General features: G+C 55.6%; 52 protein-coding genes and 1 pseudogene (2 of these 53 running past the window's edge). 21 read left to right on the top strand and 32 right to left on the bottom strand.

The genetic code is table 11. The features are described 5' to 3' along the window. From MUU46_RS14260 to MUU46_RS14300, 9 genes are all read right to left on the bottom strand, one after another. Window positions 1–818, bottom strand: the 5' portion of a protein-coding gene (locus MUU46_RS14260; RefSeq protein WP_258965840.1) for a PDR/VanB family oxidoreductase. The gene continues 115 nt to the left of window position 1, outside the view; 818 of the gene's 933 nt are visible here — the first part of the coding sequence; the start codon lies at window positions 816–818; the stop codon falls past the left edge of the window. A 10-nt stretch (window positions 819–828) separates the two neighbouring features. Then, the gene (locus tag MUU46_RS14265; protein WP_309582941.1) at window positions 829–1,569 is read right to left on the bottom strand and encodes an SDR family NAD(P)-dependent oxidoreductase; all 741 of its coding nucleotides are present in this window, start codon (window positions 1,567–1,569) and stop codon (window positions 829–831) included. A gap of 10 nt (window positions 1,570–1,579) precedes the next feature. Next, window positions 1,580–2,059, bottom strand: coding sequence for an aromatic-ring-hydroxylating dioxygenase subunit beta (locus MUU46_RS14270; RefSeq protein WP_309582942.1), 480 nt, complete (start codon window positions 2,057–2,059; stop codon window positions 1,580–1,582). Continuing rightward, window positions 2,059–3,372, bottom strand: coding sequence for an aromatic ring-hydroxylating oxygenase subunit alpha (locus MUU46_RS14275; protein ID WP_258965843.1), 1,314 nt, complete (start codon window positions 3,370–3,372; stop codon window positions 2,059–2,061). The genes MUU46_RS14270 and MUU46_RS14275 overlap by 1 nt, the downstream gene beginning before the upstream one ends. Then, window positions 3,362–3,904, bottom strand: coding sequence for a nuclear transport factor 2 family protein (locus tag MUU46_RS14280; RefSeq protein ID WP_258965844.1), 543 nt, complete (start codon window positions 3,902–3,904; stop codon window positions 3,362–3,364). The genes MUU46_RS14275 and MUU46_RS14280 overlap by 11 nt, the downstream gene beginning before the upstream one ends. 11 nt (window positions 3,905–3,915) lie before the next feature. After that, complete coding sequence (locus tag MUU46_RS14285; RefSeq protein WP_258965845.1) at window positions 3,916–4,275, bottom strand: IacB protein; 360 nt, start codon at window positions 4,273–4,275, stop codon at window positions 3,916–3,918. Between the two features lie 19 nt (window positions 4,276–4,294). Then, on the bottom strand, window positions 4,295–5,422 hold the full coding sequence (locus MUU46_RS14290; RefSeq protein WP_258965846.1) for an acyl-CoA dehydrogenase family protein: 1,128 nt from the start codon (window positions 5,420–5,422) through the stop codon (window positions 4,295–4,297). Between the two features lie 104 nt (window positions 5,423–5,526). Continuing rightward, entirely contained in the window at window positions 5,527–6,651 is a 1,125-nt protein-coding gene (locus MUU46_RS14295) for an amidase (RefSeq protein WP_258965847.1), read from the bottom strand. Window positions 6,652–6,983: 332 nt separating this feature from the next. After that, window positions 6,984–7,457 carry a MarR family winged helix-turn-helix transcriptional regulator gene (locus MUU46_RS14300; RefSeq protein ID WP_258965848.1) on the bottom strand — a complete coding sequence of 158 codons (474 nt, stop codon included), beginning with the start codon at window positions 7,455–7,457 and terminating at the stop codon, window positions 6,984–6,986. A gap of 266 nt (window positions 7,458–7,723) precedes the next feature. On the opposite strand from MUU46_RS14300, the gene hpaX reads away from it, so the two are divergent. The 6 genes from hpaX (at window position 7,724) to MUU46_RS14330 (ending at window position 14,438) form a co-directional block, all read left to right on the top strand. Then, complete coding sequence (gene hpaX, locus MUU46_RS14305; RefSeq protein WP_258965849.1) at window positions 7,724–9,094, top strand: 4-hydroxyphenylacetate permease; 1,371 nt, start codon at window positions 7,724–7,726, stop codon at window positions 9,092–9,094. 31 nt (window positions 9,095–9,125) lie between these two features. Continuing rightward, on the top strand, window positions 9,126–10,106 hold the full coding sequence (locus tag MUU46_RS14310) for a GlxA family transcriptional regulator (RefSeq protein WP_258965850.1): 981 nt from the start codon (window positions 9,126–9,128) through the stop codon (window positions 10,104–10,106). Between the two features lie 78 nt (window positions 10,107–10,184). Continuing rightward, the gene (gene gap / locus MUU46_RS14315; protein WP_159755658.1) at window positions 10,185–11,195 is read left to right on the top strand and encodes a type I glyceraldehyde-3-phosphate dehydrogenase; all 1,011 of its coding nucleotides are present in this window, start codon (window positions 10,185–10,187) and stop codon (window positions 11,193–11,195) included. Window positions 11,196–11,532: 337 nt separating this feature from the next. Further along, on the top strand, window positions 11,533–12,024 hold the full coding sequence (locus MUU46_RS14320; RefSeq protein WP_258965851.1) for an SH3 domain-containing protein: 492 nt from the start codon (window positions 11,533–11,535) through the stop codon (window positions 12,022–12,024). A gap of 58 nt (window positions 12,025–12,082) precedes the next feature. After that, entirely contained in the window at window positions 12,083–13,033 is a 951-nt protein-coding gene (locus MUU46_RS14325; RefSeq protein ID WP_258965852.1) for a hypothetical protein, read from the top strand. A gap of 31 nt (window positions 13,034–13,064) precedes the next feature. Beyond that, on the top strand, window positions 13,065–14,438 hold the full coding sequence (locus MUU46_RS14330) for a serine/threonine protein kinase (protein WP_258965853.1): 1,374 nt from the start codon (window positions 13,065–13,067) through the stop codon (window positions 14,436–14,438). Window positions 14,439–14,496: 58 nt separating this feature from the next. On the opposite strand, the pseudogene MUU46_RS14335 reads toward MUU46_RS14330, so the two are convergent. From MUU46_RS14335 to MUU46_RS14360, 6 genes and pseudogenes are all read right to left on the bottom strand, one after another. After that, a pseudogene (locus MUU46_RS14335) lies at window positions 14,497–15,873 on the bottom strand (purine-cytosine permease family protein). 61 nt (window positions 15,874–15,934) lie between these two features. After that, window positions 15,935–17,431 (bottom strand): HAL/PAL/TAL family ammonia-lyase, encoded by a 1,497-nt coding sequence (locus tag MUU46_RS14340; protein ID WP_258965854.1) that lies wholly within the window; start codon window positions 17,429–17,431, stop codon window positions 15,935–15,937. Then, complete coding sequence (locus tag MUU46_RS14345; protein ID WP_159755640.1) at window positions 17,428–18,222, bottom strand: ABC transporter ATP-binding protein; 795 nt, start codon at window positions 18,220–18,222, stop codon at window positions 17,428–17,430. Before MUU46_RS14345 ends, MUU46_RS14340 begins: the two co-directional genes overlap by 4 nt. Before the next feature lies 1 nt (window position 18,223). Then, complete coding sequence (locus MUU46_RS14350) at window positions 18,224–18,955, bottom strand: ABC transporter permease (protein ID WP_159755637.1); 732 nt, start codon at window positions 18,953–18,955, stop codon at window positions 18,224–18,226. A gap of 9 nt (window positions 18,956–18,964) precedes the next feature. After that, on the bottom strand, window positions 18,965–19,684 hold the full coding sequence (locus tag MUU46_RS14355; RefSeq protein ID WP_159755634.1) for an ABC transporter permease: 720 nt from the start codon (window positions 19,682–19,684) through the stop codon (window positions 18,965–18,967). A 12-nt stretch (window positions 19,685–19,696) separates the two neighbouring features. Further along, window positions 19,697–20,542, bottom strand: coding sequence for a transporter substrate-binding domain-containing protein (locus MUU46_RS14360; protein WP_159755631.1), 846 nt, complete (start codon window positions 20,540–20,542; stop codon window positions 19,697–19,699). Between the two features lie 209 nt (window positions 20,543–20,751). Here MUU46_RS14360 and MUU46_RS14365 point away from each other — a divergent pair, with 209 nt between their 5' ends. After that, entirely contained in the window at window positions 20,752–21,294 is a 543-nt protein-coding gene (locus tag MUU46_RS14365) for a HutD/Ves family protein (protein WP_258965855.1), read from the top strand. 169 nt (window positions 21,295–21,463) lie between these two features. Then, window positions 21,464–23,149, top strand: a complete 1,686-nt coding sequence (gene hutU, locus MUU46_RS14370) for a urocanate hydratase (protein WP_258965856.1) — start codon at window positions 21,464–21,466, stop codon at window positions 23,147–23,149. A gap of 103 nt (window positions 23,150–23,252) precedes the next feature. Here hutU and dbpA read toward each other — a convergent pair whose 3' ends face one another. The 3 genes from dbpA to MUU46_RS14385 all read right to left on the bottom strand — a co-directional run bounded on the left by dbpA (window position 23,253) and on the right by MUU46_RS14385 (window position 27,161). Then, a complete protein-coding gene (gene dbpA, locus MUU46_RS14375; protein ID WP_159756693.1) occupies window positions 23,253–24,626 on the bottom strand; it encodes an ATP-dependent RNA helicase DbpA in 1,374 nt (457 codons plus the stop codon). Between the two features lie 187 nt (window positions 24,627–24,813). Next, a complete protein-coding gene (locus MUU46_RS14380; RefSeq protein ID WP_258965857.1) occupies window positions 24,814–26,145 on the bottom strand; it encodes an MFS transporter in 1,332 nt (443 codons plus the stop codon). Between the two features lie 233 nt (window positions 26,146–26,378). Continuing rightward, window positions 26,379–27,161: an IclR family transcriptional regulator gene (locus MUU46_RS14385; RefSeq protein WP_258965858.1), complete on the bottom strand. Its 783-nt coding sequence runs from the start codon at window positions 27,159–27,161 to the stop codon at window positions 26,379–26,381. A gap of 194 nt (window positions 27,162–27,355) precedes the next feature. On the opposite strand from MUU46_RS14385, the gene MUU46_RS14390 reads away from it, so the two are divergent. Genes MUU46_RS14390 through MUU46_RS14400 form a run of 3 tightly spaced genes read left to right on the top strand, consistent with a single transcriptional unit; the run spans window position 27,356 to window position 30,086 of the window. Next, window positions 27,356–28,081 carry an SDR family oxidoreductase gene (locus MUU46_RS14390; protein WP_258965859.1) on the top strand — a complete coding sequence of 242 codons (726 nt, stop codon included), beginning with the start codon at window positions 27,356–27,358 and terminating at the stop codon, window positions 28,079–28,081. A 26-nt stretch (window positions 28,082–28,107) separates the two neighbouring features. Then, window positions 28,108–28,965, top strand: a complete 858-nt coding sequence (locus tag MUU46_RS14395; RefSeq protein ID WP_258965860.1) for a fumarylacetoacetate hydrolase family protein — start codon at window positions 28,108–28,110, stop codon at window positions 28,963–28,965. An 11-nt stretch (window positions 28,966–28,976) separates the two neighbouring features. After that, window positions 28,977–30,086 carry a mandelate racemase/muconate lactonizing enzyme family protein gene (locus tag MUU46_RS14400; RefSeq protein ID WP_258965861.1) on the top strand — a complete coding sequence of 370 codons (1,110 nt, stop codon included), beginning with the start codon at window positions 28,977–28,979 and terminating at the stop codon, window positions 30,084–30,086. Window positions 30,087–30,142: 56 nt separating this feature from the next. Here the strand turns inward: MUU46_RS14400 and phnE (MUU46_RS14405) are convergent, their stop codons facing one another. The 5 genes from phnE (MUU46_RS14405) to MUU46_RS14425 all read right to left on the bottom strand — a co-directional run bounded on the left by phnE (MUU46_RS14405) (window position 30,143) and on the right by MUU46_RS14425 (window position 35,247). Continuing rightward, a complete protein-coding gene (gene phnE, locus MUU46_RS14405; RefSeq protein WP_258965862.1) occupies window positions 30,143–31,024 on the bottom strand; it encodes a phosphonate ABC transporter, permease protein PhnE in 882 nt (293 codons plus the stop codon). After that, window positions 31,021–31,887: a phosphonate ABC transporter, permease protein PhnE gene (phnE, locus tag MUU46_RS14410; protein ID WP_258965863.1), complete on the bottom strand. Its 867-nt coding sequence runs from the start codon at window positions 31,885–31,887 to the stop codon at window positions 31,021–31,023. Before phnE (MUU46_RS14410) ends, phnE (MUU46_RS14405) begins: the two co-directional genes overlap by 4 nt. Before the next feature lie 58 nt (window positions 31,888–31,945). Continuing rightward, window positions 31,946–32,884, bottom strand: a complete 939-nt coding sequence (phnD, locus tag MUU46_RS14415) for a phosphonate ABC transporter substrate-binding protein (RefSeq protein ID WP_159755613.1) — start codon at window positions 32,882–32,884, stop codon at window positions 31,946–31,948. Between the two features lie 31 nt (window positions 32,885–32,915). Continuing rightward, a complete protein-coding gene (gene phnC, locus MUU46_RS14420) occupies window positions 32,916–33,758 on the bottom strand; it encodes a phosphonate ABC transporter ATP-binding protein (protein WP_159755610.1) in 843 nt (280 codons plus the stop codon). 97 nt (window positions 33,759–33,855) lie between these two features. Then, entirely contained in the window at window positions 33,856–35,247 is a 1,392-nt protein-coding gene (locus tag MUU46_RS14425) for a glycoside-pentoside-hexuronide (GPH):cation symporter (protein WP_159756690.1), read from the bottom strand. A 298-nt stretch (window positions 35,248–35,545) separates the two neighbouring features. On the opposite strand from MUU46_RS14425, the gene MUU46_RS14430 reads away from it, so the two are divergent. Further along, on the top strand, window positions 35,546–37,306 hold the full coding sequence (locus MUU46_RS14430) for an alpha,alpha-trehalase (RefSeq protein WP_258965864.1): 1,761 nt from the start codon (window positions 35,546–35,548) through the stop codon (window positions 37,304–37,306). Window positions 37,307–37,560: 254 nt separating this feature from the next. Beyond that, window positions 37,561–39,681 carry a TonB-dependent siderophore receptor gene (locus tag MUU46_RS14435; RefSeq protein ID WP_258965865.1) on the top strand — a complete coding sequence of 707 codons (2,121 nt, stop codon included), beginning with the start codon at window positions 37,561–37,563 and terminating at the stop codon, window positions 39,679–39,681. A gap of 93 nt (window positions 39,682–39,774) precedes the next feature. Here the strand turns inward: MUU46_RS14435 and MUU46_RS14440 are convergent, their stop codons facing one another. Next, the gene (locus MUU46_RS14440; protein WP_159755601.1) at window positions 39,775–40,029 is read right to left on the bottom strand and encodes a GlsB/YeaQ/YmgE family stress response membrane protein; all 255 of its coding nucleotides are present in this window, start codon (window positions 40,027–40,029) and stop codon (window positions 39,775–39,777) included. Between the two features lie 209 nt (window positions 40,030–40,238). On the opposite strand from MUU46_RS14440, the gene ycgR reads away from it, so the two are divergent. Beyond that, window positions 40,239–40,970 (top strand): flagellar brake protein YcgR, encoded by a 732-nt coding sequence (gene ycgR, locus MUU46_RS14445; RefSeq protein WP_159755598.1) that lies wholly within the window; start codon window positions 40,239–40,241, stop codon window positions 40,968–40,970. Here ycgR and emtA read toward each other — a convergent pair. Then, complete coding sequence (gene emtA, locus MUU46_RS14450) at window positions 40,967–41,587, bottom strand: membrane-bound lytic murein transglycosylase EmtA (protein ID WP_258965866.1); 621 nt, start codon at window positions 41,585–41,587, stop codon at window positions 40,967–40,969. The genes ycgR and emtA overlap by 4 nt on opposite strands. A gap of 92 nt (window positions 41,588–41,679) precedes the next feature. Between emtA and ldcA the strand changes: the two genes are divergently transcribed. Together ldcA and MUU46_RS14460 are read left to right on the top strand one after the other, a co-directional pair. Next, window positions 41,680–42,606 carry a muramoyltetrapeptide carboxypeptidase gene (gene ldcA, locus MUU46_RS14455; protein WP_258965867.1) on the top strand — a complete coding sequence of 309 codons (927 nt, stop codon included), beginning with the start codon at window positions 41,680–41,682 and terminating at the stop codon, window positions 42,604–42,606. 80 nt (window positions 42,607–42,686) lie between these two features. Beyond that, a complete protein-coding gene (locus MUU46_RS14460; protein ID WP_159755589.1) occupies window positions 42,687–44,420 on the top strand; it encodes a potassium/proton antiporter in 1,734 nt (577 codons plus the stop codon). A 56-nt stretch (window positions 44,421–44,476) separates the two neighbouring features. On the opposite strand, the gene dadX is transcribed toward MUU46_RS14460, so the two are convergent. Together dadX and MUU46_RS14470 are read right to left on the bottom strand one after the other, a co-directional pair. Then, entirely contained in the window at window positions 44,477–45,547 is a 1,071-nt protein-coding gene (gene dadX / locus MUU46_RS14465) for a catabolic alanine racemase DadX (protein WP_258965868.1), read from the bottom strand. 9 nt (window positions 45,548–45,556) lie between these two features. Beyond that, window positions 45,557–46,855: a D-amino acid dehydrogenase gene (locus MUU46_RS14470; RefSeq protein WP_159755583.1), complete on the bottom strand. Its 1,299-nt coding sequence runs from the start codon at window positions 46,853–46,855 to the stop codon at window positions 45,557–45,559. Window positions 46,856–47,175: 320 nt separating this feature from the next. Between MUU46_RS14470 and MUU46_RS14475 the strand changes: the two genes are divergently transcribed. Next, window positions 47,176–48,708 (top strand): SpoVR family protein, encoded by a 1,533-nt coding sequence (locus tag MUU46_RS14475; RefSeq protein ID WP_258965869.1) that lies wholly within the window; start codon window positions 47,176–47,178, stop codon window positions 48,706–48,708. 51 nt (window positions 48,709–48,759) lie between these two features. Here the strand turns inward: MUU46_RS14475 and fadR are convergent, their stop codons facing one another. Next, complete coding sequence (fadR, locus tag MUU46_RS14480) at window positions 48,760–49,479, bottom strand: fatty acid metabolism transcriptional regulator FadR (protein WP_159755577.1); 720 nt, start codon at window positions 49,477–49,479, stop codon at window positions 48,760–48,762. 217 nt (window positions 49,480–49,696) lie between these two features. On the opposite strand from fadR, the gene nhaB reads away from it, so the two are divergent. Further along, window positions 49,697–51,253, top strand: a complete 1,557-nt coding sequence (gene nhaB / locus MUU46_RS14485) for a sodium/proton antiporter NhaB (RefSeq protein WP_159755574.1) — start codon at window positions 49,697–49,699, stop codon at window positions 51,251–51,253. 135 nt (window positions 51,254–51,388) lie between these two features. Then, window positions 51,389–51,919, top strand: coding sequence for a disulfide bond formation protein DsbB (dsbB, locus tag MUU46_RS14490; RefSeq protein ID WP_159755571.1), 531 nt, complete (start codon window positions 51,389–51,391; stop codon window positions 51,917–51,919). 277 nt (window positions 51,920–52,196) lie between these two features. Here the strand turns inward: dsbB and MUU46_RS14495 are convergent, their stop codons facing one another. After that, window positions 52,197–53,066, bottom strand: a complete 870-nt coding sequence (locus tag MUU46_RS14495) for a siderophore-interacting protein (protein WP_258965870.1) — start codon at window positions 53,064–53,066, stop codon at window positions 52,197–52,199. Window positions 53,067–53,277: 211 nt separating this feature from the next. On the opposite strand from MUU46_RS14495, the gene MUU46_RS14500 reads away from it, so the two are divergent. Next, complete coding sequence (locus MUU46_RS14500) at window positions 53,278–55,467, top strand: TonB-dependent siderophore receptor (RefSeq protein WP_258965871.1); 2,190 nt, start codon at window positions 53,278–53,280, stop codon at window positions 55,465–55,467. Between the two features lie 56 nt (window positions 55,468–55,523). Here MUU46_RS14500 and ycgN read toward each other — a convergent pair whose 3' ends face one another. The 3 genes from ycgN to MUU46_RS14515 form a co-directional block, all read right to left on the bottom strand. After that, window positions 55,524–55,967 (bottom strand): cysteine cluster protein YcgN, encoded by a 444-nt coding sequence (gene ycgN / locus MUU46_RS14505; protein ID WP_258965872.1) that lies wholly within the window; start codon window positions 55,965–55,967, stop codon window positions 55,524–55,526. 94 nt (window positions 55,968–56,061) lie between these two features. After that, window positions 56,062–56,721 (bottom strand): fumarylacetoacetate hydrolase family protein, encoded by a 660-nt coding sequence (locus MUU46_RS14510; protein WP_258965873.1) that lies wholly within the window; start codon window positions 56,719–56,721, stop codon window positions 56,062–56,064. Window positions 56,722–56,740: 19 nt separating this feature from the next. Next, complete coding sequence (locus MUU46_RS14515; RefSeq protein ID WP_159755562.1) at window positions 56,741–57,016, bottom strand: YcgL domain-containing protein; 276 nt, start codon at window positions 57,014–57,016, stop codon at window positions 56,741–56,743. A 126-nt stretch (window positions 57,017–57,142) separates the two neighbouring features. Between MUU46_RS14515 and minC the strand changes: the two genes are divergently transcribed. Further along, a protein-coding gene (gene minC / locus MUU46_RS14520) for a septum site-determining protein MinC (protein WP_159755559.1) crosses the window boundary here: on the top strand, window positions 57,143–57,671 show its 5' portion. It continues 170 nt past the right edge of the window; the window shows 529 of its 699 coding nt (coding positions 1–529); its start codon is at window positions 57,143–57,145; its stop codon lies off the right edge, out of view.

A 57,671-nucleotide genomic window follows, 5' to 3' on the forward strand; every position in this document is an offset into this window, starting at 1 on the left:
TCGAGCACATCGGTAAGACAGCTGCCGCAGATGCCCTGTTTGCAGGAGACGTTCACCTTCAACCCCGCCTGCGCCAGCGCTTCAACGATAGTCTGATCTTCCAGCACCTGAACGGTGATCCCGCTGGTTGCTGCCACCACTTCAAACGCCGCACCGCCGGTTTGCACCTCGGCACTGAAACACTCCTGATGAACGTTTTCTGCTGCATAGCCGTGGCGTTTCGCCCCATCGTTTACCGCGTCCATTAGCCGCGTCGGGCCGCAAACATAAACATGCGTACCGGGCGGCACGTCGCTCAGTACCGCGTCCAGGTTCAGACGCTGCTCATCGCTGAAATGCAATTGAACCTGTCCGCCGTAGTCTGCGCTTTCGAGCTGTGGTACAAATGCTGCGTGAGTGCGCGACCGGGCGCAGTAGTGCAGCGTGAACGAGCGTCCAGCGGCGTGCAGTTCGGCGGCCATCGCCAGCATCGGCGTGATGCCAATCCCGCCGCCAATCAGCAGACTGTGTGCGGCACATTCAACCAGATTGAAGAGGTTTCGCGGTTCGCTGACGGCTACCGCATCACCTTCACGCAGCGCATGGACCGCCAGTGAGCCACCCTGCGAATTGCCGTCCTTAAGGATCCCGAGCTGATAATGCTGGCGGTCCTGCGGGTCGCCACACAGCGAATACGGGCGAATCAGATCCGCGGTCAGATGCAGGTCGACATGTGCCCCCGCGCGGAAAGCGGGCAACGCAATGCCGTCCGCATGGGCCAGCGTCAGCAGGACCACCTCGCCCTGTAACTCTCGTCGGATAACCTGAAGTGTCAGCATGTTTTGCTCCTCAACGCATGAACAGGCCGCCGTTGATGTCCCAGGTTGCCCCGGTGACAAACGACGCCTGCGGTGAAGCCAGCAACGCCACGGCCTGCGCGACAAACTCCGCATCGCCGAGGCTACCCACGGGGATCATCTGTAGCAGGCCAGCCATTTTCTCTTCCGGAACGATGGCATGGACCGCCGGAGAATCCATCGGGCCAGGGGCGATGGCATTAACCGTGACGCCGGTTTGACTCAGCTCGCGGGCGAAAATTTTGGTCAGGGTCAGAATGCCGCCCTTCGAAGCCGCGTAGTGTGCGCCCGACGCGGTGCCGCCGTTTTGCCCGGCTAATGACGCGAGGTTGATGATTCGGCCATAGCCCTGGCGGGCAAAGTAGCGGCCCATTGTCTGGCAGCCGACAAACGTCCCGCGCAGATTGGTGGTCATTACCCGGTCGAACTCATCAACTTCAATGTCCATTACCGGTGTCGCCAGGGTCAGTGCCGCGTTGTTGACCAGTACCTCGAGGCTGCCAAATCGGGCAATCGTGGCATCCAGCGCGCGAGCAAAATCCGGCGGCTGACGAATATCGAGCGCCAGCGCCAACACCTTGCCCTGCCCGTTATCGACCCGGTCGGCTGCCTGCTGCACACGAGCGGCATCCACGTCGGTCATCACCACCTGGAAGCCTTGCTCCAGCAAATGCGTGGCAATGACATTGCCCAGTCCGGCAGCCGCGCCGGTGACTAATGCGGTTTGTGTCATCATGCGCTCCTCAAAGGATGTAGCCGATGCTGTGCAGCACATCGTCGCTGTTCACCAGGCGGATAACCTTCTGCTCAATCAGCCAGCTTTCGCCGTGGCGTTGCAGTTGCCAGGTGATGTCTGCCGCATAATGGCGGCTGTGGCCTTTACGGTGCTCCCACAGGGATTGCGCCCCGCGCACCACAATCTGGTCGTCGCTCGCTTCCAGCACCCGAAAACGCGACAGTGTGCGCAGCGTTCTGGCGCGCGGTGTGGTGGAAATGGACTCCCCGCTGTACAGGCGCTTCACCCGTTTTTCGCGCATGTGGTGATCGTCGCAGGCGTAATTCAGGGTGTTTTTAAAATCGGTTTCCTGCGGGTCAATCGGCACCACGTACAAGCCGTCGGGTTGCCACAGCGTCAGCCAGGTATGGAATTCACCCTGGTCGAGCAAATCGCCTTCAAGATTGACCACCGCCATCGCGGTAAACAGGGCAGAATCTGGGGTCATCATTGTTCTGCCTCCGTCATCAATTTTTTCCACTGCTGGTAGGCCGCACGCATTCCGGTTTCGGCACTGACATCACTGCGTAAACCATCGTCAGAGCGGTATTCCCCAGCCAGCCCACGGTTGAGCATGATCCACAGATCGTCGCCCGCAGTGGCCCCGCGCTGTACGCGCTCCCACGCTTCGGAGTCATCCGGCGTACCAAAGCCCATCGGCCCCTGGAAATGTTCATGCAGACGCAACCGTGCCTGGTTGGCAATTTCCGGCCCGCCGTCCATGGTGATCACCGCATGATGAATCTCAGTTTCCTGCACCGACACCGGTTGCAGCACGCGGAAGAAGGCCATCGAACAGGCGATGTTCGGGAAAATGTTGAGGTTAAAACCGGAGCCGCCGACGGCACGCACGATGCGTCGGACCTGGTCTTCGTCGTGATCGGCGCGTAGTGCGTCGGCCAGTTCAGCGAAGCGTTCAGGGATTGGCGCGTCAAGATTGGCGTCTAAATCCACCAGTTCCGGGATCATCACCATCACGCTGTGGCCGTTGCCTAAATCTTCGACGTAGCCGCTGCCATCAACAAAGTTGAGCATCTCTTCGGTTTGCTTATCGACCGAGCTTAAAAACGAACGGTGAACGACCGGGAAGTGATAGCCGTCGGTGGTGTTTTCGAGTTGAATCTTCCAGTTACCGGGGAAGCGGAAACGGTGTGCCGGCCCGGTTTTAATCGGATAACCCGCGCCCTGCTTCATGAACAAGTCCATCCACTTTTTGGCGACGCCGAGGAAGTCTTCCAGCGGTTCAATCTGCTCATTAAAAGTGGCGAAAATCATTCCGGCGTACTGTTCGGTGCGCAGCGACACCAGCCCCAACTCGCCCTTTTCCAGCTGATCGGCGTAGCTTTCCGGATGCGGTACGCCGCGCAGGCTGCCGTCCAGCGCGTAGCCCCAGCCGTGATACGGACAGACAAAGCTGTTGGTTTTGCCACTGCGGTGTTCGCATACCGTGGCGGCGCGATGGCGGCAACGGTTGAGCAAGGTGTGTACCGCACCTTTACGCCCGCGCACCACAATCACCGGCTGGGTGCCGATCTCTGTGGTTTTAAAGCTGCCGGTGTCCGGGATTTCGCTGGCGTGCGCCACCCATACCCAGGTTTTGCTGAAGATACGCTCCAGTTCGAGTTGAAACAGTTCTTCCGAGGTGTACAGCGACGTGTGTACCCGGTCGGATTTCACCAGCCCCGCAATCTCCGCGCTCGTCAGCGTCGGTGGTGTCGCGCTATCGATATTTTTCACATTAATGATGTGATCACATTGCATGTCCATTCTCCTGCACGTCTTCGTTTTTATCAGGAACCGGTAAGGCATCCGCCGCGTGCCAGTGGTCTACCGGGCGGCTGAACAGGTTGCGGGTGGTGAAGTGGCGCATCACCATCTCGCCCGCCTCTCGCACAAAATTCACATTGAGTTCTGCGGCGTTGAGATGCGCACCGCCTGCGCTAAACGCCGAGGTTTGCAGCATCAGCCAGCGGCCGCGCAGTGTGCCGTTCGGCTCATGCCATAGCGCTTCGGAGCACAGGAAGTGCGCGTTCATCGCAAAATGCGCCGGTTGACGCACGTAGCCCGCCATCATTTTCACGATGGCGTCGCGCCCCGGATGACGCCCGAGACGCGTGGCGTAGGGTTCACCAACGCCCTCCCAGCAGGCATCCACGCTGAACAGCGCGCCAATCGCCTGTACCGTTTCCGGGGTATCAAGCTGGTCGCATAAACGCATGTAATCGCTGATGCAAACCCGTGCCGCCTGATAGTCTTCGAGCTGCTGCAATCGCAGCGCATCCTGGGCGTTCATCGTCAGCTCCGTCAGTTCTGGATTATCAGTTCGCGGCCGACGCGGGCCTCGATTTTGCAGTACTTCCACAGCTTGCTGCCGCTGTCGCCGACCGGCGTGGTGCGGAACAGGTTGCAGACTGCGGCGACGTTTTCCAGACGCTCAGCGTCGGCTAACACGTAGGTAGTCCACGGCGCGGTGGTGGACGGGCCGACCATCAGCTGGTCGTCGTCCATATTGCCGATAACGGAGATCCCCGGCGTTTCATCAATGCCTTTCATCATCACGCCGAATGCGCCCCACACCTGTTTGGCTTCTGCCGGGCTGGCATCGAAAAAGTTCTGGTTCACGCCGATGCAAAACAGCACGCGTAAGGTTGTTGACTGGCTCATCTGTTGCTCCTTTCAAAAATCACAAGTAACCCGGCAGCGGTTTGCCACCAAAGAAGACCGTACCGGCATTGAGGTACGAGAGGTCGCCCATAAAGGCATGTTGGGTAATCACCATCGTGTCGCGCACGTAGCGCTGTAGCGGACTGGTCATGGTCACGCCGCCCATGCCGTTGAGGGCCAGCGCCTGACGCGCAACCTCGGCGGAAACGCGGGTAACGTGCGTGGACGAGAGACGCAGCGCGTTAATTTGTTCGCAGCTCGCGTCATCCCCCACCCGCAGTTTTTGCCAGACGTCGTCGATGGCGTCATAAAACCAGGCCCGGGCGGAACGTAATTCGGCTTCGCAGTGGGCAATTTGCATCTGCGCCTGTGGCCGGTCGGCCAGACGCGGTGCGCCGGTCACCGATTGCTGACGATGGGCGATAGCGTAGATTTCATTCAGCGCGGCGCGGGCCACGCCAAGGGCGACGACGGACAGCACCTGGGTCGCCAGCGACAGCACCGGATAGCGGTACAGCGGCCCTTCCAGATTCAGCGCCCCGCCGCGGATAAAGGTCCATTCGTGTGGCACAAACGCGTCGTTAACCACCAGGTCATGGCTGCCGGTTCCGGCGAGACCCACGGTGTCCCACACCGGGTCGATATGCACATTTTCACGCGGCAGTACTGCCATCCGCGGCAAAGCCTGTTCGCCGTCGGGCAGAATACCAACGCCTAAAACTGAGGCGCCCATGCTGCCGCTGGCAAAACTCCAGCGCCCGTTGACGCGGTAGCCGCCGTCGGCCTGCTGCGCTTTTTGCGTCGGGAAGATCCCCCCGGCAAAAACCACATCCGGGCCGTCGCGATAGAGTTCTTTCAGGGTGTCCGGCGGCAGAGCGCCGAGATAAAACGGGCTCATACCGAAACTGGCGACCCAGCCTGCCGAACCATCGGCGGTGGCAATTTGCTCGACCAGTTCACAAAACTCAGCCGGGGAACATTCGTCACCGCCGTACATTTTCGGCACCAGCGCGCGGTAAACGCCGACCTGTTTGAAACGGGCAATCACGTCATCAGAGATGTGACGTTGATGCTCAAAATCGGCGCTGCGAGTGGCAACGTCACTCAACAGCGGAACCAGCTCTTCACGAATCGGTACGGCAGACATAGCTTCCTCCGGATTTTGTTATATGCGGCGCGTTCAGGACGCACGAAGCCGCAATGAGTCGTACTCACTGAGTCATCAGGGAAAAGAAAAAACGAAAGAAGTGGTTAGTGACGTCGTCGCTGGGTGAGCCATTCAGCCGCTTGCACCAGCAAACCGTCATGACCTTTGGCCGCCACCAGCTGGAGCGATACCGGGCGACCGGCGATTTCACCGACCGGCAGCGACAGTGCCGGGTGACCGCTCAGGTTGAACGGACGCACCAGCCGCGTGAGATTGACCACGCTCAGCGGGTCTTTAGCCTCGCTCAACGTCGGCGGCAGTTCTGGCAAGGTTGCCAGCGCCAGCAACGGAGTTTGCGCCAGTAAAGCATCGAGCTGCGCGCTGAAATCACGGCGAGTCTGTTCGGCGGTGTCGAGGGCTTCCGGGCTGACGTCAGCCCCTGAGCGAATACGCGATGCCACATCGGCGGACACCTGCCCGCTCGCCAGCAGCGGATTCAGCGCCAGCCAGTTTTCGTGGCTGATGATGGCCAGTCCAGCGCGGTGCGCGTCGGCAAACAGCGACAATTCTGCGTCGCGTGGCTGCACGGAATGTTGTTCGAGGAAAGCCCGCAGGCAGGCATCAATTTCAGGGGTTGCAGCGGAAAGGAACGACATCGCCGGTAGCGCGGACAAGGGTTCGTTGACAACAACGCCGAGCCGGGTCATCGCCTGGCGCAGCACCGCAGCATCACGGGTGAATACGCCGACGCAGTCCAGCGAGCTCTCCGCAGGCATGACGCCCTGGCGGCTCAAAACGCCGTAACCGGGCTTGAGGCCGATAACTCCGCAGCAGGCCGCAGGCATTCGCACGGATCCGCCGGTATCGGTGCCGAGGGAAAAATCGACTTCGCCTGAGGCCACCACCGCCGCCGAACCGCTGGATGAGCCGCCCGGGATCACTTCAGGGAAGCGCGTATTGAGCGGTGTACCGCCCCAGGCATTGATGCCCGTCACGCCAAACGCCAACTCATGCAGCGTTGTTTTTCCGGTCATTACGCAATTCTTACCCAGCAGCGTGGTAACCACGCTGGCATGGTGTTCTGCATCCGGGGCGTTTTCCAGCGCCCGACAGCCTGCCCGGGTCGGGAAACCTGCCACGTCCAGCGTGTCTTTGACCGCAAAACGAAGATCGCCTTCACCGAGGATAAACTGTTCTACAAAACCTTTGCTCACAGAAACTGGCTTCATGATTAACACCTTGACCAGAAAAAACGAATCATATTCAGGTGAGTCGTCAACGCGACCTTTTGTCCTGATTAATGTTAGGTCAATCATGGAAGATTTAGATGAAAATTCAAGTAATATTTCACGTTAACTTTACCAGCAGACAACAATTCATTAACCTTTTTAAGCAAAAGGTTATTGCGTCAGGCTGATGAAAAATAAAACAAAAATGGCGGAGTTGAAGCAGAATGCCGTCATGTTCAATGATGACAGCATTTCGTTAAAAGGTGTGGAATTACAGAGGATTATGATAATTGCATAAGCAGATCACAAATTTGTCATTGCGCGCTTCAGGGTCAAAGTTCGTTGAGGTTATCCAGCACTTTTGCCAGTGACAGATTCATTTTCGCCACCTGGTTGCTGGTCATGCCTTTAAACCCTTTTTCAAACACTTTGCTGGCCTGGGCGTAGGCTTCTTCCACTTTTTGCCGCCCGAGTTCAGTGAGCATCACTTCGGTTACGCGGGCGTCACTTTCGCTGCTGGCGGTGGTCACCAAACCGTCTTCGCGCAGGCGGCCAACGATTTTGGTGACCGTCGGCATTTTAGCCATTGCGTACTCGGCAATCTGCGAAATGCTGGCTTTGCCGTACTGGTGCGTCACCATCAGCACCCGAAAGCCAGAAACATCGAGCTGCGCTTTTTTCAGTGTAATTTCCATGATTTGCGTGTAACGCGCATAAACATTCACAATCCAGTAGAACGGAAATTCTTCGCGATGGAAGCCGGGATCGGCGGCTGTGTCCTCAGCGATTTTTTTTATGTTACTCATGCGTTTCCTTACCAGAAAAAAGCAGCAGATAGCGCGATTATACCTGCGAATCCGTGACGGCTATAGCGTCAAAACGTTGCGTGTTGCGGGTTTGAACCGGGTCATAAGAAAAAGGCACGATCGCCGTCGCATTATGATTCATAAATGATATATCACCTGCAATTACGTATCATTTTTTGGTTATTACATTGACGTTTGCCGTGGCTATTTTCTATACGTTTAGCCGACCTGCACACTCATACTAATAATCGCAATGTGGAGTTTTTATGACCGATACGTCTGCACAATTACCTCAGGATCCGCCGCTGGACCCGCGCCAGCAAGCCGTTATCAAGAAGCTGTTCCGCCGCCTAATTGTATTTTTATTTGTCCTGTTCGTATTCTCCTATCTGGACCGCATTAATATTGGTTTTGCCGGGCTGACGATGGGCAAAGATCTCGGCCTGAGCAGCACCATGTTTGGGCTCGCCACTACTCTGTTTTATGTGATGTACGTTATCTGCGGAATTCCCAGCAATATCATGCTGAGTATCGTCGGCGCACGCCGCTGGATTGCAATGCTGATGGTCATCTGGGGCATTGCGTCTACCGCCACGATGTTCGCCAGCGGACCGAACAGTCTGTATGTGTTGCGAATGTTGGTCGGAATTGCGGAAGCCGGTTTCCTGCCGGGGTTGCTGCTGTATTTAACCTACTGGTTCCCGGCCCAGTACCGCGCCCGTGCCAACGCCCTGTTTATGATTGCGATGCCGGTCACCATGGCATTGGGGTCGCTGGCCTCAGGGTACATTCTCAACATGGACGGCCTGCTGAACCTGAAAGGCTGGCAGTGGCTGTTCCTGCTGGAAGGCTTCCCGTCGGTGCTGTTAGGTCTGGTGGTGTGGTTCTGGCTGGATGACAGTCCGTCGAAGGCGAAATGGCTGACCGAAGACGACAAGGCCTGCCTGAACGAGATGCTGGAAGCGGACAAAATCGCGCTGCAAAAAACACAGCTGGCCGCCAGCGCTTCGCTGTTGCCGCCGCGCAGCATGGCGCGCGAACTGTTCACCCCGATTATCATTCTCTACACGCTGGCCTATTTCTGCCTGACCAATACGCTGAGCGCACTGAGCGTCTGGACGCCGCTTATCCTGCGCAGCTTTAACGAAACCAGCAGTAACGTGACCATCGGCCTGCTGAGCGCCATTCCGCAGCTGTGCACCATCGTGGCGATGGTGTGGTGGAGCAAACGTTCGGACCGAATGAACGAGCGAAAATTCCACACTCTGCTGCCGTATCTTTTTGCCGCCGCAGGCTGGATGCTCACCGCTTCCAGCACCAATCCGCTGTGGCAGTTCAGCGGTATTGTGATGGCGTCGGCAGGGGCGTTTGCGGCGATGGTTATTTTCTGGACCACGCCGGATCGCTACATTTCCCTGCGCGCTCGCGCGGTGGGCATTGCGGTGATCAACGCCACCGGGATGACCGGCGCGGCGCTCGGGCCGCTGCTAATGGGCTGGATGAAAGATGTCACCGGCAACTTCAACGCCGGGATCTTTATGGTTGCCGGGTTCCTGGTTCTGGGGGCGATCATCATTGCCGTTATCCCGATGAAAAAAGCGGTCCCGCGCGAAGAAGCAGCATCATTACCGACTTGACTTAATATGTGCAAGGTGTACTTTTCAGGACATGAAAAAAATCCTGATTATCGTCCCCGACGGCGGCATGTTGTTTGAGTCTGCCGGTATTGCCGACATTCTGATGCAGGCCAATCGCCTGCATCCGGAAGGTCCGGCGCAGCCGCGTTATCACGTGGCACTCGCTACCACCCAACCGCATCAGGTTATTCACGGCCAGTCAGGGTTAAATCTGCTGGCCGATCACCGTTTGCACGAGCTGGACCCACGCGAACCGCTGGACACCATTATCATCACCGGTCGTGGACAGGATCCGCTGGAGTCCATCGCGGTTGTCGACTGGCTGCACCTTGCGGCCCCGCACGCCCGACGCGTAGCCTCTGTCTGCGGCGGCGCACTTTTACTGGCGCAGGCCGGATTGCTGGAAGGCAAACGGGCCACCACCCACTGGAAATTACTCGACACGCTGAAAGCCGAATATCCGCAGGTCCTCGTCGAAGCCGGGCCACTGTACGTTCAGGACGGCCACATCTGGACTTCGGGCGGCGTCAGTACCGGCTTCGACCTCACGCTGGCGCTGGTCGAAGAAGACTATGGCTTCACCCTCGCCCGCGATATCGCCCAGGACATGGTGATGTATCTGCGCCGCCCCGGCGGGCAGTTGCAGTTCAGCCGCTATAACCTGAAACAATCCGACGGACACGGGCCAATGAACGCGCTGCTGGCGTGGATCCTCGACAATATAACCGCCGACCTGTGCGTGGAAAAATTGGCAGAAAAAGCCGCCATGAGCCCACGGAACTTTACCCGCGTGTTTACCCGTGAAACCGGAGCGTCTCCGGCCCGCTACGTGGCCGAGGCGCGTCTGGCCGCAGCCCGCCAGCGTCTGGAGCAAACTGACGATCCGCTCGAGCGCATTGCCGAACAGACCGGGTTTGGCAGCAGCATCAATTTGCGTCGCCTGTTTGAAAAACAATTACACCTGACGCCGGGTGAGTATCGCCAGCGCTTCCATTGTCGCAAAATGGCGTAATGTGATCCTTTTTTGTCGTTTACGCCAACACCCTGCCCGCCTACAGTTACGCCATAGACAACAGAGAAGGAGTTGATCATGGTTAAGGTCGGTATTAATGGTTTCGGCAGGATTGGTCGCAACGTTTTACGCGCGGCGTTCGGCAATCCCGATTTACAGATTGTGGCAATCAATGATTTAACGGACAGCAAAACGCTGGCGCATTTGTTGAAATACGATTCGCTGCTCGGCACGTTCTCCGCAAGCGTAGAAGCCGTCGAGGGTGGGCTACGGGTCGACGGCCAGACGATTACCGTGTTCAGCGAACGTGACCCGGCGAACATTCCATGGCGCGACGTTGAGGTGGATATCGTGATTGAAGCCACTGGTTTCTTCACCGATCGCGAAAAAGCAGCAGTCCACATCCACAGCGGTGGCGCGAAGCGCGTCATCATCTCCGCGCCTGGCAAAAATGACGATTTAACAGTAGTGATGGGCGTCAACCACCAGCTCTACGATCCGCAAAAACACAGCGTGGTGAGTAACGGCAGTTGTACTACCAACGGTCTCGCCCCGGCGGCGCAGGTGCTGCACCAGCGTTTCGGCATCAAGCATGGCCTGATGAACACCACCCACGCCTACACCAACAGCCAGGTTTTGCACGACCAGCCGGAGAAAGACCTACGCGGGGCGCGAGCCGCAGCGCTCTCTATCGTGCCCTACTCCAGCGGCGCGGCGAAAGCACTCGGTAAAGTTATCCCTGAGCTTGACGGACGTCTGACCGGTTATTCACTGCGGGTCCCGGTCCCGGTGGTGTCGATTGTCGACCTGACCGTTACCCTTGAGCGCGATGTCACGGCGGAAGAAGTGAATGATGCATTTCGTCAGGCGGCGGCATCTGGCCCACTGAAAGGCATTCTCGGCTATAGCGATGAGCCGTTAGTGTCCAGCGATTACCAGGGCGACCCGCGCTCGTCAATTATTGATGGTCTTTCGACGCTGGTGATTGGTGGCAATATGGTGAAAATCCTCGCCTGGTATGACAACGAATGGGGCTTCTCCAATCGCCTGGTCGACCTTGCCCTGCTCATGGCGCAGCAAGAACGTTAATCTGCTTCACCGCGACTCCCGGGCTACCGGGGGTCAGTCGCGTTACATTCCCCGTTTCGTTTAATCCCCACAAAATTCGCTGCTAACGCGCGCCTTTGCTTATAAATCAATCCGATGTGCTAAAAATATCCGTGTTATCAGCATTGTATTGTTAAACAGGCTATGTAAAATCAGACAATCCGTGCTAAACACTTGTTAAATATTTAGTGGAATCCCGGGTCAGAATGTTGTTTGCTCGGTGACTATCTCTGTGCGTCGTCTACGCCATGAGTCATCCCTGCTCCGCAGGCAGCACCATGACCATTGGGCCTAACCCCGATTTGCAGGGAACGTCTGAATGAAATTGCGAAACCTCTTGCCTCTGTTGATAGTGACCGTGCTGGTCGGCTGTAAAGCCCCTGCACCAACGATGACCGACGATACGCTGGTCACAAGCCAGGTCAATGGCGTCACGCTGACTCACCGTTATATCGTTACTGTCCCGACAGAATTTACTCCAGTTAATGCCAGCTATCGCGCGCTATACGCCGGTTCTGTCATGAATACTCCTGATTTTGGCGGCAAAGTTCTGAGCGAACTGGAAAACGGTAAAACCTATACTGTGCTCGGCAGCGTCCAGAACGGCTGGCTGGCGATTGCCGAACAAGACCAACCGGAGCTGATTGGCTACGTTCCACCGCGCGCGCTGGTCAAAAGCGAACTGTATGCGCAGACGCTGAAAAAAGACCGTCCACGCACCCGCAAGTCGAGCAAAGCCACCTGCGTTAATGTGGACAGCAACAGCAAAGCTTGTCAGAACGCGAACAGCGGAACCTGGATAATTAACTAATCTTTATCCTGTTCCCTCGCTTGGGTTTACCCGTTTTTGAGACGCATAAAGGAAATCTATGAAACTCTGGCTTTCAGGTGTGGCGTTGCTGCTGGCATCTTCGACCGTATGGGCAGAGAACTACCGTTTTGTACAGTCTCCTTCGCAGAAGCTGGATATCTGGATCGATAACATCAAAAGCAATTCGCCGCAGAACTGGTGTGAGAAAGAGCTTCCGCTACGCATTGTCGCCAATGGCGATAAATCCCCGTCGATCCTGACCGGTTTTATGCCACGTCTCGGCACCCTGTTGGAAAGTCAGTGCTCCACCCTACAACGCGTGCACTGGCGACTCGAGGACCCACAAGGTGAGGTGCTGGCCTTTGGTACCGCAGACCGTGCGAACGACTGGGATGTGAAAGTGACCCCGGTGCTTGACGACAGTCCGGTCATCCCGACGCAATCTGAGGATAAATCTGCCCCGGCAGATCGCACGCCATGGCAGGAATTTACCCTGCAAGATGGCTGTCGTCTACGCACCTTCTGGGCGGCTAATGCAGGCGCTTCTGCGTTGTTTATTCCTGAGGGCAAGTGCGAAAAAGGCGGCTGGTTAAGCGGTCGCAGCGACGTCATTCAGAGCGGCAACGCGGGTGAAAAACGCCTGCCGATGACCTTCGTGCATGGTTTCCCGGTGAGCGGCCTGCGTGACGGCATTGATGCCGACAACCTGCTGATCACCACCCTCAACAACGAGCGGATGGTGGTCAGTAATGAACAGGCACCGCAAAGCTGGATGATCCTGCCGTACAACCCAGAGCTTAACGCATGGGCGGCCAGCGGCACCATTGCGGTCAAAGTGCCGCACGAAATGGCGATGGATGAAGCCAATCTGCAAAAACAGCTCAATCAGGTGCGCAAAGCCTGGGCCAGCTGGCTGGCGCCTGACAGCCCGGTCACCCTGCTGTTGATTGACTCCCTGCAAACGCAGTTGCGTAACCCGGCGGTGGGTGCATGGCGCACACAGAATTGATCTTGTCACTTTTTGAGCAGAGATCCGTAGCATGACAGATAACGATTACACACAGCGCCCGCCCGACGCTTTGCCGTCCGGTTATCGCTTTGATGAGTTTGAAATTCAGGATGTCATTGACGCCAGTAGCGACAACATCGTTTATCGCGCCCTCGATCATCAGCTTGAACGCCAGGTCGCCATTCGCGAATTTCTGCCGCGCACCCTGACGGTGCGTAGTGAAACGCAGCGCCTGGTGCCGCGCAGCAAACAGGACCAGTCGGCGTTTAGCGTCGGCCTCGACGGTTTTATTCAGGAAGCGCGTCAGTTGGCGCGTCTGAATCACCCGAACGTGGTGCAAATTCTGCGTTTCTGGACTTACAACGAAACGGCCTATGCCGCGACCCCGGTGTACAGCGGCATGACGCTGGCCGAGCTTTTCCAGCATCATCCGGAACGCATTAACGAAGCGTGGATCCGCCATATGCTGCCGATGTTGTGCGGGGCGCTGGCTGCGCTGCATGAGAAAGGCTATATCCACTGCCGCCTGTCGCTGAACAGCATTCTGATTCAGGACAACGGCCTGCCACTGCTGCTGGAATTTGGCGCCCTGCGCCAGCACGGCGTGGAAAGTGGTGAGGTGAATAAAACCCTTCTGCATCCGGGCTTTACACCGTTGGAACAATATTCTGATGACGTTGATAACCCGCCAGGACCGTGGACGGATATTTACTCGTTAGGGGCCATTCTTTATACGCTGGTAACCGGTAACCGGCCGCCAGCCAGCGTCACGCGCAGCATTCAGGACAACTGCGTACCGCTGGCGGAAAGTCGCCCGGAAGGCTATTCGCTTGAGCTGTTACAGGCTATTGACAGCACTCTGGCGCTGCGTCCAGAAGACCGACCGCAGACGATCGCCGAATTTACCACGCTGGCGGGCATTAGCCTGAATGAGACTCACACTCTGCCAGCAGAAAGCCAGGCCGGCTCGATGCTGATGGCGATTGAGCAAGAGCCACAGGAAGATACCGCCGCGCACCCATGGTGGAAGTCATATCGCACGCCGTTGCATATTGCCGGAGGCGTCGTGGTTGGTTTGATTGCAGGAGGGGTGTTGTTTGGTCAGCATGGGTCTACGGAGGTGTCGTCTACATCGCCAATGACGGGGACTGTTACCGCCGAAACCTCAGCTAAACCCGTCTCAGCCGGTACCGCCCTCGCCCGGGTGTATATTCGTGTGGATGAAGGTGACCAGCTGGAAGTGAACGGCAAGGCGCAGAAAACGCCGAACCCGGTGAATGGCTATACCTCGGTGCAGCTTTCGTCAGGCCAGTACGTGATTACATTGCGTAACGCCAGACAGTCCCGCAGCGCCAGCATTTCCGTCGATAAACCCGGCACGTGGTTGTTAAACCCGCAGGCATAACCTCTTCCGTTGCAACGCCCGGCGGCGCAAACTTGAGCCACCGGGCAATTCATCGACCTTACGACGGATAAACGGTCTGGGCAGGCAACGCGCGGCTGTCCAGCTTATGCAGCGCGAGATACAACAGCGCGGTTCCCCCCCAGCCAATAATCCACGACACATCATTCCCGGCAAACATCCACGTTAACGCCCCATGGAACAGCGGGTTTTCGATGAACGGCAGCTGGATAAGCACACCCGTTACATACACCGCGATGCCATAAAAATTCCAGTATCCGTAGCGGCCTTTCGGGTCAAACAGCGCCGGGATGTCCACCGACTGACGGGAAATCAGGTATTAATCGCACAGGCTGATGGCGCTCCATGGCACAAAGAATGCCAGCAGGAACAGCAGAAAATGGGTGAAATGTTTGAGGAACGCCGGTTCACTCAGCAGTGCAATCACACAGGAAATCGCCACCATCATCACCACAAAAATCACACGGCATGTCGCACTCAGCGTCACCTGCTGGCGGAAACCGGAGACAATGGTGGTCAGCGACATAAAGCTGCCGTAGGCGTTCAGAGTGGTGAAGGTGATTTTGCCAAAGCAGATAGCGAAATAAATCACCATCGCCATCATTTCGTTTTTTCCCAGCCCCACGATGTAGCTCACTTCATGGCCCGGAAAGGCGCTGCCCGCGATGGCTGCGGTGATGACGCCGAGGGTCATAGACGCTTGGGTACCTAACACCGTACCGCTAAAGACCGCAAAGAAGGTCTTTTTGCCGGAGACGTTACGCGGCAGGTAACGCGAGTAGTCAGATACGTAGGGACAGAATGCGATTTGCCAGGACGACGACAACGACACCGCCAGCAAGAAGTTTGGCAACGTGAAATGGTTATTCTGTGCGAGGGTGGCAAAATCGGTCGACAGCAGTAGCGAAACAAACAGCCACGCAAACGCCAGCACGCCGACGAGGCTCGCCAGTTTGCCCAGTTTGTGAATGACTTTATAACCCAGCACCGCGATGACGATAATCACTGCGCTGAAGATAATCATCCCAGCGTTGTTACTCACCGACAGCAGTTTCGCCATCGCCTGCCCAGCCAGCACCGTGCCGCTGGCAGAAAAGCCTACGTACATCACGCACACCAGCGCCAGCGGGATAACCGCCCCAAACACGCCGAACTGCGCGCGGCTGATTATCATCTGTGGTAAGCCCAGACGCGGCCCTTGCAACGCGTGCAGCGACATCACGCCCGCGCCTAAAATCTGCCCCACCAGCAGGCCAATCAGCGACCATACCACGTCGCCCCCGAGCACCACCGCCAGCGCGCCGGTCACAATGGCGGTTATCTGTAAATTACCGCCAAACCATAGCGTGAACTGGCTGAAGATATGGCCATGACGCTCGTTATCCGGGATGTAGTCTATGGAGCGCGTCTCGGCGATGCGCCCCCGGGTGTTGCCTGCCTGCGTGTCGGTTGACGAAAATGAAGACATAATTGCCTCGCTAAAATCCCGGTTGATGATTTTTAAGGGTTGCTACCGCTTTGGTTATTTCTGGTGCCAGCCAGCGATCCTCTTCCCACGGCGCGACCGTCTCACGCAGCAGCGCCAGGCTGTGACGTGTGCCCTGAGCCAGTTTTTGCTCTCCGTGGAAATGCAGCGCCTGTGCCGCCAACAGATATTCAATGCTGATGATGTGATACAGATTAGCGATCAGCCGATGCAGCTTTAAGGCACTGCCGGTGCCGAGACTCAGGTGATCTTCCTGCAACGCTGAGGTGACAAAGTTATCGAGCACCGCAGGCTGCGCGAGCTGTTTATTCTCCCCACACAACGACGCCGCCACGTACTGGGCAATCATCATCCCGGAATTGACCCCCGGCTTGGCCACCAGAAACGCAGGCAGGCCGCTGACCAGCGGATTCACTAAGCGGTCAAGACGGCGTTCGGACATGCTGCCCAGTTCCGCCATCGCAATCGCCAGCAGGTCACAGGCCATCGCCACTGATTCACCGTGTGGATTAGCCTGCGACACCACCCGCCAGTTGTCCGGCGTGCCAAGCACCAGCGGGTTATCGGTGCAGGCGTTGAGTTCGGTTTCCACCTGAGTGCGCGCATGATCAAACTGGTCACGACACGCACCATGAACCTGCGGCATCGAGCGCAGACTAAGGGCATCCTGGGTGCGCACGCCGACGCTTTCGGCCAGCAACGGGCTGTCAGCCAGCAGCTGGCGCAGTCTGGCGCCGCAGTGCTGGATCCCAGGGCTGGCTTTCAGCGCCAGGATTTCAGCATCAAAGGCTACAATCTGTCCGCGCAGGGCTTCAAAACTCATCGCCCCGGTTACGTCGGCCCAGTCGAGGAGACGCTGTGCGTCGTCAAGTGCCAGACACGCCAGACCAGTCATGCATGGCGTGCCGTTCACCAGACTCAACCCCTCTTTCGCACCTGGCGAAATCGGCTCCAGCCTGGCTTGTGCCAACGCCTGCTGCGCGGGCACAACCTGCCCTTGCCAGCTGACGTCCCCGACACCCATCAGCGCGAGGCCGATATGCGCCATATGCGAGAGATAGCCCACCGATCCCTGCGACGGCACCTGCGGAGTAATGCGCTGATTCAGAAACGTCAGCAGCTGTTCAACAATCGCCGGTGAAATGCCGGATTTGCCGTGGCTGTAGTTGGCAATCGCCGCGCACATAATGGCCCGGGTTTGCGCCTCGTCCAGCAATGGCCCAACCCCGCAGGCATGGCTGAGCAGAGTATTGCGCGACAACTGACTGAGCTGTTCTTCCGCCAGGCTAATATTGCACAACGCACCTAGGCCGGTATTCACCCCGTACGCCACATGGCCCGAGGCGACGATCAGATTTACTATCTCCCGGCCCTGGGCGATGCGCGCCCAGGTGCTGGCGCTCAGCGTTAAGCTGGCGTTGCCGCGAGCAACGCGCGCCACATCCTGCCAGCGTAACGGCTGGTCGCCCCACTCGATGGCTGCACTCACAATGGCTGCTCCTGGCGATAGTGGCTGGAGATAAACTGCTGAAAACGCGGCGAACCCTGGTCGCCAAACAGTTCGTCAGGAGACCCTTCGCAGTCGATATTACCCTGATGCATAAACACCACTCGGTTAGAAACGTGGCGCGCAAAACCGAGCTCGTGCGTCACCACCAGCATCGTGCGCCCCTCTTCCGCCAGGCTACGCATCACTTTCAGCACCTCACCTACCAGTTCAGGGTCGAGCGCCGACGTCGGTTCATCAAACAGCATGACGTCCGGGTCCATCGCCAGCGCCCGGGCAATCGCCACGCGCTGTTGCTGACCACCGGAGAGTTGCGCCGGATAATAGTCTTTGCGGTTGAGCAGCCCGACGCGGTCCAGCAATTGTTCTGCCTGTTCGATGCACTCGCGTTTATTGCGCTTGAGCACGTAGTGCGGCCCTTCAATCACGTTTTGCAATACCGTCATGTGCGACCACAAATTAAAGCTCTGAAACACCATCCCCAGACGCGAACGCAAGCGTTCAATCTGTTTAGGATTCGCCGCCAGCTGATGCCCGCGCGCATGTTGCTTCATTTCAATCGTTTCCCCGCCCACGCTGACCACACCCGCATCCGGGGTTTCGAGCAGGTTAATGCAGCGCAACAGTGTACTTTTTCCTGAACCGCTGGCGCCAAGAATCGAAATCACATCGCCCTTTTGCGCGTCGATGGAGATGCCTTTCAGCACTTCAAGCATGCCAAAGGATTTGTGAATTCCGCTGACCGACAGGGTGACTGGACGCGAATTGTGCATATTATTCTCCTTTGGTGACAGGCTTCAGCGCGAGGGTGCTCGGGCTCTGGCGGGTATGCGGCGTCAGCCGACGCTCAAGCAGGGCGTACAGCTGAACAATAATAAAATTAAGAACCAGGTAAATTGCGGCGGCACAGAGGAACACTTCCATGGTGCGATAGGTCCGCTGAATGATTTGCTGCGCCACGCCGGTGACATCCCACACCGTGACCAGGCTTGCCAACGCGGTGGATTTCACCAGCAGTATCGCCTCGGTGGAATACGCCGGGAGCGCGTAGCGCAGCATCACCGGGGCGATAATCCGCCGTAAAAGCAGCAGGCGTGACATCCCGCAGGCGCGTCCGGCTTCGATTTGACCAACCGGAATCGCCAGCAAGCCACCGCGTAGGATTTCTGCGGTGTAGGACGCGGTACATAATGAAAGGGCCAGCACCGCGCAGATAAACGGTTCACGTAATAACGGCCACATAAAGCTGTGGCGAATCACACCAAACTGTCCCAGTCCGTAATAAATCAGGAACAGCTGAATCAGCAGCGGCGAACCGCGAAACACCAGAATATAGCCGCGGGCAAAGGCACTCAGTGCGCGCCACTGGCTCATACGCATCGCCAGAATGCCCAACGCCAGCACGCCGCCGAGCAGAAACGAACAGATAAACAGCCCCAGCGTCACCGGCAATGCGGCGCTCAGCTTGAGGAAAGTGTCAGTCAAAAAAGCCACGTCGATAACCATTTGCGCTCCTTAAGCCTGGGCCACAGTTCGGCGCTGCCATGCGCGATTGAGACGGGTTTCCGCCTTGATAAATGCCCTGTTCGACAACAGCGTCAGCAGCAAATAGCAGCCGCCGCCAATCAGGTAGAACAGGAAATAGTCACGGGTCGAACCCGCCGCAATCTGGCTGGCGCGCATCAGTTCCACGATGCCGGTGACCGACACCAGCGCCGAATCTTTGAGGCTCATCTGCCAGACGTTAGACAGTCCCGGCAAGGCGTAGCGGAAAATTTGCGGCAGCATCACTCGCTGCAAAATCCGCCAGCGCGGCATACCAATCGCCTGCGCGGCTTCGACTTCACCGGGCGACAGCGCCAGACGCGCGGCGCGGTACACCTCTGCCTGATAAGACGCCGAAATCAACCCGATCGCCAGGGCGCCAATCAGAAACGGCGGCACTTCGATAAAACCGTCGGCGCCGAACATCTGACCAATCAGCGAGATAAGCCCCGAGCCGCCGAAGTAAAACAGATAAATAATCAGCAGTTCAGGAATGCCGCGAAATACCACGGAATACGCCGAACCCAGCCAACGGGCCGGTGCGCGATGCGATAGCTTCGCCGAGGCAATCACCCCACCGACCAGCGCGCCCACCAGCAGCGCCGCCACGGAGAGCAATAGCGTAGTCAGCGTGGCGCTGAGGATCAGTCTTCCCCAACCGTCGTCCCCCAGACCCAGTAAATTGATCATCTTCAACCTCGCTTATGGGGTGACGTCAGCTTTAAACCATTTTTCGCTGAGTTTTTTCACCGTGCCATCGGCCAGGGCGGCTTTGATGGCGGTGTCCAGTTTGGCTTTCAGATCAGCATCCGCCGGGCGCACGCCCATAGCTTCACCTTCGCCCCAGACAGGGCCGCTCAACTGCGGGCCGCTGAAGGTCAGATTGTTATTTTCCGGGCGGGAAAGCGTGGAATTGGCGAAGGTGATGTCGTCGAACACCGCGTCGATGCGCTCGGACTGGAGGTCGAGGATGGCATCGGCGGAGTTGTTGTATTCACGAATATCGGCCACGTCTTTAAAGTATTTGTCGATGAACGGCGTGTACACCGTCCCGGAAGCGATACCGATGGTTTTGCCTTTTAGCGCGGCTTTCAGAGGCGCAATGGCGGCCTGGATCTCTTTTTCATCGTCGTGCAGTTTAATCACTGGCGCTGGTGGCAGGAGATTGCCTTTGATGGTGATGAACGACGCAGGCGTGGCGGCGTATGGCACGGTGAAACTGACCACTTTTTTGCGGTCCGGAGTAATCACAATCGCATCCATGATCACGTCATATTTGCCGGCATTCAGCCCGGCTATCATTCCGTCCCAATTCTGCACCACCAGCTTGCACTGGATGCCCATCCGCTGACACAGATTCTCCATCAGCTCTGGCTCAAAGCCGCTCAGCTTACCGCCCGGCAGGGTCAGGTTCCACGGCTCGTACCCGCCTTCAGTGGCGATGGTTATCGAGCTCCACGCTTTGGCATTCACGCCCCCGGCGCTTAGCAGCAGCCCTGAAAGCAGAGTGGTCAGACAGATCCCGCGAAAAGTGGTGCGCTGCTTCATGATGATTCTCCTGATTTCATTAGCGTATTTCATGCAATGGGGCATGGCGTGTAACAAATGACAGAACATGTATATACAACCATTGACTTTCCATCACACTCGTCGAATGATGGATTTGTGAGCCATGTTGTAAATAATTTGTAATCAAAATGAATCTCAAATGTGGCATTTAAACAGCTTAACGCGCAGAAAACCAGGGAGTTAGCCCAATGATTACCCCCTTTCAGTTCGTCACGTTACCCGTCACTCGCTGGAAAAATGGTGGCGGCGCAACCCGTGAAATTGTCAGCCACCCCTCGCCCGATGCACCGTTTCTCTGGCGGGCCAGTATCGCGACCCTGAACGCCGACGGCCCGTTCTCACTGTTTGCCGGGGTGGACAGAGTGATTACGCTGCTGGAGGGTGCCCCGCTGTGGTTGCGCGGTGTCGACGTGAATCATCGGTTAGAACGCTGGCAGCCGTGGGCGTTTGCCGGGGAGTGGCCGCTGACGACGGAAGGCATTAACTGCGTGGGCCGGGATTTCAATATTATGACCCAGCGCGAGCGGGCGTCAGCGCAGGTGAAAGTGATCACCCAGGCATACACGCCAGGTTCATCAGGGGTCGCCCTGGTGCTGCAAGGCGCATGGCAGCTGGATAATCAACGCTATGAAGCCCAGAGCGGAATAAGCTGGAGTCAGGCGCAACCGGGCGAGATGTTTCCGCTGACGCCCGACGCCACGCTGCTGTTGGCAGAAATCATGCTGTTTTAATGCCCTGTTTCTTCTCGATTTTATAAAAGCGAATGTGATCTACGCTGGAAATTGCGCCAGGTTGTATAGACAGGCGCGTACATTATCGCTTTTATTGTTACATATTCATAACAAACGCAGCAGCGTTTGACCGATATCCGACATGCCTCAAGAATCAGGAAGGAATGACATGACCACGCATCAGACCACTGCCCTCTCCCGTACCGTTCGCGCGCCTCGTGGGGACAAACTTCACTGCGCTAACTGGCTGATCGAAGCCGCGTATCGCATGATTCAAAACAACCTCGACCCGGACGTTGCCGAGCGACCGGAAGATCTGGTGGTCTATGGCGGGATTGGTAAAGCAGCCCGCAACTGGGAATGCTTCGAGCAAATTCTGCGCTCACTTGAGGCGTTACAGCCGGAAGAAACGCTGGTTGTGCAGTCAGGCAAACCGGTGGCAGTGTTCCGCACACACGCCGATGCTCCACGCGTACTGTTGGCCAACTCGAACCTCGTGCCGCACTGGGCCAACTGGGATCACTTCCACGAACTCGATAAAGCCGGACTGATGATGTATGGCCAGATGACCGCCGGGTCATGGATTTACATCGGCGCCCAGGGCATCGTGCAGGGCACGTTTGAAACCTTCGCCGAAGCGGGCCGCCAGCATTATAACGGCGACCTGAGCGGGAAATGGATCCTCACCGCCGGGCTAGGCGGCATGGGTGGCGCACAACCTCTGGCTGGCGTGTTGGCGGGTGCATCGGTGCTGGCGATTGAGTGCCAGGAATCCCGTATCGATTTCCGCATTCGCACCCGCTACGTCGATTACAAAGCGACAAATCTGGATCAGGCGCTGACCTTGATTGCCGATGCGAATGCGCAGAAAAAAGCCATTTCCGTCGGCCTGCTTGGCAACGCCGCGGAAATTTTACCGGAGCTGGTGAAACGTGCCAAAGCGGGCGGTATGCGCCCGGATATCGTCACTGACCAGACCTCCGCGCACGACCCGATCAACGGCTATTTACCGACAGGCTGGAGCGTTAACCGCTGGCTGGACGAGCGTGAAACGCAGCCGAAAGCGGTCGAAAAAGCGGCGCGCGCCTCAATGGCGGTGCACGTGCAAGCAATGCTCGATTTCCATCATATGGGCGTCCCGACCGTGGATTACGGCAACAATATTCGTCAGGTCGCGCTGGATGAGGGCGTGAAAAATGCTTTTGATTTCCCAGGCTTCGTCCCGGCCTACATTCGCCCTCTGTTCTGCGAAGGCAAAGGCCCGTTCCGCTGGGTGGCCCTGTCCGGCGATGAAGAAGACATTCGCAAAACTGACGCCAAATTGAAAGAACTGTTCCCGGAAAACACCCATCTGCATCGCTGGCTGGACATGGCCCAGGAGCGCATCGCCTTCCAGGGCTTACCGGCGCGTATCTGCTGGCTGGGCCTTGGCGAACGTCATCTGGCGGGTCTGGCATTCAACGAAATGGTGCGTAACGGCGAGCTGAAAGCGCCCATTGTCATTGGCCGCGATCATCTCGACTGTGGGTCCGTTGCCTCACCAAACCGTGAAACCGAATCGATGAAAGACGGCTCCGACGCAGTGTCCGACTGGCCATTGCTCAATGCCCTGCTGAACACCGCAGGCGGCGCAACCTGGGTCAGCCTGCATCACGGTGGTGGCGTTGGGATGGGCTTCTCCCAGCATTCCGGGGTGGTGATTGTCTGCGACGGTACGCCTGAAGCGGATAAACGCCTGGCTCGCGTGTTGTGGAACGATCCGGCAACCGGTGTGATGCGTCACGCCGATGCGGGCTACGAACAGGCCGTGGAATGCGCGAAGAAGCATGAGTTGAATTTGCCGATGGTGCGTTAAGTCAGCCATCATTGCCCGGCGGCCCGTACAAGCCACGCGCCGCCGGGCGAAGACCGATATAAAAAAACCACGCCGAAGCGTGGTTTCTTGCATTGGTGAGCCGTTATTTAAACAACCGCACCTTCACCGATTTGCCTTTGATTTTGCCCTGCTGGAGCTGCTTCCAGGCATGGCGAGCCACGCCCTGTTTCACCGCAACAAAGGCGTGGATCGGGTGAATATCGATTTTACCGATATCCGCGCCATCAAGGCCCATGTCACCGGTCAATGCGCCAAGAATATCGCCTGGACGCATTTTAGCTTTTTTACCGCCATCGATGCACAGCGTCGCCATGGTTGCTTCCAGCGGAGTGATGGTGACGCTGGTCGGTGCCTGCTGCCAGTGCACCTTCATATTCAGCATTTCTTCCAGCGCAGCGGCACGCTGACCTTCATCCGGCGCACAGAAGCTGATTGCCAGGCCGCTCTGCCCGGCACGCGCAGTACGACCGATACGGTGCACGTGCACTTCCGGATCCCACGCTAACTCAAAGTTAATCACCATTTCCAGTGCCTTGATGTCCAGCCCGCGAGCAGCGACGTCAGTCGCTACTAGCACACGGCTACTGCCGTTAGCAAAACGCACCAGCGTCTGATCGCGGTCGCGCTGTTCCATGTCGCCATGCAGGGCCAGCACGCTCTGGTTGCTTTCGCTTAATGCGTCACACACCGCCTGGCAATCTTTTTTAGTGTTACAGAACACCACGCAGGACGCGGGCTGATGTTTGCTCAGCAGCTTTTGCAGCAGGCTGATTTTGCCGTTGCGCGACACTTCGTAGAACTGCTGTTCGACGGCGGGCAGTTCATCGACAGTGCCAATTTCTACCGTCAGCGGCTCATGCTGAATGCGCGTACTGATGGCGGCAATGGCGCCAGGCCAGGTCGCGGAGAACAACAGCGTCTGACGCTTGGCCGGCGCGTGACTGATGACGTCGTCGATAGCCTCCGCGAAGCCCATATCCAGCATACGGTCAGCTTCGTCCAGCACCAGTGTTTGCAGGGCTTCGAGGCTGACGGTCTCTTTTTTCAGGTGATCGAGCAGACGGCCCGGCGTTGCAACAATGATATGTGGGGCGTGGATCAGGGAGTCTCTCTGAACGCTGAACGGCAGGCCGCCGCACAGGGTCAGAACTTTGATATTCGGCATGTAGCGTGCCAGGCGACGCAGTTCTTTGGCGACCTGATCGGCCAGCTCACGCGTAGGGCACAGCACCAGAGACTGAGTAATAAACTGGCTGGCATCAATGTGTTGCAGCAGACCCAGGCCAAACGCCGCAGTTTTTCCACTGCCGGTTTTCGCCTGAGCGCGGACGTCTTTCCCCGCAAGAATGGCCGGTAACGCCGCCGCCTGCACCGGGGTCATGGTTAGATAGCCCAGCTCATTCAGATTCTCGAGTTGTTCTGCAGGAAGCGCGTTTAATTCAGCAAAAGAGGTCACGGTCATTATTCCGGTAAAGATATCGGTATCAGCCTGCGGCTGACGTACAGGGGCGTAATCATATCATTGCTGGAGGGCACGACGGGAGTTTTTCGGGCGGGAAATGACAGCGTCCCGCCCGGGGGTAATACGTTCATTTGCTGTGTGTCGTGCGTGTCGCGTTGTTCTCACGCACGATGCACGCGGATTACCCTTCGCCCACGTTCGGCTGTGATGTCGCCGATTGCGTCTGTTTTGCCGCTTGCATAGACATCAGTTTGTAGACCGCAAAGGCGCTCAGTGCACAGCAGATGCCAAGAAATACCGCCACGTAGGTCGGTTTACCGCCGGCCATTTCAACCAGGAAGGCGCTGATCAGCGGCGTAGGCCCTGCTACCAACATGCCGTTCATTTCTCGGGCCACGCTTATCCCGGAATAACGGTATTGCGTCGGGAAAACACGCGCCAGAAGAAGCCCTTGCGGTCCCGCCATTGCCCCATAGCTGATGATGAACGCCACCGACATGCCGAGCGTGATAATCAGCAAATTGCCGCTGTCGATAAACATGAACAACGGGAAGGCATAGACCACGGTAAACAGTGCGGCAGCGGCATAAATCTTTGCCGGATTATATTTATCCGCCAGCCAGCCCATGATGGGCGCACTGATAACCGCACACCAGGCCGAAATAAACAGCGCGCTCAGCGCGGTGGTTTTCGACAGATGCAAGGTGTTGGTCATGTAGCTAATGCTGAAGGCACTGAGAATATAGACGTTGGCGTTGTGGCCCGACATCATCAGGAAGCTCCAGAACAGCTCACGTGGATAGCGGGTCAGGACAACTTTCAGCGGCAGTTTGTGCGCTTTCTTCTCCTGATCTGCCTGCTTCATGGCCTGAACATATTCCGGCGTTTCATCCAGATGACGCCGAATGTATATGGCGATCACGAACAGCACCGCCGACGAAATAAACGGCACGCGCCAGCCCCAGCTAATCATCATATCCGCAGGCATCAGGGATACGCCCCAAAAGGCCAGACTGGCAAAGATAATCCCAATCACCGTGGCTGATTGCAACAGGGCGGTATAAAAACCTCGCAAATGCTTGGGCGAGTATTCATACAGCAGCGTCAGCGCTCCGGCATATTCTGCTCCGGCACCAAATCCCTGCGCCATCCGCATGATAACCAGCAGCACAGGCGCCATCAGACCTATTTCCTGGTAACCAGGCAATAACCCGATAGCGACCGTTCCGATACCCATTAAGGTGATGGAAAATACCAGTGCGGGCTTACGCCCATAGCGATCGCCAATATGGGAGATGACCACGCCACCCAGCGGGCGAACAAAAAAGCCCACTGCGAATGTTGCAAAGGCTGCCAACACGCCAGCAACTTCCGAGAGATCGGGGAAGAATATTTTATTAATGATTAATCCTGCGGCGGCGCCGTACAACGCGTAGTCGAACCACTCAATGATGGTTCCGACTACTGACGCCGTAACGGCCTTTCTTAACCCTGGTGTTGTTTTTTGCTGCATGGTCTTCTCCTGTACAGAGGCAGATGTTGCCAAGCATTACGTTATTGTTGTGTTTCTTTCGTGTTATTGGAATGTATTTGTGAATGCACAATTATTCAAAAGTAAATTTTAGATTTATATATGAATATCACATTCAGCCACTTTCCGTATCAGGAAAGAGGGAGCTGGTTCGCAAAATCAGGAGAAAAAATAAGCGGCCAGAGTGGCCGCTTAGGGGAAAGCCTCAGTGCAGACTACGCGTCTACACCGCCGCTACGAATGTTTTCCGCGGTGGTGAATAGCAGTTGAAGTACCGCATCACAGGAAGGATTATTCATATGATCCAGATGCTTAACCCACGGACACGCCAGTGCCGCTATTGCCTGTCCACCGCTGTTTAATAATGGCACGGCGATGTTGTAGACGCCTTCAACCTGCAAGCTCGGCATGATTTCGTAACCCTGCTCGCGGATTTGGGCCAGCTTTTTATGCATCGCCTCGTTGAGGATGCCATCCGTTTGTTCGCTCTGTTGCAACATAAATTGCTGATCCTGTGGAGAGGCAAACGCCAACAGGACATGCCCGGAACTGGAATCTCGCAACGCGAAACGCGCCCCAACGCGAATACCAAAACCCCAGTATCCAGGTGCATCGACTTGAGCGATTGCCGTCAGTCCGCCGCGTTCATACAACGCAATGTGGCAGCCCTGTTGGGCCGCTTCCGCGAAAGTTCTCAGATGAGGAATCGACTGAACCACCAGTCGCCGCATCGGTGACTGACGATGCGCCAACTCGAACAGCTTCAGGGAAAGCTGGTACTGATCGACGCTGGTGCGCACCACGTAACCGCGCTTCACCAGTCTGTCGAGCATTCGATAAATTTCATTGGGCTTACGTTCTAACGCGGCTGCGATTTCTGCCTGCGAAAGCCCTTCTTCCAGTTCGGCCAGTTTCTCAAGAATATCCAGTCCTTTGTCCAGAGCCGGTGCGCGGTAACGATCCTCGACCAACTCCACTTCAGGCTTGTTTTGCGCCATACCTTCCTCATGCCTGTGCGTTAGTAACACGTTGTTTTTCGTCGTCACATCTTAGCACTTCTGCGGCATTTGCCATGACAGGTGCGCAAGACGAAATGTGACGTGCATATATAAATTATAAATTCATATTTGAATTAAATGGTCAGATGTTTACAGTGTATTAACAAACCGCTTGCTCACCACCGGAGAAAAACATGACGCAGCAGAAGACCATTTTGATCACTGCCGCCGCACAAGGCATTGGCCACACCACCGCTCTCAGGATGGCAAACGCCGGGTTTAAGGTGATTGCCACCGATATCAATAAAGAAAAACTCGACGCACTGTCGCGAGTTGAGAATGTCCGCACCGCACGCCTCGACGTGACCAACACGGCAGAAATTCACGATTTCATCACCAGACAAACCGCTATTGATGTGCTGTTCAACTGTGCGGGAATTGTGCATAGCGGCGATGTACTGACCGTCAGCGATGAACACTTAAATCAGGCCTGGCAGCTTAATGTGGTGTCACAGGTTCACCTGATTCAGGCGGTTCTGCCGGGGATGTTAACGCGTCGCGACGGCTGCATTATCAATATGTCTTCGGTGGCATCGAGCGTGAAAAGCGTGCCAAACCGCTGTGCCTACAGCATCAGTAAAGCGGCGGTCATTGGTCTGACAAAATCCGTTGCGGCGGACTACATCACCCAAGGGGTTCGCTGCAACGCCATCTGCCCTGGCACAGTTGAAACGCCGTCACTCCAGCAGCGTCTTAGCGATACCGGCGACTACGATGCGGCACGCGCCGATTTCATTCGCCGTCAGCCGATGGGACGCATTGGCAAGCCAGACGAAATCGCCGATCTGGTGCTGTATCTCAGCAACGCCACGTTCACCACCGGACACATTCATAACATCGACGGCGGCTGGTCTGCCTGAGATTTTCATGCTCAAAGGAGCCTGTAATGCGCTTACTTCGCTTTGGTCAGCCGGGTCAGGAACGCCCCGGACTCCTCGACAGCCAGGGAAACATTCGTGACCTATCCGCATGGATTGACGACATCAGTGCCGACACGCTGTCACCAGAAATACTTGCTCACCTGGCTTCACTTTCAAGCGATGAATTGCCGTTGGTGGAAGGCAATCCGCGCCTCGGCTCCTGCATCGGCGGCAGTCGCAAGTTTATCTGCGTTGGGCTGAACTATTCCGATCACGCCGCAGAAACCAACGCTGTGGTTCCGCCTGAACCCATTCTGTTTATGAAGTCCCCTCACGCTATTGTCGGGCCAAACGACGAGGTAGAGATCCCTCGTGGTTCACAGAAAACGGACTGGGAAGTCGAACTGGGGGTCGTCATCGGTAAAAAGGCGAAATACGTCAGCGAAGCCGAGGCCATGGAACACATCGCCGGTTACTGCGTGATCAACGATTTGTCCGAGCGCGCCTTCCAGATCGAACGCCAGGGTCAGTGGGTAAAAGGCAAAAGCTGCGACACGTTTGGCCCAACCGGCCCGTGGCTGGTGACTACGGATGAGATCCCCGACCCGCAAAATCTCAACATGTGGCTTGAGGTGGACGGTCATCGCTATCAGCAAGGCTCCACGGCCACTATGGTGTATGGCGTGCGGTATCTGATTGCCTACATTTCGCAATTTATGACGCTCTATCCCGGGGACATTATTTCTACCGGTACGCCGCCCGGCGTTGGCATGGGGCAAACACCTCCCGTGTATCTGAAGCCCGGCCAAACCCTGCGTCTTGGCATTGAAGGCTTAGGTGAACAACAGCAACTGACTCGCGCCGAATCCGGCTCACCACAGTAAGGAAAACCGTTATGGCAGTGATTACATCCGTTGAAGTTTTTATGGTGATGCTGGAGCCAAAAGTTCGGCGGGAAGATGCTATCCAGGCGTTTGTGTGCCAGGAAACACCTTTTGTACGCATTACTGATTCAGACGGCGCGCAAGGCCTGGGCTACAGCTATACCATTGGCACCGGCGGCCCCGCCGTTCTCTCTTTACTGGAAAAAACGCTAGCACCCGCGCTGCTTGGCAAAGAAGCAGACGAAATTGAACAACGCTGGCGCGAACTGCTGTTTCTGACCCACGCCACCTCCGTCGGGGCGATTACCTCGCTGGCACTGGCGACCATTGATACCGCGCTGTGGGATCTGCGCTGTAAGCGGAGTAACCAACCGCTCTGGATCGCCGCAGGGGGCGCCCAGTCGCGTATCCCGCTTTATAACACCGAAGGAGGCTGGCTCAATTTGTCGACCAGTGAATTGGTTGAAAATGCACTGGAATGTCAGGAAAATGGTTTTGCCGCCACCAAAATGAAAGTCGGCCTGTCGATTAAAGAAGATATGTCTCGCCTGCGCGCAGTACGCGAGGCGGTGGGCGATAATTTCGAGATTTTCACCGATGCCAACCAGGCCTTCCGGGTCGATGAAGCCATTCGTCGGGCGCATCATTATGAAGAACTGGATATCGGCTGGCTGGAAGAACCCCTCCCGGCCGACGATTTACAGGGGCACATTCGCCTTAGCCAGCAGACCAGTGTGCCCATCGCCGTCGGGGAGAGTATCTATAGCACGCTGCACTTCCGCGAGTATCTGCAGCAGAACGCCTGTTCTGTCGTACAGGTCGACGTGGCGCGCATCGGCGGCATTACGCCATGGCTGAAGGTGGCACATCTTGCCGAGTGCTTCAATATTGCGGTGTGTCCACATTTCCTGATGGAACTTCACGTTTCGCTGTGTGCGGCAGTGCCAAATGCCCGCTGGCTAGAATATATTCCTCAGCTTGATACGCTTACCCACCAGCCGATGCAGGTGGAAAACGGTTACGGTTTACCACCCTCCTCCCCTGGGCTGGGTATCGACTGGGATCTTCGCGCCCTCGAGCGCCACACGCAGCCAGGCAGTTATCAACGTCTGACGCGTTAACCCTGCCTTAGCGCGAACGCCACCGGGTTTGGGTTCGCGCTACTTCGTTTATACGATCACTCTGCTTTATAAAGCGGAATAATCGCTCCGGTAATATAGCGTCGGCGCAGCCACGACGACAGCGCATCCATGGTCATCACTACTGCCACCAGCAGCAGAGTGATAAACATCACCACATCCCAGTTCCACAAGCGCATGTTCTCAGCGTAAATCAGCCCGATACCACCTGCCCCGACAAAGCCTAATACGGCCGCCGAGCGGGTGTTGGATTCCAGCTGATAGAGACTCAGCGCGAGGAACGTTGGGAACGATTGGGTGAAGATGCCAAAGCGGTGTTTTTGCAGCCCGTTGGCACCAACCGCCGTCAGACCACGGCCCGGCGAACGCTCCACGGCCTCGTGCCCTTCGGCATATAAGCGCCCAAGCAATCCGGTGTCCTGCATGATTATCGCCAGCACCCCAGCAAGCGGGCCAAGACCGACAGCACGTACGAAAATCAGCCCCCAGATAGCCATGTCGATCCCGCGCAGCAGGTCAAACAGCCGACGCATAAACATCGCCACAAACCGCGTTACCGGGCCACGCATGACGTTACGCGCGGCAAGAAACGACAACAACAGCGCAATCAACGTGGCAGTGATGGTGCCGGAAAAGACAATCGCCAGCGTGATGCCAATCTGGCGGAAGTAGTAGCCAAACGGCCAGTTGAGAAAATCATGCCAGACGAACATGCGGAAGAAGTAGCGCCCAAGCTGCTGCATCCCGGTAGTGAGCTGTTCGTAGCTGATACCAAACTGAATGAAGAACCAGACGTAATACAGACCTACCGCCAGCGCCACAATCGCCAGATGGCGCAAGTGGCGACCTTGGGCACGAAACAGCGCCGGGTGCGCTTTACGGCAATGTTCGGTGTCAGTCACCGCTTGCCAGTTGTTCATTTTTTCCCCTCCAGCACCCGCTGACGCAGGCGGCCAGACAATGTATCCAGCAGCGAGACCACGATGACAATCAGCAGCAGCGTCATGCTCACCTGGTCGTAGCGGTCGAGTTTGATGTTGGTCATCAGCTCCTGACCAATCCCACCCGCGCCGACCAACCCAAGAATGGTCGACGAGCGGAAGTTGATTTCAAGACGCATGAAGCCATATGAGAGAAATATCGGTTTGACCTGCGGCCACAGTGCGAAACGCATCCGCTGTATCGGCGAGGCACCGCAGGCGATGAGGCCGCGCACCGGTTTGTCCTGCGCACTTTCAATCGCTTCGTAGAACAGCTTGGTCAGGCTGCCGATGGTGTGCAGTGTCAGTGCCAGAAATCCCGGGATCGCGCCGATCCCAAAAGCCATCACGAAAATCACCGCCCACGCCAGCTCCGGCATGGTGCGCAGAAATGCCACCAACGCGCGGATGCCAAAGCGTAATCCCGCCGGTGCCCAGGCGTTACTCGCCGCCAGAAACGAAAGGAGCGTCGCTATCGCCACCGCCACCAGCGTGGAAGCCAGCGCCAGCTGTAGCGTTTCCCAAATTAGCGGCAGCTGAATCGGCAAGCGGTAGCCCCAGTAGGCCAGCGATCCTTTGGTGTGCACATCGCCCAATAGCACGCCGCCGTGCAGCGTTGGCACGGTTTCGAGCATGTAATCGAGGAAATTCGGCAGCGAGTGCCAGATGGTGAGGAGATTAAATTCGGCGGCTTGTCCTGCCGCGATGTAGAGCACCAGCAGCAGCGCCGACCAGGTGAACGTGTCGCGCGTCTGACGCATTTTCACCTGCTGGTAGTAACGTTCAAATTCAGTATTCTGCATGTTCGCTCGCGGAATGGACTCTCCCCCGCAGGCTGCACGGGGGAGTGAAAAGGTCTGATTAACGGGCGTTAACCAGTTCGCGTTTCATGTCGATAATCTGCTGGAAATCAGCCACGGTCGCCGGGCCGATGTGCTGGGTACCGCCCATCGCTTTGATGAAGCACTGGTGTTCTTCTTTATCCAGTTTCTTCACCGCCTCGACCACTTTGGTTTTGAATTCTGGCGGCAGGCTGTTGCTCACCAGGATTGGACCGTTGGGGATCAGCGGCGATTGCCAGATGATGCGGATGTTTTTCATCAGGTCCGGGTGATCCATGCGGATCAGGCGGTTAAACGCGCCGGCAGTGTAGCCGTCGTTGTAATTACCGACCATCGACGCCCAGGTGACTGCGCCTGCGAACTGGCCGTTCAGCACACCAAGAATGTCCTGCTCGTGGCCGCCGGAGAAGGTGACACTGGAGAAGAAGTTGTTGTATTTATCATCCGTGGTGCCGCCGAATTTTTTCTTGAAAGCCTGGTTCGGGATCAGGAAACCGGAGGTTGAATCCGGGTCAGCCATGCCGAAAGATTTGCCTTTCAGGTCATCAAGGGTTTTGTACGGGCTATCAGCTTTGACAATAACCACCGAGTGGTAACCGCGAGACTGGTCTTTATCGTCCACCGCGATACCGACGATATCTACCGCTTTGGGGTTATTGATGTATATCGAGGCATAGGACGACGGCGACATGCTCAGCACTACGTCCACTTTGCCGCCCAACAGACCCTGAATGACACCAGAATAGTCAGAAGAATTACGCAGTTTGGTGTCGACGTTCAGTTCCTTGTCGAGAAAATCCTTCACGCACTGGTTATCGCCAATCTGCTGGGTGGCGTTTTGCCCGCCCAGAATACCCAGATTCAGCTCTTTCGGTTGCTCCGCCGTGGCCTGCCATGCCACTAGCAGCCCTGCCATCATCGCGGAAAAACGTAATGCGCTCGTCATGTGCTTATTCATTATCATTGCCCGTGTTGTCTTGCGTTGAGGATTAATGGAGCTGGCTGATTTCGTCGCCATAAAGTTGCTGCAGGACATCCTGACTTAAATCGTCCGGATGACCGTCAAACACGATTTGCCCTTGCGCGATGCCTATCACGCGGGTGCAGTAATTTTTCACCAATTCAATCGAGTGCAGATTGACCATCACGCTGATGCCCTGTTCGCTGACTTCACGCAGGACGGTCATAATACGCTGGGTGTTTTTCGGGTCGAGCGAGGCCACGGGCTCGTCGGCCAGCAGAATCGACGGATTCTGGATAAGCGCCCGGCAAATCGCCACGCGCTGCATCTGTCCACCGGAGAGGTTTTCTGCGCGCTGTAGCGCATGAGGCAGCATGTTCATCCATTCGAGCAGCGCGATAGCGCGAGCGCGGTCGTCGTCCGAAAACACTTTGAACAGGGATTTGAGCGTTGAAGTCTGGCTCAGTCGGCCGAGCAAGACGTTGGTCAGCACATCGAGACGCGGGACCAGGCAGAAATCCTGGAAAATCATGCCGCATTCGCTGCGCCATGCATTGAGCGCGCGTCCGCTGATGTCGGAAACATCACGCGGGAGACCAACTTCCGGATAGCTGAGCAGTTCGCCCGAGGTTGCAGGGTGAGTGCCGTTGAGTACGTGCAGCAGCGTGGATTTCCCCGCTCCCGAACGCCCGACGATGCCCACCATTTCACCCGCATGAAGGTCAAAATTGATGTCGTTCAATACCTTTTGCTGGGCATTGTACGATTTGCATAAATTTTTCACGCTCAGCACTTTGCGCTGTGGGGCGTGAATAATCTGCGGTTGAACGGGATAATCGTTCAGGGAAAAGAGTGCGCGAGCGTTGTTCATAAGAGTTCCACGTTGCTTGTTTTCGCCGTGGGTTATTAACAACGCTGCGCATGACGCTTTAATGACAGAAAAACGATAAACAGATGAACATCACGGGTTACGGTGTAACGGAAGAGGTCTCCGTTGCGCGCTCTGAATCAGCAAACACGCCGTGATTCAGGTCAGTCACAATGGCGTTCATCCTTGCTTCAGTCAGGCCGTAGTATCTGATAGCAATGGCGGTCAACAGATAGAACACGGATGGGATTACCGAGAACAGCAGAACGATGCCGTACAGGGCTTCCGCCGACTGTACCTGGCTGCTTGAAGCATAGCCATAATACGCCAACACCCAACCGAGAATCGCACCGCCGACCGCGACGCCAAGCTTGATAACAAAGATATTGGCCGCCACATTCATGCCTGTAATACGGCGTTGAGTTTTCCATTCACCATAGTTGTTGGCGTCAGTAATCATTGACCACTGGATAGCGGCATTCCCGCCCTGGACCAGTTGAATCAGAACATGAGCGAAAAGCGGAATGACCCAGTAATTCATCGGCAGCATGAAGCACACCACACCCAAGGCCGCATTGATAAGGTTTATCCAGAACGAGAGTTTTACTTTACAGAAGCGGGTACCAAACGGTTTAGCTAACACCGAGCCAAACATCGAGGCGAACATGCCCCCGAGCATAAACCAGCTGATAATATCCGCCCCTTCGCGCAGCACGCTATTCACGAAATAGACCACTGCCCCGCCGCGAATAACCACCGCCACCAGCATCGTGAAGTTATAGACCGACAATATCCGCCACTGATCGTTGCGGAACAGTATTTTCACATCGCGGGCAATATTCAGATTCTCTTCTTTAATCGGCTGAACACGCTCTTTGGTGCTAAAGAAACAGACGATGAACATCAGGCAACCGATGATGCCAAATAATGCCATGGCCACCTGAACACCCGTCGCCCTGTCGCCTGGATAAAGATAATCCGCCAGTGGTAAAATTAACGCTGTGCCTAATGCACCGCCAATTGGAGTAATGGCAAAGCGCCACGACTGCAGTGACAAACTTTCCTGTGGGTCGGTAGTCAACGCCGCGCCTAATGAGCAATATGGGATATTAATTGCGGTGTACATCAGAGTCATAAATATATATGCCGCAACGGCATAAACGACTTTTCCGCTGTCTGAAAAACTCGGAATAGAATAAACCAGCACACAGCTCACGGCGAACGGGATACAGATAGCTAACAGCCATGGACGGAAGCGTCCCCAGCGGGTGGCCGTTGCATCAGCAATAGCCCCCATTATCGGGTCGGTAATCGCATCCAATACTCGAACTAATAAAAACATGGTGCCCATGACTGCCGGTGGCAATCCATAAATATCGGTATAATACCAGGCAAGAATAGCGACCGATGAATCGAAAACGATATGACTGGCGGCATCACCGAGGCTATAACCGACTTTTTCTCTGACGGATAACTTTTCACCTGCCATGATAAAACTCCCCTTCAGTATTAAGTTATGTAACCGGTTTCTTATGTGGCGCTATTTTTTGCACAGCCAGTGAAAGGCGGTCCATTATGTTTTTTAGCTAGTTTCTTATGTTTTTTGCTTTATGTGATCTCTGAGGGATCAAAGAGATATATTCTCGATTTTTTTGTTTTATTGCTCACATAACCGCACGACGGGAATTTGTCTGGAAAAGTGCAAAACGTTAACCCCGACACACGCCGGGGCCGATATTCGTCTATGGTTGTAAACAGCGGAATTTGCGCAACTAAAAGGAGAATCAACGATGAGAAAACCCGCTTTGCGCCGCCCAGATACGCTTTACCTCGCCCTGCAACTCGCCCTCGGTGGCGCCCTACTCTCGCTGAGTCTGACCTCGGCCCAGGCGGATGAAACCCTCGCCGCCACACCGCAGCCGCCGGATATTTTATTGGGTCCGCTGTTTAATGATGTGCAAAGCGCGAAGCTGTTCCCGGATCAAAAAACATTTGCCGATGCGGTGCCTAAGGGCGATCCGCTGATGATCCTTGCGGACTATCGGATGCAGCGCAATCAGTCGAGCTTTGACCTGCGCCATTTTGTGGAAGTGAACTTCTCTCTGCCGCAGGAAAAAGACAAATACGTGCCGCCTGCGGGCCAGAGCCTGCGTGAGCATATCGACGGACTGTGGCCGGTGCTAACACGTACCACCGACAGCGCCGCGAAGTGGGATTCCCTGCTGCCGTTGCCGAAACCGTATGTGGTGCCCGGCGGGCGCTTCCGCGAAGTGTATTACTGGGACAGCTATTTCACGATGCTGGGCCTGGCGGAGAGCGGTCACTGGGACAAAATCGAGGATATGGTCGCCAACTTCGCCTATGAAATTGACACCTGGGGCCATATTCCTAACGGCAACCGAACCTATTATCTGAGCCGTTCGCAGCCACCGTTCTTCTCGCTAATGGTGGAACTGCTGGCGAAACACGACAGCGACGCACTGAAAAAATACCTGCCGCAGATGGAGAAAGAGCACGCCTACTGGATGGACGGTCAGGATGCGCTGCAAAACGGCGAAGCCAATAAACGGGTGGTCAAACTCAATGACGGCGCGCTGCTCAACCGCTATTGGGATGACAAAGACACGCCGCGCCCGGAATCCTGGCTCGACGATGTGAATACCGCCAAAAGTAATCCGAATCGCCCGGCGACGGAAATTTACCGCGACCTGCGCTCTGCCGCCGCGTCCGGGTGGGACTTCAGCTCACGCTGGATGGATGACCCGCAAAAACTCAGCACTATTCGTACCACCAGCATTGTGCCGGTCGACCTTAACGCACTGATGTTCAAGATGGAGAAAATCATCGCCAGCGCCAGTAAAGCAGCGGGTGATGACGCCAAAGCCACGCGTTACGATACGCTGGCAAGCGACCGCCAGCAGGCAATGGAGCGTCATCTGTGGAACGACAAAGAGGGCTGGTACGCCGATTACGATCTGAAAACGCACAAGGTGCGTAATCAGCTGACCGCCGCCGCGCTGTTCCCGCTGTACGTTAACGCCGCCTCAAACGACAGAGCGGCAAAAATGGCAACGGTAACGGAATCGCGGTTGCTAAAAGCAGGCGGCATTGCGACCACCACCATCAACAGTGGTCAGCAATGGGATTCCCCGAACGGCTGGGCACCGCTGCAATGGGTCGCCACCGAAGGGCTGCAAAACTATGGTAAGGACAACATCGCGATGGACGTTTCCTGGCGATTCCTGACCAACGTGCAACACACTTACGACAGTCAGCAAAAACTGGTGGAGAAATATGACATCACGTCCACCGGCACGGGCGGCGGCGGAGGTGAATATCCACTGCAGGATGGATTCGGCTGGAGTAACGGCGTGACGCTGAAAATGCTCGATTTGATTTGCCCGAAAGAAAAACCGTGCGACAACGTGCCAACAACACGACCCGCAGCGACAGCGCCTGCCGAGGCACCGCTGAAATCGACGACTCCGGCGACGTCTACCGCACCTGCGGCAAGCCCAACCCCAGCCGCTCCGGCTGAAAAAACGCAATAATAGACCCTTGACCTGCTACCAGTTCTGGTAGCAGGTTTTTTCTCGCATTGTCCGCTATCCCCTTCCCGCTCTGCTTTCCCGTCGGTAACCGCAATAAAGCCGTGGATTTCTGGCAGCTGCTCTGACATTTCTTCTCTTGCTTCGATTAACGCAAACAATAATAATTCGCATTCTTTTTACGAAAAATGACATTTTCGCACGTTTTGACACGGTGGCGCACAGGAGTGCCAGGCCGGGTCTCTTAGGATTATGCGATGAATAACACACTGCGCCTCAAACGCTCGTCAGCACTTTGCGCCTTGGCGCTGGCGTTCCCTTGCTCGTCTTTCGCTGAGGAAACGGTAGTGGTTACCGCTCAGCCGGCTGAATCCGCGACCGCACCGACCAAGGGCTATACGGTTAAATCCTCAACCGGTGCCACCAAAACCGATCAACCGCTGATCACTACCGCCCAGTCGGTATCCGTTGTGACCCGTCAGCAGATGGAAGATCAGGGTGCGACCAACGTCAGCCAGGCGCTGAGCTATACACCGGGCGTGTATAGCACCTTCGGCGGCTCGGCAACTCGCTTCGACGCCATTTCCCTGCGCGGCTACCACGGCGGTGACGTGGACAACATCTTCCTCGACGGCATGCGCCTGATGAGCGATGGCGGCAGCCACAACGTCATTCAGATTGACCCGTGGTTTCTCGACCGAATTGATGTGATTAAAGGCCCCTCTTCCGCGCTGTACGGCCAAAGCGTACCCGGCGGGCTGGTTAACCTGACCTCCAAGCGCCCACAGTTTACCTCCGAAGGCCACATTCAGGCGTTCGGCGGCACCCAGGGCACCAAAGGTGCAGCGTTCGATTACACCGACGCGATTAACGATCAGTGGGCGTATCGCGTGGTGGGCATCACCCGTAACACCGACACCCAGGTCGACAACACCCGCGAAGAACGTTACGCGATTTCCCCGTCGCTGCTGTGGCAACCGGATTCTGACACCAGCCTGTTACTGCGTGCGTACCTGCAAAAAGATCCATCAGGCGGCTATCATGGCTCGCTACCGTTGGACGGCACGCGCTATGAGCACAACGGTCGCAAACTCAGCAACCACACCAATGAAGGTGACCCGAGCGATGGCTACCAGCGTCGCGAACAGATTTACAGCTACGAATTTAATCACCAGTTCAATGACATTTGGTCCGTGTATTCAAGCGGCAGCTATACCCATTCCGACGTAAACCTCGACCAGGTTTATCAGGTGGGTTGGGTTGGCGACAGCGATATGCTGGCCCGCGGCTATAGCGGTTCAACCGGTTCGCTCGACGGCTGGTCGACCGATAACCGCATTAAGGCTGATTTCAACACCGGCGACGTGTCGCACACCGTGGTATTGGGTGGTGAATATCACCGCTTCCGCAATGACCTGTGGAGCCGCGCAGGGGGTGCCTCTCCGCTCGATCCGTGGAGCGGCTATACTGCGCAGGATGGACATACCCTGACCTATAGTGATTATAACAATCGCCGTTATTATCAGGCCGGTCTGTACTTGCAGGATGAGATGGTGTGGAACCGCTGGCATGCGGATCTCTCCGCGCGCTATGACCGCATTGTTTCACAGCAAGTGAGCGATACATTTGGCACCTCTTCGCGTCGTTCCGATGACCACATCAGCAGCCGCGCATCCTTGCTGTATGCCTTTGAAAACGGCTTGTCGCCGTACATCAGCTACAGCCAGGCCATCACGCCTGCCATGCTGGCAGGCCCGGACGGTCAGTTGCTGAAACCGACCACCGCCGAGCAGTACGAAGCCGGGCTGAAATTCCAGCCGCCGGGCACTGCGGACATGTACAGCATCGCAATGTACGACCTGACACAGAAAGATGTGGCCACGCGAGATACCAATATCGCTACCGCCACCTTCCTGCCCGCCGGAAAAGTGCATTCGCAGGGTGTGGAACTGGAAGCGCGCAATCAGCTGACGCCACGCCTGAGCACCATCGCCGGGTACACCTGGAACCGCCTGCGCTTTGCTGATACCAAAGACGGCACCGACGACAATACGCCGCAGCTGACGCCGGATCAGATGGCATCATTCTGGGCGCACTATAAGTTTGATTACGGGATTAGCGCGGGCGCGGGCGTACGTTATATCGGCAAACAGTGGGCCGATGACGCGAATACCGAACGTTTGCCGTCGACTACGCTGCTGGATGCGATGATCCGTGCGGATCTGGGTGCCTGGACGTCAGCTCTGAAAGGCGCGTATTTGCAGGTTAATGCGAATAACCTGACCGACAGAGAGTATGTTTCTGGTTGCTACGGCACCAATAACTGCTACTGGGGCGCTGAGCGGTCGGTGATCGCAACCGTCGGCTATGATTTCTGATGGGTGATTAAAAAATTGCCCGGTGGCGCTTTCGCTGACCGGGCCTACCGTTTCAAAGTAGGCCGGCAAGCATGCGCCGCCGGGCTGTCGTATTTATGCGTTGCGACGCAGTAATCTGAATACCACCAGCACCACGATGGCACCCACAACCGCCACGAGGAAACTGTGCATATTAAAGCCGGAAACATTGCCGATACCAAACATGGTAGCCAGCCAGCCGCCAACCACGGCACCGACGATCCCCAGAATGCAGGTGAGAATAAAACCGCCGCCGTCACGACCCGGCATAATCAGTTTCGCAATAACACCCGCAATCAGTCCAAAAATAATCCAGGTCAGAATACCCATTTTAACCACCCTCCAAAATAAACAAATTAACCACAATTTAAACACGACTATTGTGTGCTTTGGTTCCCTTAAGTATAGGTAAACATTCCCAAAAAGAAGGTATTCGACTAAAAAATTTATCTGTTGAAAAATTTTCACCCGTTTGTATTAAGTTATGTTTCGCGCTGCCGATAGTTTATCGAATCTCTGTCGATAAGGAGCGACCAGGCGTGAGTCATTACAATGAGCAATTCCTTAAACAAAATCCGCTGGCAGTGTTAAACGTTCTTCGCGATTTGCATCGCGACCACGTCCCTTTGCGTGTCTCGTGGGAGACATCGCAATTTATTACCCGCATTCTCGATATCTCTTCTCAGGCGCTGATCGTCGATTACGGCAGTCAGGAATATGAAAACCGCGCCGTTCAGCGTGCGGAAAATATTACGCTCTCCGCTGAAACTCAGGGGGCGAAAATTGAATTTACGGTGCCGAAGATAGCGCCCGGCCAGTTCCTTGATTTGCCTGCCTTCACGATGCCCGTGCCGCCGTCGCTGTGGTTTGTGCAGCGTCGCGAGTTTTTCCGTATTTCCGCCCCACTGCATCCGGTGTATTACTGCAAGGCGAAACTACCCGATAACAGCGAAGTGCGTTTTCGTTTGTGTGATTTGTCACTCGGTGGAATGGGTGCATTGCTGGATGGCGCGCCGTCTGCGGCCCTGAAATCTGGGGTGATGCTCCCACAGATGGAACTGGATATGGGGGAATGGGGTAAATTTCATTTCGACGCGCAGCTGCTTTCACTGAGCGAGCGCAAGGTGGTCGACAGCAAAAATGAAACGATCAGCACCCCGCGCCTGAGCTTTCGTTTTCTCAACATCAGCCCGGCGATTGAGCGCACGCTCCAGCGAATTATCTTCTCTCTGGAGCGTGAGGCCCGCGAACGCGCGAATAAAGTGCGTTAGTCAATCGCGTCCATCGCTTTCTGCACTTTCCAGATGTAGCGCGGCGCTTGTGATGAAGGGTGATTCTCGACGATATAATCGAAGAACTCATCCTTATCCATGCCGTTAATCTTCCTGATCGCCGTTTTACGGTCCGAGGAGAAGGTTCGCAGCAGCGCGCCCGCGCCGTTAACGTAGGAGGTAACCAGCGCATACTGCATCACTTGCGGATCCTCAATGCCCGCCAGAACACCGTGTTCAAGGATGCTGAAGTATGCGGTACCCATCGAGATGTTACGTTCGGGGTTTTTCAGCTCACTGACCGACGGATCGCCCTTCCAGCCCATATGGCGATATACTTCACGCCCGGCGGTGGAAGGTTTAAGCTGCATCAGACCCACTGCGCCAGATTTACTGACCACATTCGGATTACCACCTGACTCAACCGCGATAATAGCAGTGATGAATTTAGGATCGAGTCCCCACGCCGTACCGGCCTTCTGGCTGATTGGCATCCACTGCATTGCCCGCTGAACGGGTACCGTCGGGTTGTACGGTGGATTGCGGTAATCGTTTTTCGGTTTTGAACTACATCCGGCAAGTAAGACAAATAAAACAACAAACCATCTCAATTTCACGCTTCTATCCTTTTCACTGAAGTGTGCTGCGCTAATGACAACGCGATGTTCAGGCGGCATGATAACTGTTTCATTCTCTGCAAGGAATTGCCATGACTCTGTTTCATCTGATTGCTCCCTCAGGCTATTGCATCAACCAACAGGCCGCCACCCGTGGGATTGCGCGCCTGGAGGAGGCAGGATACCAGGTCAATAATCAGCGCATTCTCACGCGCCGCCAGCAGCGTTTTGCAGGTACAGAAGCGGATCGCGCGGGCGATATCAATGCGCTGGCGGCACTTTTTGGTCGCGATAACCTCGTTTTAGCGGTGCGCGGCGGCTATGGCGCGAACCGTTTACTGGACATGATTGACTGGAAGGCCATCGCATTACGCCAGCAAAATGATCCGCTGCTGATTTGCGGCCATAGCGATTTCACCGCCATTCAGTTGGCACTCCTGTGCGAAGGCGTAATCACCTTCAGCGGGCCAATGCTGGCGGGCAATTTCGGGGCAGAAACGCTCAACGAATTTACCCTCGAGCACTTCTGGCGCGCGCTGCGAAACGGGGCATTTTCCGTGGAATGGCAAGGCAACGGCCGGGCCTGTGACGTGAACGGCACGCTGTGGGGCGGTAATCTGGCGATGCTGGTGTCGCTCATTGGCACTCCGTGGATGCCGCAAATTGACGACGGCATTCTGGTACTTGAAGACATTAACGAACACCCGTTCCGCGTGGAGCGTATGCTGCTGCAACTGTTCCATGCAGGGATTTTAGGTCGTCAGCGGGCCATTGTGCTCGGCAGCTTTAGCGGCGCGGAGCCAAACGATTACGATGCCGGTTACGATTTGCCGGTGATGATCGATTATCTGCAATCACGGTTATCTATCCCGGTTATCAGCGGGCTTGATTTCGGTCACGAGCAGCGCACGGTGACGCTGCCACTTGGATCACAGGCGCGTCTGGTGCACAACGCGAAGTCAACCACGCTGTCGATGACGGGTCATCCGGTCATCAGTGGAGAAAAAAAGCATTCATAGCTCTTATAAATCCATCGATTTACATGCATGTATGATAACGTTTTACCATTGAGTCACGCGATATAGGGAGTACGTGAACGTTGGATGCCGGGGCAATAATCAGTTTGTTTATTCTGGGGTCGGTGCTGGTCACCTTCAGTATTTTACTCAGTTCCTTTTCCTCACGACTCGGTATCCCGATTCTGGTGATCTTCCTTGCTATCGGTATGCTGGCCGGTATCGATGGCATTGGCGGCATTCCGTTTGATAATTACCCCTTCGCTTACATGGTCAGTAACCTCGCGCTGGCGGTTATCCTGCTTGATGGCGGAATGCGTACTCAGGCGAGTTCGTTTCGCGTAGCTCTCGGCCCGGCGCTGTCACTGGCGACGGTCGGCGTGCTTATCACCTCCGGACTCACCGGGATGATGGCCGCGTGGCTGTTCCACCTCGATTTGATTGAAGGCATGCTGATTGGCGCCATTGTCGGCTCGACGGATGCGGCAGCGGTATTCTCTCTGCTTGGCGGTAAAGGGCTGAACGAACGTGTCGGCTCGACGCTGGAAATTGAATCCGGCAGCAATGACCCGATGGCGGTGTTCCTCACCATCACCCTGATTGAAATGATCCAACAGCACGAAACCGGGCTGAGCTGGATGTTTGCGGTGCACATCATTCAGCAGTTTGGGCTGGGTATTCTGATTGGTCTCGGCGGCGGCTACCTGCTGTTGCAAATGATCAACCGCATTTCCCTGCCTGCCGGGCTTTATCCGTTGTTGGCGCTGAGCGGCGGGATCATGATTTTCGCGGTAACGACAACGCTCGACGGCAGCGGCATTCTGGCGGTGTATCTGTGTGGTTTTCTGCTCGGTAACCGCCCTATTCGCAACCGTTACGCGATTTTGCAGAACTTTGACGGTCTGGCGTGGCTGGCACAAATTGGCATGTTCCTGGTGCTGGGCCTGCTGGTGACGCCGTCCGACCTGCTGCCTATCGCTCTTCCGGCGCTGCTGCTCTCTGCCGGGATGATTTTCTTCGCACGTCCGTTATCGGTGTTTATTGGCCTGCTGCCGTTTCGCGGTTTTAACTTGCGCGAGCGTGTGTTTATCAGCTGGGTCGGCCTGCGCGGCGCGGTACCCATCATCCTCGCGGTTTTCCCGATGATGGCCGGACTGGAAAATGCGCGATTGTTCTTTAATGTCGCTTTCTTCGTGGTGCTGATTTCACTGCTGTTGCAGGGGACATCACTCTCCTGGGCGGCAAAAAAAGCCAAAGTGGTGGTACCTCCGGTCGGCTGGCCGGTGTCGCGTGTAGGGTTAGATATTCACCCGGAGAACCCGTGGGAACAGTTTGTTTATCAACTCAGCGCCGATAAATGGTGCGTTGGCGCTGCGCTTCGGGATTTGCATATGCCGCGCGATACCCGTATTGCCGCACTGTTCCGTGACAATGTGCTGCTCCACCCGACGGGCAGCACCCGTTTGCGGGAAGGCGATGTGCTGTGCGTGATTGGTCGCGAGCGGGATTTGCCGTTACTCGGTAAGCTGTTCAGCCAGTCGCCGCCGGTGGCACTGGATCAGCGTTTCTTTGGTGACTTTATTCTTGAGGCCAGCGCTAAATTTGCCGATGTGGCGATGGTTTACGGTCTCGACGGCGGGGAAGAATTTCGCGATAACCAACAGTCGCTGGGCGAGATTGTGCAGCACCAGTTAGGCGCGGCGCCGGTGGTCGGTGACCAGGTGGAGTTTGCCGGGATGGTCTGGACCGTAGCGGAGAAAGAAGACAACGCGGTGCTGAAAGTGGGTGTGCGCGTTGCCGAAGAGGAAGTGGAGTAGATTCACTTTTGTACGGCGGTGCGGTCTGATGCCTGCGCCGCCGGGCAAAACGACTCTTACTCAGTCACAACGGGTACACGTAACGCCAGCGCGCACATCAATTCATACCCCACAGTGTCGCACCGACTGGCAACGTCGTCGATTTTAATCTCTTTACCCCACAGTTCGACCGGCGTGCCAATCCCGGCCTGCGGGCACGGCGTTAAATCCACCGCCAGCATATCCATCGACACCCGACCTACCGTTTCGGTGCGAACACCGTCCACCAGCACCGGCGTGCCGTCTGGCGCATTGCGCGGATACCCATCGGCATAGCCACAGGCCACAATTCCGATACGCTGCTCCTGTTGGGCTTTATATAAACGTCCGTAGCCCACGGTGTCGCCCGCTTTAAGATTCTGCACCGCAATAATCTCGCTGCTCAGGGTCATGACCGGTTTCAGCCCGCTGTTGGCAATGTCCTGCCATTTCCCGGAAGGTGACGCACCGTAGAGCACAATTCCCGGGCGAACCCAGTCGAAATGCGCTTCCGGGTGCCACAGCGTGGCCGCTGAGTTGGCAAGCGAACGTGGACAATCGAGCCCTTCCGCGGCCTGTTCTATCTTTTCCATAGCCTCGGTGATGCCATCGGGATTTTCCGCGTCGGCAAAGTGTGACATCAGCGTCATGTCGCTAATATTGCTCATCGCACGCAACTGCTGCCAGACGGTGTGCACTTTATCAGGCGTAAATCCAAGGCGGTTCATACCGCTGTTCACTTTGAGGTAGACATCCAGCGGTGCTTTCAGCTTTGCGTTTTGCAGCGCTTTCAGCTGCCAGTTACTGTGCACGGTGGTGGTGAGTCGGTATTGGTCATATAACGGTAAATCGTCAGCGTGGAAAAAGCCTTCCAGCATCAGAATCGGCCCTTTCCAGCCACGTTCGCGCAGCAGGACAGCCTCTTCCAGATTGAGCAGCGCAAAACCATCCGTATCGTTTAGCGCACCCCATATTCGTTCGATTCCATGACCGTAGCCGTTAGCTTTAACAACCGACCAGACGCGGGACTCCGGTGCCGCAGATCGCACCACTACAAGGTTCTGCCGCAGCGCCTTTAAATCGAGGCTGGCTACAACGGGACGTGACATAACGGCTCCTTAATTGTGCGCGCCGTGCAAATGCTGAGGGCGCGAAGGCGTATAACCTGACTGATAGCGGGCCACGCCCAAATCCTCGTACGGAATCGCAGGCGTGCGCCCAGAAAGCAGATCGCTCAGTAGCTGACCGGAACCGCAGGCCATGGTCCAGCCCAACGTGCCGTGTCCGGTGTTCAGCCATAAATTTTTATACGGTGTGCGTCCCACAATCGGTGTGCCGTCCGGCGTCATCGGTCTCAGCCCGGTCCAGAAGGTCGCCTGTTCAACGTGCCCCCCGCGCGGGAACAGGTCGCGAACGACCATTTCCAGTGTCTCGCGCCGGGCTCGTAGCAGTTCGGTGTTGAAGCCGACAATCTCTGCCATGCCGCCGACACGGATCCGGTTATCGAATCGTGTTATCGCAATTTTGTATGTTTCATCAAGAATAGTCGATACCGGCGCGCCATCGTCCTCTTTGACCGGGATAGTCAGCGAGTAGCCTTTCAGCGGATAGACCGGGATATCTATGATGCCTTTCAGCATGGAGGTCGAATACGATCCAAATGCCATCACGTAAGCATCGGCTTTGATGACTTCATCGCCGCACTTCACGCCGTAAATCTGGTCGCCTTCCGACAGCAGTTTGTCCACTGGTGTGTTATAGCGGAATACCACACCCGCTTCTTCCGCCATTTTTGCCAGACGCTGGGTGAAAAGCTGGCAGTCGCCGGTTTCGTCATTCGGCAAACGCAGGCCACCGGTAAGTTTATGCCCCACTTCTGCCAGCGCAGGCTCCACTTCCGCCAGACGGCTGGCCTCCAGTAGCTGATACGGCACGCCAGCATCCTGTAGAACGGCGATGTCGCGGGTGGCGTTTTCATACTGCTGCTCGGTGCGGAAAAGTTGCAGCGTGCCGCCCTGACGGCCTTCGTACTCGATGCCCGTGCTGTCGCGCAGCGCCATCAGGCAGTCGCGGCTGTATTCCGCCAGCCGCACCATGCGGCCTTTGTTTTCCATGTAGTGGCGGGTGTCACAGTTGCGCAGCATCTGCCACATCCATTTCAGCTGAGTTGACGTGCCGTCGAGGCTGATGGCCAGCGGCGCGTGGCGCTGGAACATCCATTTAATCGCCTTCAGCGGCACGCCCGGCGCGGCCCAAGGCGCAGCGTAACCGGGGGAAATTTGTCCGGCGTTGGCGGCACTGGTTTCCAGCGCCGGGCCCGGCTCCCGGTCGATGACGGTCACATCATGTCCAGCCTGACGCAAATACCAGGCGCTGGCCACGCCCACTACCCCACTTCCGAGGATAACCACTCGCATAGCGACTCCAGATTCGTAAAAGAACAATCTTCTGATTACAAATTGATAACTCAGACGAAAATATTATTCAACATACGCTTTTTTTATGGTGACTTACCTCACACATGGCCGTGCTACAAAGGTATGCGTGGTTTTGAAATCTCCTGCTGCGGCGTAATTTTCGCCAGCACAATATTCCGCTATTTATTGATTTTGTCGCCGTTGACGCAGGGAAATCTCGAAGAAAAATATTTGCTGTTCGCGCGTTCAGGCAGCGGTGTTCTATTCTTGATAGTGAGGCTCTCCACACAGAGAGGGCCGCCAACAATGAGGGCGCGCTAATGGCTACGATTGACTCCATGAATAAGGACACCACACGTCTGAGCGATGGACCCGACTGGACCTTCGAGCTGCTGGATACCTATCTGGCGGAGATCGACCGGGTGGCGAAGCTCTATCGGCTCGACACTTATCCTCATCAAATCGAAGTTATTACTTCCGAGCAGATGATGGATGCCTATTCCAGCGTCGGGATGCCTATCAACTATACCCACTGGTCGTTTGGCAAAAAGTTCATTGAAACCGAGCGGCTCTACAAACACGGTCAACAGGGGCTGGCGTATGAAATCGTCATTAACTCCAACCCGTGTATTGCCTATCTGATGGAAGAGAACACTATGACCATGCAGGCGCTGGTCATGGCGCACGCGTGCTACGGGCATAACTCTTTCTTCAAAAATAACTACCTGTTCCGCAGCTGGACCGACGCCAGTTCGATCGTCGATTACCTGATCTTCGCGCGTAAATACATTACCGAATGCGAAGAGCGCTATGGTGTGGACGAAGTAGAAAAACTTCTCGATTCCTGCCATGCGTTGATGAACTACGGTGTCGACCGCTACAAACGTCCGCAGAAAATTTCGTTACAGGAAGAGAAGGCGCGACAAAAAAGTCGCGAGGAATATCTGCAAAGCCAGGTGAATACCCTGTGGCGTACGCTGCCGAAGAAAGAAGAAGAGAAAACGGTGAAAGAGGCTCGGCGTTATCCGTCCGAAGCGCAGGAAAATCTGCTCTACTTTATGGAAAAAAATGCCCCACTGCTCGAATCCTGGCAGCGTGAGATCCTGCGCATTGTGCGTAAGGTCAGCCAGTATTTTTATCCGCAGAAACAGACTCAGGTGATGAACGAAGGCTGGGCAACATTCTGGCACTACACCATCCTGAATCATCTGTATGACGAAGGGAAAGTGACCGAGCGGTTTATGCTGGAGTTTTTACACAGCCACACCAATGTGGTGTTCCAGCCGCCGTATAACAGCCAGTGGTACAGCGGCATTAACCCGTATGCGCTCGGTTTCGCGATGTTCCAGGACATCAAACGTATCTGCCAGACGCCAACGGAAGAGGATAAATATTGGTTCCCGGACATCGCGGGTTCCGACTGGCTTGAGACGCTGCATTTTGCGATGCGCGACTTCAAAGATGAAAGCTTCATCAGTCAGTTTCTGTCGCCGAAAGTGATGCGTGATTTCCGCCTGTTTACCGTACTTGATGACGACCACAATAACTATCTGGAAATTGCTGCGATCCACAATGAGGAAGGCTACCGGGAAATTCGTAACCGGCTGTCGTCGCAATACAACCTGAGCAATCTGGAGCCGAACATTCAGGTCTGGAACGTGGATCTGCGGGGGGATCGTTCTCTGACGCTGCGCTATGTGCCGCATAACCGTGCGCCGCTGGATATGGGCCGTCGGGAAGTTCTTAAACACGTGCATCGCCTGTGGGGCTTTGACGTGCATCTGGAGCAGCAGAATGCCGATGGCAGCGTAGAGCTGCTGGAACGCTGCCCGCCGCGACAAAATCTCCTGTAACAAAAATGCAAAAGCCGGGTTTTTACCCGGCTTTTACTGACTGCGCTGTGATTAGCGGCCGTGAATGGCCAAATCACCCGGCAGCGTTTTCTGCATTTTGTGCCAGACCAGGCCGGAGTCGTGACCATAACGACGCACGGTTTCATAAACCTGTTCGTGATCGCCCTGCTCACACACTTTCGCCAGCTGATGGTAGAAGCCCAGCGCCAGGCTGCGCGCTTCCGGATTGGCAAAATAGTGGCGACCAATGCGGGTATACAGCCCTTTCATACCGTTGAGGATCAGGCCATAAATCGGGTTGCCGGAGGCAAACGCCAGACCGCGGAATATGCTGTAATCGAGTTCAGCAAACGCATCAGCGTGGTCTTCCACTTCGCGGGCGGTAGCCAACACTTTCAGCGCATCTTCAGGATGCTGACGAAACGCGGTACGGATAAAAATGGTCGCGATGTTGGTACGCACAGAGAGCAGATTGTCGATCAGCTGCGGCACGCGGTCGTGATCGAGACGCGCCAGAGTTTCGAGAATGTTTAAGCCCGAGGTTTCCCAGAAATTGTTCACTTTGGTCGGTTTACCATGCTGAATGGTCAACCAGCCGTCGCGTGCCAGACGCTGTAATACTTCGCGAAGGGTGGTACGTGTGACACCGATCAATTCAGAAAGCTCACGCTCTGCGGGGAGAATAGTGCCTGGGGCAAAACGGTTATTCCAGATACTTTCAATGATGTACTCTTCCGCGAAACCCGCCGGGCTCTGCGCCTTAATGACCATAGTGAGATTTCCATTACACAGCGTTGCTAATATTGAACTCATCATACCAGAGCCGATAAGGGGCAGATAGCGCATCGCCGTAATTAAAAGGGGATCGCTGTTTTATTTTAAAAATTTAGTTCCCCCCGGCTTTGCTTGCTTGCAGCGGCTTCAGAGCGGATACTGCGAGATTCACCTTCAGTAAATAGCTTACTTTTGACGGGATCGGAAATCTGTCGTGGATATATCAACCTCTCGTGCGCTGTGGCGCAACTTTCTCGGTCAGTCACCGGACTGGTACAAACTGACCCTCCTGCTGTTTTTGGTTATCAACCCTGTCGTCTTCTTCATTGATCCGTTTATCGCGGGTTGGTTACTGGTGGCAGAGTTTATCTTCACTCTGGCGATGGCGCTGAAATGCTATCCCCTGCTTCCTGGCGGCCTGCTGGCAATTGAAGGCGTGATGATTGGCATGACCAGTGCCGAGCACGTGCGGGAAGAAATTGCCAGCAACCTCGAAGTGCTGTTGCTGCTGATCTTCATGGTCGCGGGCATCTATTTTATGAAGCAGCTGCTGCTGTTCATTTTCACCCGCCTGTTGCTGACGATTCAAAGCAAGATGCTGCTTTCGGTAGCCTTCTGCATTGCAGCCGCGTTTTTATCAGCGTTCCTGGATGCGTTGACGGTAGTAGCGGTAATCATCAGCGTCGCGGTCGGGTTCTACGGCATTTATCATCGCGTCGCGTCAGCGCGTCCGACCGATAGCGACATGCTCGATGACAGCCATATCGACATCCACAATAAAGAAGTGCTCGAGCAGTTCCGCAGTTTCCTGCGCAGCCTGATGATGCACGCCGGAGTGGGTACGGCGCTCGGTGGAGTGATGACGATGGTCGGCGAGCCGCAAAACCTGATCATCGCCAAAGCCGTGGGCTGGCATTTTGGTGAGTTCTTCCTGCGTATGCTGCCGGTCACCTTGCCGGTGTTGTTCTGTGGGCTGTTAACCTGCATGCTGGTCGAAAAATTCAAACTGTTTGGCTACGGCGAACCCCTGCCGACCAGCGTGCGCGCCGTGCTGAAAGATTTTGACGTGAAAAGCAGCGAGCAGCGTACGCGTCAAGAAACGCTCAAACTGGTGATTCAGGGTGTTATCGGCGTGTGGTTGGTTATCGCGCTGGCGCTGCATCTGGCAGAAGTGGGGCTGATTGGTCTGACGGTTATCATCTTTGCAACCTCGCTCACCGGCGTCACCGATGAACATGCCATCGGCAAAGCGTTCACCGAAGCGCTGCCGTTTACCGCGCTGCTGACGGTATTCTTCGCCGTGGTGGCGGTGATTATCGACCAGCATCTGTTTGCACCGATTATCAGCTATGTACTGCAGGCGTCTCCGCACGCGCAGCTGTCGCTGTTTTATCTGTTCAATGGCTTGCTCTCGTCAATTTCCGATAACGTCTTTGTCGGCACGGTGTATATCAACGAGGCGAAATCCGCGCTAGAGCACGGGGCGATTTCTCTGCCGCAGTTTGAAATGTTGGCGGTGGCGATTAACACCGGCACCAATCTGCCATCGGTGGCGACACCGAACGGTCAGGCGGCATTCCTGTTCCTGCTGACGTCTGCCCTCGCGCCACTGATTCGCCTCTCATATGGTCGGATGGTCTGGATGGCGCTGCCGTACACCATCGTACTGACGATTGTCGGCCTGCTGTGCGTGGAACTGACTCTGATGCCTTATACCGAGTGGATGACCGCCAAAGGCTGGCTGATGAGCACTCCTCTGCCTGTCCATTAAATGTCCTCTGATTCACGCCCGGAAACTTTTCCGGGCGATTCATTCCCTTTTACGTAATTATTCACGCCTGCATAGTGGCGCGGTAAATGTTTTCGTTTACACTGCGGTGTCTTAGCATGTTCCAGGGAAATGATTATGTTGCGATTTTTAAACCAGTGCTCACGCGGTCGCGGAGCGTGGTTACTGCTGGCGTTGACCGCTTTTGCGCTGGAGATGGTCGCGCTGTGGTTCCAGCACGTGATGCTGCTGAAGCCATGCGTACTTTGTATCTATGAGCGTTCTGCGCTGTTCGGCGTGATGGGTGCAGGCATTGTCGGTGCCATTGCCCCGAAATCACCGCTGCGTTATGCCGGTATTCTGATTTGGATTTACAGCGCCTGGCGTGGCGTTCAGCTGGCGTGGGAACACACCATGATCCAGTTGCATCCCTCCCCGTTTCAGACCTGCGACTTTGCCGCTCGCTTCCCGAGCTGGCTGCCGCTGGATAAGTGGCTGCCACAGGTGTTTGTTGCGTCTGGCGATTGCGCCGAGCGCCAATGGTCATTCCTGACCCTGGAAATGCCACAGTGGCTGGTGGGGATTTTTGTGATCTTCCTGGTCATCGGCCTGCTGGTGTTGATTGCCCAGCCGTTCAAACCGAAAAAACGCGACCTCTTCGGAAGGTAAAAGCAAACGGCAACTTCGGTTGCCGTTTTAGTGTTTGCTCCCTCTCCCTGTGGGAGAGGGTCGGGGTGAGGGCATCAGACCGCACAAGGTAAAAGCAAACGGCAACTACGGTTGCCGTTTTAGTGTTTGCTCCCTCTCCCCGTGGGAGAGGGTCGGGGTGAGGGCATCAGACCGCACAAGGTAAAAGCAAACGGCAACTACGGTTGCCGTTTTAGTGTTTGCTCCCTCTCCCCGTGGGAGAGGGCCGGGGTGAGGGCATCAGACCGCAGGAACCTTTTTATGCCCTTCCCTGCGCCCAATATGCCATAAAACTTGCACATTCCCGGTTGAGCTGTTGTTTCTCAATCAGGCTGCGACGCAGGTTTTTCACCAGCGTTGATTCTGCCGCCACCCAGGCCTGAAAACCCGCGGCCTCACTCGCTCTTTCCCACAGCAACGATCCATCCAGACTGTTCTCTTCCGTCGACTGCTCTCGCGCCAGCGCATACGCCGGGATCGTCACCTCGTGCGCTACCGCACTCAGTAAATCGTCCTGCCTGTCGCGCGCCAGCCAATGCACGTCGGCGAAAGGGAAATCCTTCCGCTGAAAGTCAGCCTCATGCGGGACTGTGAAAAAAGCCTGTACGTGCGGCGGATTCGATTTTTTCGCCAGCTGTTCCAGAATACCCATCGCCGCAGGCAGCGCCGTTTCGTCGGCAATCAGCAGTGCCTGACGCACGCTATCGTTATCCAGCCATTCATATCCGCCACTGTCTTCACTTGAGGCAGCATTTGGGGCCACCATTTGCAGCGCATCACCCGGCCTGGCGTGTGTTGCCCATCGCGAAGCCGGTCCGCCGTCACCGTGCAGCACGAATTCCACGTCCACCTCCTGCGCATCCAACCGCAGTTCACGCAGCGTGTAAGTACGCATCACTGGGCGTTTCGCTTTCGGCAGCGCCAGATAATCCTGATACCAGGTGTCGCTCACCGCCATGGAGGTCGTTTCTTCCCCGTCTTCGGCAAACAGCAGTTTGATGCGTTGATCCGGCGATTCATGTTTCATCTGCGCCACTTCAGGCCCGGTAAACACGCAGCGTAAAAGAGAGGGGGAAACCTGAATCCGCCGCGCTAAGACGACGTTAAAAATACGATAGCCCGCGGCCATGTTACGGCTCCTGTCGAAGGAAAATGGCGCTCCGGCTCTGACTGACTACAGACGGAATACCGCCACAAAGTGTGGGTAAATCATAGAGATAATGAAAACAAATATGACAAAATGAGTTGCCAGTGTAAACAGAATGAATATCATAACGATAACTATTATCAATATTGACACATTCTTACCTTCTGTTACGACTACTGGGAAATTGATAACAATGAAGCGCAGCATTTTGTGGATGTTGAACCCCTGCTTACTTGCCATGCTTTCCGCCTCGGCCTGGGCTGAAACGCAAAAAGAAGACACGCTGGTCGTGTCCGCCAGCCGGGCCAATCATACTGTTGCCGATATGGCACAAACCACGTGGGTCATTGAACAAGCTGATATTGAGCAGCAGGTGCAGGGTGGCAAGGAGTTGAAAGACGTGCTGGCGCAGCTGATCCCGGGTATGGACGTCAGTAGCCAGGGGCGCACTAACTACGGCATGAATATGCGCGGGCGCTCAATGATGGTGATGGTAGATGGCGTACGCCTGAACTCCTCCCGCAGCGACAGCCGTCAGCTGGACTCCATCGATCCGTTCAACATTTCACGCATTGAAGTCATTTCCGGCGCCACTTCGCTGTACGGCGGTGGCAGCACCGGCGGTTTGATTAATATTGTCACCAAAAAAGGCCAACCTGAAACCGAAGTGGAGTTCCAGTCCGGTGGAAAAAGCGGCTTTAACAGCCATAACGATCATGATGAAAATATCGCGGCGGCGGTGAGCGGCGGCAACGATAACGCCTCCGGTCGTCTGTCTGTGGCGTATCAGCGTTACGGAGGCTGGTATGACGGCAACGGCGATGAGGTGATTATCGACAACACCCAAACCGGTTTGCAGTATTCCGATCGTCTGGACATCATGGGCACCGGTACGATTAACATTGATGACCATCAGCAGTTCCAGCTGACGACACAGTATTTTAAAAGCCAGTCAGACGGCAAACACGGCCTGTTCCTCGGAGATAACTTCTCGGCAGTAACCGGTGATGCCGACGCATATAACAAGGGCAATCTTAATTCCGATCGCCTGCCGGGCACGGAACGCCATCTTATTAATCTCCAGTACTCTAATACCGACGTCTGGGGTCAGGATCTGGTGGCGCAAATTTACTATCGCGACGAAAGCCTGACGTTCTACCCCTTCCCGACCCTGAGCAAAGGCGCCGTCACCAGCATTGGCGCGTCCCAGCAAAAAACTGATTTTTACGGCGGGAAGCTTACGCTGAACAGCAAGCCGGTGGACGATCTGAATCTGACCTGGGGCGTCGATGTCGATCATGAATCGTTTAACGCCAACCAGCAGTTCTTCGATCTCGACAAAGCCGCAGCCAGCGGCGGGATGACGCTCGATAATGCCTATAACGTCGGCCGTTATCCAGGCTACAGCATCACTAACCTCGCGCCATTCCTGCAGGCGAGCTATGACATTAGCGCCATCACCTTAACCGGCGGCGTGCGTTATCAGTACACCGAAAACAAGGTCGATGACTTTATCGGCTACACACAGCAACAGGCGATCGCCAACGGGAAAGCAACCTCAGCGGATGCGGTACCGGGCGGTAAAACTGACTATAACAACCTGCTGTTCAACGCCGGGATCCTCGGCCACCTCACCGACCGCCAGCAGCTGTGGTTTAACTTCTCTCAGGGCTTTGAAATCCCTGACCTGGCAAAGTATTACGGCTCCGGGAATTACACGCTGGTTGACGGTCATTACCGCCTGAACAACAGCGTGAACGTCAATGATTCGACGCTCGACGGCATTAAAGTAAATGCGTACGAATTAGGCTGGCGTTTAACTGGCGACAACCTGCGCACTCAGATCGCGGCCTATTACTCGCTGTCCGATAAAACCATCAACATCAATAAAACCGACATGACCATTACCCTCGAGGACGACAAGCGTCGAATTTATGGCGTGGAAGGTCAGGTCGATTACTTCTTTACGGCCAGCGAATGGAGTCTTGGTTCGAACTTTAACGCCATCAAGTCGGAAACCCGCGAGAACGGTAAATGGGAGAAACTGACGGTGGACAGCGCCAGCCCGTCGAAGGTGAGCGCATGGGTTAACTGGGCGCCAGGCGACTGGGGTTTACGCGTGCAGAGCACTCAGACGTTTGACGTGTCGGACAACGATGGCAACAAAATTGACGGCTACAACACCGTCGATTTCCTTGGGAGCTACACCCTGCCGGTCGGCAAAGTCAGCTTCAGCGTGGAAAACCTGTTGGATGAGGAGTACACCACTGTGTGGGGCCAGCGCGCTCCGGGGCTGTATAGCCCAACCTACGGCGCACCGGGTTTGTACACCTACAAAGGCCGCGGTCGTACCTTTGGTCTGAATTACTCCGTACTTTTCTGATACCCACAAAAAACGCCACCGGCATCACTGCGGGTGGCGTTTTCTTATTCAGACTGTTAGCCGCGATTCGGGTGATTCAGTATATGATCTTCCCAGTCTCGCACTTCTGATTCTTTCACCGCAATATGACGCACAGAAATACGTTCGCCGTGCATCGCCGCTTTTGACCCCGTCAACAGCGGATGCCACGTCGGCAATGGTTTACCTTCCGCCAACAGACGATACGCGCAGGTGTGCGGCAGCCATTCGAAGGTCGGTAGATTATCACGGGTCAGTTTGATGCAGTCCGCTTCATATTCGAAACGACGCTCGTAGTTGCGACACTGGCAGGTTTTGATGTTCAGCTGACGACAGGCGACGTTAGTAAAGTAGATTTCATCACTGTCTTCATCCATCAGCTTATGCAGACAGCATTGACCGCAGCCATCGCACAAAGACTCCCACTCGACGTCGGTCATTTGCTCGAGAGTTTTGCTTTGCCAGAAGGGTGTGTCGCTCATAGGAATGTCCGCCATTGAAAACCAGGGTGCACCTTATAACCAGTCTGGCAGACGGATGCAAGTTTTGCCGCCCGAGAGGGGCGGCAATTGATGCTTACAGCACGCGAGTCGTGAGGGAGTTACCGTTAAAGGAGACTTCCAGCTCATCGCCACTGCTCAGTGGGCCAACACCTTCCGGCGTGCCGGTCAGGATAACATCCCCGCTTTTTAGGGTGAAAAAACGGCTCATGTAGGCAATCAACGGCACAATTTTGTGGATCATGTCAGCCGTCGTGCCCTGCTGGCGAACTTCACCGTTAATTTTCAGGCCCAGCAGCGTGTTCTGCGGGTCACTGTGGAATTCACTCGCCGGAATAAATCCGGAAATCGGGCAGGAATTATCAAACCCTTTCGCTTTTTCCCACGGCTGCCCTGCTTTCTTCATCTTGCCCTGAAGGTCACGCAGCGTGAGATCCAGCGCTACGCCGTAACCTGCAATCGCTTTCAATACGTGTTCTTCAGTCGCCTGACGCAGCGTGCCGCCGATCAGCACAGCCAGTTCAACTTCATGATGCACAGAACCCAGCCCTTCCGGTAACACCAGCGGCTGGCGGATATCGCACAGCGCGGTTTCGGGCTTAATAAACAGTACCGGCTCTTCCGGCGTGGCACTGCCCATTTCCTGAATATGCTTCGCGTAATTACTGCCTACACAAACCACTTTACTGACCGGGTAATCCAGTAGCGCGCCCTGCCAGTTATGATGTTGATACATGCCTGCTCCTGTCGTCGCGTTATTGTTTCCCGCTCGCCTGGAGATGTTGCTTGAGTAAGTTTTCCGGCGGAGGAGGGATTTGCAGATAATAGCCTTGGTCAACTAAGGCCTGTTTGACCTTTTCCAGTGAGGCATTGACCAGTTGTTTACGCCCATCCAGGGGCAGAATCATTGCAAGTTGCGGCTGACCAAATCCCTTCATTAATTCTTCCGGCACTCGGGAGAAATCGTCCTTTTTTTCGACATATAAGTAAGTTTGATCGCGCTTGGTACTTTTATAGACAACACAAAACATGACTTTTACTCTGAATTAGACTGCGGCGACTTGCCTCTCTATATTAGTGACTATAACATGCCCTGTAGTCTTCGGAATATCACCGCAGCTGTGCGGCCGATAAATTGAAAATTGAGTAAGGCCAGGATGTCAAACACGCCAATCGAACTTAAAGGCAGTAGCTTCACGTTATCAGTGGTTCATTTGCACGAGGCAAAACCCGAGGTTATTCGTCAGGCGTTAGAAGACAAAATCGCCCAGGCTCCTGCTTTTTTGCGACACGCTCCGGTGGTGGTGAATATCAGCAGTCTGGCTGAGGTCACCCAATGGAAACCGCTGCAGCAGGCAATTGCTTCCACCGGTTTACGCATCATGGGCGTAAGCGGCTGTAAAAATCCGGAATTAAAAGCGGAAATAGACCGTGCGGGCATTCCCTTACTGACTGAAGGGAAAGAGAAAGTCACCCGAGTCACGCCTGTCGAAGCCCCTGCTCCCTCTCCAAATGTTATCCCTGTCACAAAAACGCGATTGATTGATACGCCGGTTCGTTCCGGTCAGCGCATTTATGCACCAAACTGTGATCTGATTGTCACAAGTCATGTGAGTGCGGGCGCTGAACTCATCGCCGATGGGAACATTCACATCTATGGCATGATGCGTGGACGTGCGCTGGCGG

Origin of the sequence: Scandinavium tedordense, from assembly GCF_024764965.1 — a bacterium.
GTDB lineage: Bacteria > Pseudomonadota > Gammaproteobacteria > Enterobacterales > Enterobacteriaceae > Scandinavium > Scandinavium tedordense.

What these genes read in the sequence shown, in the direction of transcription:
- MUU46_RS14265 (WP_309582941.1), bottom strand. Translation starts at nt 1,569, where the DNA reads ATGACACAAACCGCATTAGTCACCGGCGCGGCTGCCGGACTGGGCAAT.
- MUU46_RS14270 (WP_309582942.1), bottom strand. Translation starts at nt 2,059, where the DNA reads ATGACCCCAGATTCTGCCCTGTTTACCGCGATGGCGGTGGTCAATCTT.
- MUU46_RS14275 (WP_258965843.1), bottom strand. Translation starts at nt 3,372, where the DNA reads ATGCAATGTGATCACATCATTAATGTGAAAAATATCGATAGCGCGACA.
- MUU46_RS14280 (WP_258965844.1), bottom strand. Translation starts at nt 3,904, where the DNA reads ATGAACGCCCAGGATGCGCTGCGATTGCAGCAGCTCGAAGACTATCAG.
- MUU46_RS14285 (WP_258965845.1), bottom strand. Translation starts at nt 4,275, where the DNA reads ATGAGCCAGTCAACAACCTTACGCGTGCTGTTTTGCATCGGCGTGAAC.
- MUU46_RS14290 (WP_258965846.1), bottom strand. Translation starts at nt 5,422, where the DNA reads ATGTCTGCCGTACCGATTCGTGAAGAGCTGGTTCCGCTGTTGAGTGAC.
- MUU46_RS14295 (WP_258965847.1), bottom strand. Translation starts at nt 6,651, where the DNA reads ATGAAGCCAGTTTCTGTGAGCAAAGGTTTTGTAGAACAGTTTATCCTC.
- MUU46_RS14300 (WP_258965848.1), bottom strand. Translation starts at nt 7,457, where the DNA reads ATGAGTAACATAAAAAAAATCGCTGAGGACACAGCCGCCGATCCCGGC.
- hpaX (WP_258965849.1), top strand. Translation starts at nt 7,724, where the DNA reads ATGACCGATACGTCTGCACAATTACCTCAGGATCCGCCGCTGGACCCG.
- MUU46_RS14310 (WP_258965850.1), top strand. Translation starts at nt 9,126, where the DNA reads ATGAAAAAAATCCTGATTATCGTCCCCGACGGCGGCATGTTGTTTGAG.
- gap (WP_159755658.1), top strand. Translation starts at nt 10,185, where the DNA reads ATGGTTAAGGTCGGTATTAATGGTTTCGGCAGGATTGGTCGCAACGTT.
- MUU46_RS14320 (WP_258965851.1), top strand. Translation starts at nt 11,533, where the DNA reads ATGAAATTGCGAAACCTCTTGCCTCTGTTGATAGTGACCGTGCTGGTC.
- MUU46_RS14325 (WP_258965852.1), top strand. Translation starts at nt 12,083, where the DNA reads ATGAAACTCTGGCTTTCAGGTGTGGCGTTGCTGCTGGCATCTTCGACC.
- MUU46_RS14330 (WP_258965853.1), top strand. Translation starts at nt 13,065, where the DNA reads ATGACAGATAACGATTACACACAGCGCCCGCCCGACGCTTTGCCGTCC.
- MUU46_RS14345 (WP_159755640.1), bottom strand. Translation starts at nt 18,222, where the DNA reads ATGCACAATTCGCGTCCAGTCACCCTGTCGGTCAGCGGAATTCACAAA.
- MUU46_RS14350 (WP_159755637.1), bottom strand. Translation starts at nt 18,955, where the DNA reads ATGGTTATCGACGTGGCTTTTTTGACTGACACTTTCCTCAAGCTGAGC.
- MUU46_RS14355 (WP_159755634.1), bottom strand. Translation starts at nt 19,684, where the DNA reads ATGATCAATTTACTGGGTCTGGGGGACGACGGTTGGGGAAGACTGATC.
- MUU46_RS14360 (WP_159755631.1), bottom strand. Translation starts at nt 20,542, where the DNA reads ATGAAGCAGCGCACCACTTTTCGCGGGATCTGTCTGACCACTCTGCTT.
- MUU46_RS14365 (WP_258965855.1), top strand. Translation starts at nt 20,752, where the DNA reads ATGATTACCCCCTTTCAGTTCGTCACGTTACCCGTCACTCGCTGGAAA.
- hutU (WP_258965856.1), top strand. Translation starts at nt 21,464, where the DNA reads ATGACCACGCATCAGACCACTGCCCTCTCCCGTACCGTTCGCGCGCCT.
- MUU46_RS14380 (WP_258965857.1), bottom strand. Translation starts at nt 26,145, where the DNA reads ATGCAGCAAAAAACAACACCAGGGTTAAGAAAGGCCGTTACGGCGTCA.
- MUU46_RS14385 (WP_258965858.1), bottom strand. Translation starts at nt 27,161, where the DNA reads ATGGCGCAAAACAAGCCTGAAGTGGAGTTGGTCGAGGATCGTTACCGC.
- MUU46_RS14390 (WP_258965859.1), top strand. Translation starts at nt 27,356, where the DNA reads ATGACGCAGCAGAAGACCATTTTGATCACTGCCGCCGCACAAGGCATT.
- MUU46_RS14395 (WP_258965860.1), top strand. Translation starts at nt 28,108, where the DNA reads ATGCGCTTACTTCGCTTTGGTCAGCCGGGTCAGGAACGCCCCGGACTC.
- MUU46_RS14400 (WP_258965861.1), top strand. Translation starts at nt 28,977, where the DNA reads ATGGCAGTGATTACATCCGTTGAAGTTTTTATGGTGATGCTGGAGCCA.
- phnE (WP_258965862.1), bottom strand. Translation starts at nt 31,024, where the DNA reads ATGAACAACTGGCAAGCGGTGACTGACACCGAACATTGCCGTAAAGCG.
- phnE (WP_258965863.1), bottom strand. Translation starts at nt 31,887, where the DNA reads ATGCAGAATACTGAATTTGAACGTTACTACCAGCAGGTGAAAATGCGT.
- phnD (WP_159755613.1), bottom strand. Translation starts at nt 32,884, where the DNA reads ATGAATAAGCACATGACGAGCGCATTACGTTTTTCCGCGATGATGGCA.
- phnC (WP_159755610.1), bottom strand. Translation starts at nt 33,758, where the DNA reads ATGAACAACGCTCGCGCACTCTTTTCCCTGAACGATTATCCCGTTCAA.
- MUU46_RS14430 (WP_258965864.1), top strand. Translation starts at nt 35,546, where the DNA reads ATGAGAAAACCCGCTTTGCGCCGCCCAGATACGCTTTACCTCGCCCTG.
- MUU46_RS14435 (WP_258965865.1), top strand. Translation starts at nt 37,561, where the DNA reads ATGAATAACACACTGCGCCTCAAACGCTCGTCAGCACTTTGCGCCTTG.
- MUU46_RS14440 (WP_159755601.1), bottom strand. Translation starts at nt 40,029, where the DNA reads ATGGGTATTCTGACCTGGATTATTTTTGGACTGATTGCGGGTGTTATT.
- ldcA (WP_258965867.1), top strand. Translation starts at nt 41,680, where the DNA reads ATGACTCTGTTTCATCTGATTGCTCCCTCAGGCTATTGCATCAACCAA.
- dadX (WP_258965868.1), bottom strand. Translation starts at nt 45,547, where the DNA reads ATGTCACGTCCCGTTGTAGCCAGCCTCGATTTAAAGGCGCTGCGGCAG.
- MUU46_RS14470 (WP_159755583.1), bottom strand. Translation starts at nt 46,855, where the DNA reads ATGCGAGTGGTTATCCTCGGAAGTGGGGTAGTGGGCGTGGCCAGCGCC.
- MUU46_RS14475 (WP_258965869.1), top strand. Translation starts at nt 47,176, where the DNA reads ATGGCTACGATTGACTCCATGAATAAGGACACCACACGTCTGAGCGAT.
- fadR (WP_159755577.1), bottom strand. Translation starts at nt 49,479, where the DNA reads ATGGTCATTAAGGCGCAGAGCCCGGCGGGTTTCGCGGAAGAGTACATC.
- dsbB (WP_159755571.1), top strand. Translation starts at nt 51,389, where the DNA reads ATGTTGCGATTTTTAAACCAGTGCTCACGCGGTCGCGGAGCGTGGTTA.
- MUU46_RS14495 (WP_258965870.1), bottom strand. Translation starts at nt 53,066, where the DNA reads ATGGCCGCGGGCTATCGTATTTTTAACGTCGTCTTAGCGCGGCGGATT.
- MUU46_RS14500 (WP_258965871.1), top strand. Translation starts at nt 53,278, where the DNA reads ATGAAGCGCAGCATTTTGTGGATGTTGAACCCCTGCTTACTTGCCATG.
- ycgN (WP_258965872.1), bottom strand. Translation starts at nt 55,967, where the DNA reads ATGAGCGACACACCCTTCTGGCAAAGCAAAACTCTCGAGCAAATGACC.
- MUU46_RS14510 (WP_258965873.1), bottom strand. Translation starts at nt 56,721, where the DNA reads ATGTATCAACATCATAACTGGCAGGGCGCGCTACTGGATTACCCGGTC.
- MUU46_RS14515 (WP_159755562.1), bottom strand. Translation starts at nt 57,016, where the DNA reads ATGTTTTGTGTTGTCTATAAAAGTACCAAGCGCGATCAAACTTACTTA.